This window comes from Saccharothrix luteola (assembly GCF_020859565.1).
GTDB classification, from domain to species: domain Bacteria; phylum Actinomycetota; class Actinomycetes; order Mycobacteriales; family Pseudonocardiaceae; genus Actinosynnema; species Actinosynnema luteola.
Window position 1 is genome coordinate 56,650 of record NZ_JAJHUO010000006.1, and the last position, 56,883, is coordinate 113,532.

Below are 56,883 nucleotides of genomic sequence, written 5' to 3' on the forward strand. Positions count from 1 at the left end.
ACGCCTTCGAGGCACCGGTCGACGTCGGCGGTCGCCAGCCGCCACGGCTTGCCGATCTCCCACACCAGCAGCAACGCGAGCAGGTCGCGGTGGGCGTGCAGGTCGGCCAGCGCCGCGAGCGTGCGGGCCTTGCGCTCCGTCAACGGCACGGCGGCCCACGCGCGGTGCTGCGCGCCGGTCGCCGCGACGGCGCGCGAAGCCTGGGCGGCGTCGAGGCGGGGTGGTCCGGCGATGGTGGAGCCGTCCACGGGCGACGTGGCCGGGCCGGGCGTGCCGATGCGCTGCCACGTGCCGTCGACGAGGTTGAGCAGCCGGTCGCGGTGGAACGCCTCGGGCGCGGCCTTGGCGCAGCGGTCGTACAGCTCGGGCCACGAGGTGCCCGGCTTGAGGATCGGGGACATGTCGGTCCTCTCAGCTAGCGGCGGTGGGTGCCTTGCGCCCCAACAGGTCGATCGCGGCGTACACGCTGCGCAGGGTGGGCGCGGCGACGCCGGTGAGCCGGGCGATCTCGACGACCGCGCCGATGATCGCGTCGGTCTCCAGCGCCTTGCCCGCTTCGAGGTCTTGGAGCATCGACGTCTTGTGGTGGCCGACGCGGTGGGCGCCGGCGATGCGCTTCTCGATCGAGACGCGGGGGTGGCAGCCGACGGCGCGGGCGACCGCGATGGTCTCGGCCATCATGAGGGCGACGAGTTCGCGGGTGTCGCGGTGCTCGCACATCTCGGCCATGGTGGCGCGGGTGAGCGCGCTGAGCGGGTTGAACGCGACGTTGCCCATCAGCTTGACCCAGATGTCGTCGCGCAGGTCGGGTTCGATGGGCGCTTTGAGGCCGCCGGCGACCATCGCTTCGCTGAGGTCCGCGCAGCGCTGGGACGCGGTGCGGTCGGGTTCGCCGAGGGCGAAGCGGGTGCCCTCGACGTGCCGGATGACGCCCGGCGCCTCGATCTCGGTGGAGCAGTAGACGACGCACCCGATCGCGCGCCGGGTGTCGAGGACGGCGCTGACGCTGCCGCCCGGGTCGACGGCCTCGACGCGGGCGCCTTCGAGGGGGTGGCCGGCGAGCCCGTGGAAGTACCACCAGGGGATGCCGTTCTGCGCGGCCACGACGGCGGTGTCCGGGCCGAGCAGGGGTGTGATGAGCGGGCCGCACGCGGCGTACTGGTGCGCTTTGAGCCCGAGGAACACGTAGTCGACGTGGCCGATCTCGGCCGGGTCGTCGGTGGCGTGCGGCGCGGCGGTGAAGTCGCCGCGAGGGCTGTGGACCCGGACACCGTGGCGGCGCATGGCTTCCAGGTGCGCTCCCCGTGCGACGAGGTGCACCTCCACCCCGGCGCGGTGCAGCGCCGCGCCGACATAAGCGCCGATGGCCCCGGCCCCGAGAACTGCGACTTTCATGACGTCCCTCGCCTTCGCGATGATTGTATACAGTATGTTGTATGAAGTACCGGAGCGATAGCCCAACCGGGCGGCCGATGTGCCACGAGGTGACGGCCACTCGGCCGGGTGACTTCAGATTGCTTTTTGCATACGAAAATCTGTATGCTGAAGATCGGGCATTCCCGACACCTGCCCGAGGAGGCGACCGTGAGCCAGCCCGACGCGCCGCTGATCGGCGCGGGAACCACCCGTCGCGCGGCCCGCGAATCGCTGAGCAGTGCCGCTTCCCGCAAGGTCGAGCGGCCCGCCCCGTTGCGCCAGGCCGTCTACGAGGCCCTGCTCGACCTGATCGTCAACCGTACCCTCAAGCCCGGTCAGCACCTCGTCGAGATCGAGCTGGCCGAGCACCTGGGCGTGAGCCGCCAGCCGGTGCGCGAGGCGTTGCAGCGCCTGCAGACCGAGGGCTGGGTCGACCTGCGCCCGGCACAGGGCGCGTTCGTGCACACGCCGACCGACGAAGAGGCCGACCAGCTCCTCTCCGTGCGCAACGTCCTGGAGACGCACTCCGCGAAGCTCGCCGCCGAGCACGCCACGGCCGAGGACGTGGCCGAGCTCAAGGCGTTGCAGCGCGAGGGCGTCGAGGCGCTGAAGCAGAAGGACGTGGAACGGGTCGTCGCGGCCAACGCCGCCCTGCACGCGCGCATCACCCGGTTGTCCGGCAACGCCGTGCTGGCGGAGATGATCGCCACGGTCGACCGGCGGGTCCGCTGGTACTACGCACCGCTGGCGCTGACCCGCGGCAAGGACGCGTGGAACGAGCACGCCGAGCTGATCAAGGCGATCGCCGAGGGCGACCCCGAGGCCGCCGGCCGGGTGATGAACCAGCACACCGAGCGCACCCGGACGGCCTATCGCGCCCACATCGAAGGCACCGAGGGCCGCTGAGGGTGACGGGGCCCACCACCCCGGGCCCCGATTCGGAGCACCCAGTCCCTGGTCAAGCCACCTGAATCGAGCACAGGTGACGGGCCTCACCCTTCGCGTGTTTTGTATACGATAGTCTGTATTCTGGATGTAGCACCTCCGGTCGGTACCCCTGGTGCACGTGCGGTCTACTGGATCGCGGAGCCGCTCCGCGATGGCGCGGGCGGGCTCCGAGGAACGCTCAACCCGAGAATGAGCAAGGAAGGACGCGAACCACATGAGCACAGGCATGCCCGGGTGGCAGCAGCTCAAGAACGCCCTGACCCGTCCCGCCGGGTTCTCCGCCGACGGCAGGCGCATCGGCCTCGGCCTGGACACCGCGATGGACGCCCAGCGCCGGGAGACCGACCACGCCGTCGCGGACATCGAGCAGTACGCGAACGACCGGCGCAGCAAGGGCGAAGAGACCACCACCGTCTCCTGACGGCCGTGATCAGGCCCGACGAGGGAGCCGGACGAAGCCCGCAGCGACGCCCGGCTCCCCGGCTCACGACCCGGTCGCGCCCTCCCGCCGCACGTCCCGCTCGGCCCGCACCCGGGCCTGGCGCGACGCCAGCAGGCTCGCCGCGGTCGTGATCAGCAGCACCACGACGATGACCCCGAGGGACAGCAGGATCGGGATCTCCGGCGCCCAGTCGACGCCGTGGTGGTGCAGTGCTTCGAGGATCAGCTTCACCCCGATGAACGCGAGGATCACCGCGAGACCCTTGCCGAGGTGGACCAACCGGTCGAGCAGACCGCCGACCAGGAAGAACAGCTGGCGCAACCCCATCAGCGCGAACGCGTTGGCGGTGAGCACCAGGTAGGGCTCCTTGGTCAGGCCGAAGATCGCCGGGATCGAGTCCACCGCGAACAGCAGGTCCGTGGTGCCGACGGCGACCATCACGATGAGCATCGGCGTGACCACCCGCCGCCCGTCCACGCGGGTGGTCAACGCCGCGCCGTCGTACCGCGGGGACGTCGGCAGCACGCGGCGCACCGCGCGCAGCGCCGCGTTCTCGTGGAACTCGCCCTCGTCGTCGCCCGGCCCCTCCTTCAGCAGCTTCCAGGCGGTGAAGATCAGGAACGCGCCGAAGACGTAGAACAGCCAGTCGAACCGGGCGATCGCCCCGGCGCCGAGCGCGATGAACACCGCGCGCAGCAGCAGGGCCAGCACCACGCCCACGACCAGGACCTTCTGCCGGTACTCGCGCGGCACCGCGAACCGACCCATGATCAGCACGAACACGAACAGGTTGTCCACGCTGAGCGAGTACTCGGTGATCCACCCGGCGAAGAACTCGCCGCCGTACCGAGGACCCGCGAACGCGAGCACGCCGAGCCCGAACAGCACGGCCAGCCCGACGTACACCGAGACCGACACCAGCGATTCGGAGAACGACGGGTCGCGCGGGTTGCGCGCCACGAGGTAGAAGTCGAACGCGATCACCGTGGCGATCCCGATCAACGTCGCGATCCAGACCCAGGTGGGGAGAACCATCTGTGCGAGCCCTTCGCTAGGCGGTCACTTCGTCCGTGCCGTCGTCTCCCGGGCGGCGCGCCTCCGTCGGGCGCGTGCCGACGACTCCCGCAGCACGCGGGCGTGCGTCACGTAGCGCTCGTACCACCGCTGCGCCAACGGGTTGCGCGCACGCACCTTGTCGAGCCAGTGCGGCGCGATCCGCTCGTGCAGCCACAGGAAGCCGATCGCCCAGCCGAAGCTGACGATGCCCTGGTAGGCCAGGAACCCGAGCACGTCGTCGGGCGGGGTGAACCCGCCGCCGAGCAGGACACCCGTCGAGGTCTCCGCCACCAGCCTGGCCATCGGGAAACCCACCAGCCAGTACAGGGCGGCCGGTGCGAACACGCCGAGCCGGAACCGCCCGCCGCCGACGAGCAGGCCGAAGCCGCCGCCGAGCAGCCCGAGCGGCACGGCCATGGCCAGCGCGGTGGCCGCCGCCCACGCGGCGGGGTGGCCGACGAACGCCGACAGCGCCCCGGCGATCAGGCCGCCGACCGCGCCGACGACGGCGCCGGGGACCGCCAACTCCACCCGGTCGCGCATCAGCCCACCACCACGCCGAACCGGAGCAGGCTGTAGACCAGCATGCCGAGGTAGAACACCGCGCCGAACCCGATGATCAGGTTGGTGAGCAGTCCGGGCCGGATGGGTTTGGGCAGCATCCGGTTGTTCACCAGCAGCAGGACGACGCAGTAGGCGCCCATGGCGAACGTGGACAGGAACGCGAGGACGTCGAGGATCGCGCCGGGTCCGTCGGCGGGTCCGAACAGCAGGATGACGATGCCGAACGCGATGACGCCCCACAGGAAGCCGGCATAGAGGTAGGACATGCGGAACCGCTTCGCGCCGGGCACGAAGTGGTAGGTCATGTCCGCCTGGCCGCGGGAGAACGAGTCGAACAGGCCGAGCGTGGCGTTGAGGCCGATGAGCGCGATGAACCCGAGGAACACGCCACCGAGGACGGGTCCGCCCGCCGCGGCGAAGGAGTCGGACATGGCGTTGAGCGCGGCTTCCCGCTCCCCCGCGTGCAGCAGCTCCTTGACGTCGGGGCTGGTGCGGCTGGCGGCCTGCGCCAACACCGTGAACGACACGGTGACCAGCATCGTGACGCCCCAGAACAGCAGCAGCGCGTCGAACGTGACCCAGCGCCGCCAGCCGCGCCACTTCGCCATCTCGGCGGGGTCGTCGGTGTCGAACATGAACCCCCGCGCGGGCATGGCCTCTTCCTCGCCGGCGTGGCGCAGGCCGCGGATGCGGGGGATGTGGGAGCCCATCCCGGCGCCGCTGTCGCGCAGGTGCAGCGTGTACCACATCTGCTGCATGCCCGACGGTCCGGCGAACGCGATGGAGCCGACGATGATCGGGAACCAGGCCGCGCTGAGCGCCTCCGGCGGCAGGTAGCCGAAGTGGAACATGCCGGTGACCGTGGACACCACGTCCGACCAGGTGCCCACCATCGCGGCCACCACGGCCGTGCCGACGACGAGCAGCCCGATGAGCAGGGACAGCACGTTCTCCAGCAGGTTGTAGATCACCTTGGCCATGCTGAACAGGACGCCGACGAGGATCAGGCCCACGCACGCCGACACGGTCCACGGTATGCCGGTGAGCTCCTCCAGGGCGGCGGCGCCGGCGGAGAGGTGCCCGGGCCAGATGTAGACCAGGATCGCGACGGTGAAGAAGAACCACATGATCGGTTTGAACACGCGGGCCGCGCCGAAGAAGATGCTCTCACCGGTGGCCATCGCGTAGCGGGCCATCTCCAGCATGACCACGGCCTGCAGCGTCACGCCGATGAGGAACAGCCATCGGATCTCCGGGCCGAACAGCAGCACCAGCCGCGGCCACATGTAGGACTCGCCCATGCCGACGCCGAGCGCGACGAGGAACACCGTCGGGCCCAGGATGTGGATGGAGGGCGGGGCGTCGGGCAGCTTCCTGATGGGCATCGCTTCCAGCCGCCCCGCCCGCCACACGCGTTCCTCCGGCGGAGGCGTGGTGACGTCCGCGCCCGACCGCGGTTCGGCGGGTGAGTTGGGTGTATCCACAACGGACCTCCCGGTGAGTTACAGCTTTTGAAGGCGGGGCTCCCCCTTCACAGCAGCCCGGCGGAGCGGGCCCAGCGGTACTTGGCGCCGAGCACGGCGACCGGCTTCTCCGTGGTGTACGGGTAGGCGACGACGCCGTGCCGGTACAGGTGTTCACTGGCTTCTTCGACTTCCACGTCGCCGGAGAGAGAGGCGACGACGGGCTTGTGGATCCCCTGGTCCCGGTAGTGCCGGACGACCTCGACGACGAGTTCGGCGAACACCATCGGCGGCGTGACGATGGTGTGCCAGTAGCCGAGGATCAGGGCGTGCACGCGCTCGTCCTCCAGGCCGAGCGCGATGGTGTCGCGGTAGGTGGAGGGCGGTTCGCCGCCGGTGATGTCGACGGGGTTGCCCGCCGCGCCGAACGGCGGGATGAACCGCCGGAACGCCGCGTCCAGGTCGGCCGGGATCTCCATGAGGGAGAGTCCGTTGTCGACGCACGCGTCGGACAGCAGCACGCCGGAGCCGCCCGCGCCGGTGATGATGACGACGTTCTCGCCCTTGGGCGTGGGCAGCAGGGGCACGCCGCGCGCGTACTCCAGCATGTCGTTGAGACCGGGGGCGCGGATGACGCCGCTCTGCCGCAGGATGTCGTCGTAGACCTTGTCGTTGCCGGCCAGTGCGCCGGTGTGCGAACTGGCGGCTTTCGCGCCTTGGGCGGTGCGGCCGGCTTTGAGGACCACGACGGGTTTGTGCGCCGACACGCGCTTGGCGGTCTCGGCGAACGCGCGGCCGTCCTTGAGGTCTTCCAGGTGCATGGCGATGAGCTGGGTGTTGTCGTCCTGCTCGAAGAACGTGAGCAGGTCGTCCTCGTCGATGTCCGCCTTGTTGCCGACGCCGACGATGGAGGACACGCCCATCCGGGCGGAGCGGCTGAACCCGAGGATCGCCATGCCGATGCCCCCGCTCTGCGAGGACAGGGCGACCCCGCCCTTCACGTCGTACGGGGTGCAGAACGTAGCTGAAAGACTTTCGGGTGTGTAGTAGTAGCCGTAGATGTTCGGGCCGAGGACGCGCACCCCGTGCTTGCGCGCGATGGCCACGACCTCGTCCTGCAACTCGTGGTTACCGGTCTCGCCGAAGCCGGACGGGATGAGGATCGCGCCCGCCACGCCCTTCGCGCCGACTTCTTCGAGCGCGGCGGGCACGAACTTCGCCGGGATCGCGAACACCGCCACGTCCACGTCGCCGGGCACGTCGGTGATGCTGCGGTAGGCCTTGCGGTCGAGGATTTCGTCCGCTTTGGGGTTGATCGGGTAGATCTCGCCCCGGTAGCCGCCGTCGACCAGGTTGCGCATCACCGAATTGCCGATCTTGCCGGTCTCGTTGGACGCGCCGATGACGGCGACCGCGGCCGGTTTCATGATCCTGTTCATCGAGGCCAGGATGTCCTCCTGGCTGAACCGCACCGGTTCGCGCGCGGCGTCTTGGTCGACGAGGATCCGCACGTCGACGGCCGTGGCGCCGTCCGGTGTGGCCAGCACCGGGTTGAGGTCCACCTCGGCGAGCTCCGGGAAGTCCGTGACCAGGTCGCCGACCCGGCGGATCAGGTCGGCGAGCGCGTCCCGGTCGGCCGGCGCCGTGCCGCGCACACCGCGCAGGATCTCGGCGGCGGCGATGCCGTCCACCATGGACATCGCCTCGGCGGTGCTGGTCGGCGCGAGGCGGAAGGTGACGTCCTTGAGCACCTCGACCAGCACGCCGCCCAGGCCGAAGGCGACGACCTTGCCGAAGGTCTCGTCGGTGGTCGCGCCGACGATGACCTCGTGGCCGGAGGTCATCAGCCGCTGCACCTGCACGCCGACGACGTCCGCGTCGGCCTGGTAGGCGACGGCGTTGGCGATGATCGTGTCGAAGCCCGCCGCCACCTCCTCGGGCGTGGTCAGGCCGACCAGCACGCCGCCCGCCTCGGTCTTGTGCAGGATGTCCGGCGAGACGATCTTGAGCACGACCGGCAGGCCGATGTCGGCGGCCAGCGCGACCGCCTCGTCCCGCGACGCGGCCAAGCCCTCGGCCGGGGTCGTGATCCCGTAGGCCTCGCACACCAGCCTGCCCTCGGGCGCGGTCAGCGAGGCGCGCCCCTCGGCGGTGACCGCCGCGATGATCCGTTCGACCGCTGCCCGGTCGTAGTCCGGCATGACGTCTCCTTGGGTCCTTGGGTCGTGTGCTCGCGGTGGGTCGGTGGGGCTCGACCTCAGATCGCGCCGATGGACTTGAGCTTGGTCAGCTGCTCGGGCAGGTAGCCCAGTTCGGCCAGCACCTCGCCGTTGTGCTCGCCGAGCAGCGGTGAGCGCTGGACGTCGACCGGCGAGTCGGACAGCTTCAGCGGGCTGCCCACGGTCTTGTAGGCGCCCCGCTCGGGGTGCTCGACCTCGACCACGGCGCCGAGGTCGGCCAGCGTCTCGTCCTCGATCAGCTCCCGGGTGGACAGGATCGGGCCGCACGGGATGTCGTGGGCGTTGAGCGCGTCCATGACCTCCCACTTGGTGTGCCGCTCGGCCCACTCCTCGATCAGCGCGAACGCCTTGTCCAGCTTGTCCAGCCGGGCCTCCGGCGTGGCCCACGCCGGGTCGTCGGCGAGCTCGGGCTTGCCGATCAGCTCGGTGATCGGCTTCCAGCCGACCGGCTGGATGATCACGTAGATGTAGTCGTTGGGACCGCCGGGCGCGCAGCGCACCGCCCAGCCCGGCTGCCCGCCGCCGGAGGCGTTGCCCGAGCGCGGCACCTCGTCGGCGAACGTCTCGTTCGGGTACTCGCCGAGCGGGCCGTGCGCGAGCCGCTGCTGGTCGCGGAGCTTCACCCGGCACAGGTTGAGCACCGCGTCCTGCATGGCCACCTGCACGCGCTGGCCGCGGCCGGTGGACGTGCGCTGGTAGAGCGCGGCGAGGATGCCCGCGACCAGGTGGATGCCGGTGCCCGAGTCGCCGATCTGGGCGCCGGTGGCCAGCGGCGGGCCGTCCTCGAACCCGGTGGTGCTCATCGAGCCGCCCATGGCCTGCGCGATGACCTCGTAGGCCTTGAAGTGCGCGTACCGGCCCGCGCCGAAGCCCTTGATCGACGCGTACACCAGGCCGGGGTTGAGTTCCCGCAGCCGGTCCCAGGTGAACCCGAACCGGTCGACCACGCCGGGGCCGAAGTTCTCCACCAGCACGTCCGCGGTGGTGACGAGCTGACCGAACACGGCCTTGCCCTCGTCGCTCTTCATGTTCAAGGTGATGCTGCGCTTGTTCGCGTTCAACATGGTGAAGTACAGGCTGTCCACACCGGGCAGGTCGCGCAGCTGGCCGCGGGTGATGTCGCCCCGGCCCGGCGCCTCCACCTTGATCACGTCCGCGCCCAGCCACGCGAGGATCTGCGTCGCCGACGGTCCGGATTGGACATGCGTCAGGTCCAGGACCCGGACGCCGTCGAGAGCCTTGCCCATGGCACGTCCTCCTTGTGTGCGGTCTTCTGTCTCGCTGGGATCAAGGGAACTCCTTGGCGTATAACGAGAGCGTTACTTGTACATCGTCTGGTTCACGGTTCCCGGCGCGTACGCGTCGGGGTCCACCCAGACGTTGATCAACGACGGCAGGCCGGACTCGCGGGCGCGTTGCAGGGCGGGCGCGATGTCCTCGGGGTCGCGGACCTCTTCGCCGTGACCGCCGAGCATCCGGGCGAACTCGTCGTAGCGGACGTCGCCGAGGGTGTTGCCGACCCGTTCGCGGGCCACGCCGTACTTCTGCGCCTGGCCGTACCGGATCTGGTTCATCGACGAGTTGTTGCCGACGATGCCGACGAACGGCAGGTCGTAGCGCACCAGCGTCTCGAAGTCCCAGCCGGTGAGGCTGAACGCGCCGTCGCCGAACAGCGCCACCACTTCCTTGTCCGGCCGGGCCAGCTTGGTGGCCAGCACGAACGGCACGCCGACGCCGAGCGTGCCCAGCGGCCCGGGGTCCATCCAGTGCCCGGGCGACTTGGGCTGCACGACCTGGCCGGAGAACGTGACGATGTCGCCGCCGTCGCCGATGTAGATCGAGTCCTCGGTCAGGAACTCGTTGATCTCGTGCACCAGGCGGTAGGGGTGGATCGGGGTCGCGTCGGAGCGCAGCTGCGGCAGCCGCTTCTCGCGCGCCTTCTCCTCCACGGCCCGGAGTTCCTCCAGCCAGGGCTTGCGGGCCACCGCGCCGTTGTCCGCGCGGCCCGAGGCCGCTTGCGTGACCGCGGCGAGGACCAGGTTCGCGTCGCCCACGATGCCCAGGTCGATGTCGCGGTTCTTGCCGACGGTGCGGTAGTCGAGGTCGATCTGGACGACGGTGGCCTTGGCGGACAGGCGGCGGCCGTAGCCCATCCGGAAGTCGAACGGCGTGCCGACGATGACGATCACGTCGGCGTTGTCGAACGCGTACCGGCGGGAGAGCTGGAAGTGGTGGGGGTCGCCGGGCGGCAGCGTGCCGCGGCCCGCGCCGTTCATGTAGGCGGGGATGTCGAGCGCGCGGACGAGCTCGATCGCCGAAGCGGTGGCGCGGGTCGTCCAGACCTGGCTGCCGAACAGGACGACCGGCTTCTTCGCGTGCACCAGCAGGTCGGCCAGCCGTTCGACCGACGCCGGGTCGCCCGCGTTGCGGGTGGACGCGCGGTAGCGCCCGGCCTCCGGGATCCGCGCCTGGTCCACGCGCACCGACGCGTCCAGCACGTCGCGCGGGATCTCCAGGAACGACGGGCCCGGCGCGCCGTTGAACGCCTCGCGGAACGCCATCGACACCAGGTCGGCGATGCGCGCGGTGGACGGCACGGTCGCGGCGAACTTCGTGATCGGGGTCATCATGTCGACGTGCGGCAGGTCCTGCAGTGAGCCCATCTTGTGCTGGCTCAACGCGCCCTGGCCGCCGATCAGCAGCATCGGGCTCTCCGCCCGGAACGCGTTCGCCACGCCGGTGACCGCGTCGGTGGTGCCCGGACCCGCGGTCACGACGGCGCAGCCCGGCTTGCCCGTGACGCGGGCGTAGGCGTCCGCGGCGTGCGCGGCCACCTGCTCGTGCCGCACGTCGATCACCGCGATGCCCTCGTCGACGCAGCCGTCGTAGATGTCGATGATGTGGCCGCCGCACAGGGTGAAGATCGTGTCGATGCCCTCGGCCTTGAGGGCCTTGGCGACCAGGTGACCGCCGGAGATCAGTTCCGGGCCCGGGTCCGTGTCCCCGGTCGGGGTCGCGCCGGTTTCGCCGGTCGCGGTGGTTCCGCCGGTCGGCCCTGCGTTGGTGGCGACCTCACCGGTCGGTCCTGCGTTGTTGCCCGTGTCGGTCGCTGTCCGCGCCATGTGCTGGTCAACTCCTTCGATCGCGGTCGGCCCGTCTCTGAGAGGTGGGGTCCCGACCCTGGAACCGGCCCGGTTGTAGATTGCATACCGTATGGGGTAGCCCATATAGTTACGCCTTGTTCGCGCCGATGTCCAGAGGTCGGGACGATCGGGCCTTCAGCGCCCGCCATCGGCGCCCCACCGCGCGGAGAGGACTTTCTGCCGTGGATCTGCACGAACACCAAGCCAGGGAGCTGTTCGCGGCGCACGCCGTCCCGGTGCCGCACGGCCTGCTCGCCGTGACGCCGGACGAGGCGCACGCCGCGGCGACGTCGATCGGCGGGACCGTCGTGGTGAAGGCGCAGGTGAAGACCGGTGGCCGGGGCAAGGCGGGCGGCGTGAAGCTCGCCCGGACGCCGGAGGAGGCGCGGGAGGTCGCGTCCGCCGTGCTCGGGATGGAGATCAAGGGGCACGTGGTGCGCGAGGTGCTCGTGGTCGAGGCGAGCGAGATCGCGGAGGAGTACTACTTCTCGTTCCTGCTGGACCGGGCGAACCGGACGTTCCTCGCGCTGGCCTCGGTCGAGGGCGGCGTGGACATCGAGGAGGTGGCGGCGCGGCGGTCGGACGCGGTGGCGCGGGTGCCGGTGACGTCGGTGGACCTGACCGTCGCGCACGAGATCGTGACGGCGGCCAAGTTCCCGCCGGAGGTGGCGGACCGGGTCGCCGACGTGGTCGTGCGGCTGTGGGAGGCGTTCGTGGCGGAGGACGCCACGTTGGTCGAGGTGAACCCGTTGGTGCGGACGCGCTCGGGTGAGGTCGTGGCGGTGGACGGGAAGATCACGTTGGACGCGAACGCCGGGTTCCGGCATCCGGAGCACGAGGGGTTGGCGGATTCGTCGGCCGGAGATCCGTTGGAGGCGGCGGCGCGAGGGCGTGGGTTGAACTACGTGAAGCTGGACGGTCAGGTGGGGGTGATCGGGAACGGGGCGGGGTTGGTGATGTCCACTTTGGATGTCGTTGCCCGTGCGGGTGAGCGGCGTGGTGGCGTGAGGCCGGCGAACTTCCTGGATATCGGAGGTGGAGCGTCCGCGCAGGTCATGGCCGACGGGCTGGACATCGTCCTGAACGACCCGGACGTGCGGTCGGTGTTCGTGAACGTTTTCGGCGGCATCACGGCGTGCGACGCGGTCGCGGACGGGATCGTGACGGCGCTGGGGATGCTCGGCGACGCGGCCACCAAGCCGTTGGTGGTGCGGTTGGACGGCAACAACGTGGAGCAGGGCAGGCGGATCCTCGCCGAGGCCGCGCACCCGTTGGTGACCGTGGTGGACACGATGGACGACGCGGCCGACCAGGCCGCCGAACTCGCTGCCGTGGGGGTGTGAGATGGCCGTCTTCATCACGTCGGGAAGTCGCGTGATCGTCCAGGGCATGACCGGGGCGGAGGGCGCGAAGCACACCAGGCGGATGCTCAAGGCGGGCACCCGGGTCGTCGGCGGGGTGAACCCGCGCAAGGCCGGCGAGGTCGTCGACTTCGACGGTCACGTGCTGCCGGTGTTCGGTGGCGTGGCGGAGGCCATGGAGGCGACGGGCGCGGACGTGACGGTGGTGTTCGTGCCGCCGGCGTTCACGAAGGACGCGGTGGTCGAGGCGATCGACGCCGGGATCGGGTTGGCGGTCGTGATCACGGAAGGCGTGCCGGTGCACGACACGGCGGCGTTCTGGGCGCACGCGGTCGCGTCGGGCGGTCGGACGCGGATCATCGGGCCGAACTGCCCCGGGGTGATCAGTCCGGGCAAGTCGAACGCCGGGATCATCCCGGATGACATCTGCGGGCCCGGGCCGATCGGGTTGGTGTCGAAGTCGGGGACGTTGACGTACCAGTTGATGTACGAGCTGCGGGATGTCGGGTTCACGACGGCGGTGGGGATCGGTGGTGATCCGGTGATCGGGACCACGCACATCGATGTGCTGGCGGCGTTCGAGGCGGATCCGGAGACGTCGGCGATCGTGATGATCGGTGAGATCGGTGGGGATGCGGAGGAGCGGGCGGCCGAGTACATCCGGTCGTTCGTGACGAAGCCGGTGGTGGCGTACGTGGCGGGGTTCACGGCGCCGGAGGGCCGGACGATGGGGCACGCGGGGGCGATCGTGTCCGGGTCGGCCGGGACCGCGCAGGCGAAGAAGGAGGCGTTGGAGGCGGTGGGGGTTCGGGTTGGGAGGACGCCCAGTGAGACGGCGCAGTTGTTGCGGGAGTTGTTGGGGTAAAGACTAGTGGGGGCGCGGGTTGGGGGGATTTGGCGCGCGGCCGGCGGCCCGGGACCTCCCGCGGAGTTCGGCCGATGGTGATCACCAGGAGTCGACGAGTGGGGCGTCGTGCTCGTGCCGTCGCCATTGTTCGGCCACGCGGCCGAGCCGGGTTGGTGAGGCCATGCCGCGCATGGTCGCGACCTTGCCGTCACGGACCTCCAGGACGCCGACGCCCACCACGCGGTCGTCCACCACGGCGATCACGGCTGGGCAGCCGTTGACGAGGCCGGCGTGGATCGCCAGGTTCCCGCCGACCAGCTTCCGCTTCGCCGGGGTCGGTTTGAAGCCGGCGCGCATGGCTATGGCGACGCGCTCGGGGCCCGAGTACCGCAGCAGCTTCTCGGCCAAGCCGGCGCCGTCGGAGATGGCGGTCGCGTCGGCGGTCAGCAGGGCCACCAGGCGTTCGGTCTGGCCGGAGGACGCGGCGGCGATGAACGCCTCCACGATCCGGCGTGCGGTGGCGCGGTCGACCTCGGTGGTGTGGCGCTCGGCGGCGACGTGGCGGCGGGCGCGGTGGGCGTGTTGTTGGCTCGCGGACTCGGTGATGTCGAGGATCTCGGCGATCTCGGCGTGGGTGTAGGAGAAGGCCTCGCGCAGGACGTAGACGGCGCGTTCGACCGGCGGCAGGCGTTCCATCAGCGTCAGCACCGCCAGGGTCACCGATTCTCGCTGCTCGGCGGTGTCGGCCGGGCCAAGCATCGGGTCGCCGTCCAGCAGCGGTTCGGGCAGCCAGGTGCCCACCGCGCGTTCGCGCCGCGTCTTCGCCGAGCGGAGGCGGTCGAGTGACAGGTTCGTGACCACCTTGGTCAGCCACGCCTCTGGCACGTCGATGTGGTCGCGATCGGCGGCCTGCCAGCGCAGGAACGCGTCCTGCACGGCGTCCTCGGCGTCGGCGGCCGAGCCGAGCAGGCGGTAGGCCAACGAGGCCAGCCGGTCCCGGCTGGCCTCGAAACGCGCCACGGTCGCGCTGTCCATGAGCGTCACGCTAGGCGATGACAGCCTCGGCGGCGCGGTCGGGCGCGGCGGTGACGCGGTGCCTGCGCGTCGGCATCCCGAAGGTCGGGTGGGCCATGCCGAAGGCCGCGCCACGGAGGACGGCCGCCTTGAGGCGCGCGGCCGGGCGACCGCGCAGGGCCCAGGTCTTCGACCGGGCGTCGCCGTCGACCACTTGGAAGATCGCGTCCTTCCGGCCGAGGCTGATGTGGTTGCCGACGTAGACCAGCGAGGTCTTCGGGATCTCGCGACCGGTCAGGTCGCCGACGATCGCGGCCACCGCCTGCTTGGCGGTGTACCCGGCCGAGGCGCAGGACATCGGCAGCGGCCGGCCGTTCTCCCCGATGACGTGGACGCTGTCGCCGATGGCGTAGACATCGGGGTGCGAGACCGACCGCATCATGCGGTCGACCAGGATCTGACCGTTGTCGGTGACCTCCAGGCCGCTGGCGGCGGCGATGGGGTGGACGGCGAAACCGGCCGCCCACACGGTGGCGTCGGCGGCGAGGGCGGTGCCGTCGGCGGTGATGGCGCGTGCTGCCTCGACGCGCTCGACGGTGGTGTGCTCGTGGACGGTGATGCCGAACCGGTCGAACGCGCGCAGCAGGTGGCGGCGGGCCTTCGGGCCGAGCCAGCCGCCCAGCTCACCGCTGGTGGCGAGGGTGACGGCGAGTTCGGGCCGGGATTCGGCGATCTCGGTGGCGGCCTCGATCGCGGTCAGGTTGCCGCCGACGACCAGCACCGTCCCGGTGCCGCCCAGCTCGTCCAGGCGCTGCCGCAGGCGCAGGGCCGCGGGCCGGGCGGCGATGGGGAAGGCGTGCTCGGCCACGCCCAGGACGCCGTGGTCGGCGGCCGTGCTGCCGAGCGCGTAGAGGAGGGTGTCGTAGTCGAGTCGGTCGCCGTCCGCCACGGTGACCGTCCGCCGCTCGGCGTCGACGGCGGTGACCCGCGCCAGTCGCAGGCGGATGCCGGTGCCCGCGAAGAGCTCCGCCAGGTCGTAGCGGCGCAGGTCCTGGCCCGCGGCGAGCTGGTGCAGGCGCATCCGCTCGACGAAGTCGGGCTCGGCGTTGACGACGGTGATCTCGACGTCGTCGGCGTGCAGGCGGCGGGCGAGTTGTCCGGCGGCGTAGCCCCCGGCGTAGCCGGCTCCCAGGACGATGATGCGGTGCTTCATGTTCACGCTCCTGTCGGGTTCGCTCGTCCTCTGAACGGGACAGCGCCTCGATCCCTGACAGGTTTCGGCTGTGGCGTGGGTCACCCCGGCGCAGGTCGGTGTTCGACGCCTTGCCGGACCTGGTCAGTCGATACTGCGGGTGCGGTGGTGGCGACGGCGTTGCGGCACGAGTCGGGTCCGGACGACCGCCGAGGTGCGCGGCCTCGGTCCGGTCAACGGCGACGCCTACCGCTCGACCAGGCGGTGGCGGCCCGCGTAGACGTTCATCGACGTGCCGCGCAGGAAGCCGACCAGGGTCATGCCGACGTCCGCGGCCAGGTCGACGGCCAGCGACGACGGCGCGGAGACGGCGGCGAGCACGGGGATGCCGGCCATCGCCGCCTTCTGCACCAGCTCGAACGACGCCCGGCCGCTCACCATCAGGACGGTGGAGGTGAGGGGCAGGCCGCGGTGCTTCAGGCCCCAGCCGTGGACCTTGTCCACCGCGTTGTGCCTGCCGACGTCCTCCCGCAGGCACAACAGCTCGCCCTCCGCGTCGAACAGGCCGGCCGCGTGCAGGCCGCCCGTGCGGTCGAAGACCCGTTGGGCGGCGCGCAGTTCGTCCGGCAGCACGGCGAGGGTCTCGGCGTCGATGGTGAGCGGGTCGTCGGCCACCGGCCAGGTGGCGCTGGTGCGCACGGCGTCGAGGCTCGCCTTGCCGCACAGGCCGCAGGACGACGTCATGTAGAAGTTGCGCTCGATCGACGGGTCGGGCGGTGGCACGCCCGCCGCCAGCACGACGTCCAGCACGTTGTAGGTGTTGCCGCCGTCGGTGGTCGCGCCCGCGCAGTAGCGGATCGAGGTGATGTGCTCCGCGGCGCGGACCACGCCTTCGCTGACCAGGAAACCCGCCGCCAGGTCGAAGTCGTCACCCGGCGTGCGCATGGTCACGGACAGCGGTTTGCCGGCGACGCGGATCTCCAGCGGCTCCTCGACGGTGAGGGTGTCCGCGCGGGCGTCGGCCACGCCGTCCACCACGCGCACTACCCGTCGCCTGCTCGTCACTCGTCCCATGTGGACACTCCTCGTCTCGGCACAGCTCGGCACAGCTCGGCGCACTCGGCCAGCAGGCGGCGCAGGGCTTCGTCGCGGTGCTCCCCCGCCGCGAGCGCCACCTCCTTGGTCGCGCGGTGGACCGCCAGCGCGGGCCACCACCTCGTCCACCGGGCACGGGGGCGACCCGCCGCGCGGAGGCAGTGCTCGACCAGGGCGTCCGCGCAGCGGGCGGTGGAGGTGCCGATCAACGGCACCGCGAAGACCAGCAGCGCACGGCGGCCGTCCGGCGTGCTGAGGTCGTTCACGCGGCGGGCGACGGCGCCCAGGACCGGGTGCACGGTCGCCGGCCGGTCGGTCCACTCCTCGTCCGCCAGCGCGGACACCAGTTCCAGCAGGCAGCAGCCGTGCGCCGGGGTGACGTGCCGCCCCGGCGCCAACCGGGGCAGCCGGGTGGTCACGACGCCTCACGCGGGTGCGGCAGCAGCTGGCGGGGGCGTCCCGGCCGGCTGAACCGCCCGCCCAGCGCCGCGCCGGCCACGCCGAGCACGGCGGCGGTGAGGAACGGGCTGGCGTAGCCGTGCGACACGACGACCAGGGACGCCAAGCCGACGCCGAGGACGCCGCCGAGGGCCTTGGCGCTGTAGATGACGGCGAAGTTGAGCGGCGCGGTGTCCTCGCCGAAGTACTCGCGCACGAGTCCGACCAGCAGCGAGTAGCAGCAGCTCGTGCCGAGACCGGCCACGCCCGCGCCGACCAGCAGGGCGACGGCGTCCTGCCGCTGACCGCCGAACAGCAGCACGAGCTGGGCGAGGCCGCCGGTCGCCATCGCCAGCCGCAGCGTGAGCCGCCTGCCGATGGCCTCGGAGATCCGGCCCGCGAGGATCCGCCCCGCCCCCGCCGACGCGGCCAGCACCGCCAGGGCCACCGCCGCGAACACCGTCCCGTCGGCGAAGGCGGCCAGGAACACCAGGTCGAACAACGACACCGCCGCCGCGAACACCACCGTCACGTACATCGGCACGAGGACACCGCTGCGCAGCGCCTCCCCCGGCTTGAAGTGGCGGATGGCGGGGCGGTTGCTGCGGTGCGTGCGCCGTTCCCGGTGGCGAGGGTCGACGTCGGCGGGCCACCAGTTCGGTGGCGGGTCGCGCAACGGCAGGCCGCACGCGGTCACGACCACCAGCACGACCAGTGCCGCGACGGACAGGAACGCGGTCCGGCTGCCCGCGTCGAACCAGAGGCCGGCCGCCAGCGCGAACGGCACGCCGCCGAGCGCGAACGCGCCGGTGATCAGGGAGATCCGGCCGGTGACCCGGTCGGGGAACCAGCGGATGACAGTGCCGACGCACGTCGCGTAGACGAGACCGGTGCCGACGCCGCCGACCAGCGAGTAGCCGAGGTGGACGACGAGCAGGTGGTCGGCGGAGCCGAGGGTGAGCAGGCCGATCGCGCCGAGCACGGCGCCGAGGACGACGGCGGCGCGCGGTGGCAGCAGGCCGCGATCGCGCAACCACGCGGCCGGGAACGCGATGCCCGCCTGGCACGCCGTCCAGAGCGCGAACGCCCAGCACAGCTCGACCAGGCTCCACCGCTGCGCCAACACCGGCACCAGAGCGCCGAACCCGTACTGGGCGGTGCCGGTGACGAGCATGGCGATGCCGCTGAGCCAGGCGATCCGGCCGCGTGGACGGCCCAGCAGCTCGTGGTCCGACTCACCGATGCGGTAGCGGCGGCCGTAGACGTCGAGGACTTCACGCACCTGCATGAGGATCACCCTCCTTGCAGATTGTATACAGTATTGAGTAGCCTAGCGCCTGTATGCATTCCTGAACACCCCTCAAGCGGACCCCCTGCGCACCCCCTGGACCGAGGCGAGGCAGGCGGCCCGACAGGCGGGGAAGCCGTTGGACGTGGTGTTGGCGTCGCCGTTGCGCGCACTGGTGGCCGTGCCGTCGTTCGGCAACTCGGCGATGGACGGATACGCGGTGGCGGGGTGCGGACCGTGGATCGTGGCCGGGCGCGGGCGGGTGACATGGCGGGTTCGCTGCACAGCGGCCACGCGGTCGAGATCGCGACCGGCGCGCCCCTGCCGTGCGGTGCAGACGCCGTGCTGCCGTGGAACACGCCGAGGTCGCGGACGCGTGAGTGATGGGCGACGTGGGGCCGGGTCGACACGTCCGGCGGGTCGACGAGAGCTGCCCCGGGTTCGGCGGTGGCGAGGTCGAGGCGCTGCCTGTCGCCAGCGGGAGCAGAGGCGTACAGTTTGAATACGGTATACAGTCTGCGGGCGACAGTGGAGGCCACATGAGCGTGGTGGAACGGGTGCTCGCCGTGATCGAGGCGCATCGCGGCGACCGGGGCGCGCTGCTCCCGATCCTGCACGGCATCCAGGCCGAGTTCGGCTACGTCGACCAGTCGGTGATCCCGTTGGTGGCCAAGGAGCTGAACCTGTCGCGGGCGGACGTGCACGGCGTCGTCACCTTCTACAGCGACTTCCGCAGCGAGCCCGCTGGCCGCGTCACCGTGCAGCTGTGCCGCGCCGAGGCGTGCCAGTCGGTCGGGTCCGAGCGCTTGGTCGCGCACGCCGAGGCCGCGTACGGCGTGCAGGTGGGCCAGACCGGCGCGGACGCGGCGGTCACCCTCGACCAGGTGTTCTGCCTGGGCAACTGCGCCCTCGGACCCGCCGCCCGGGTCAACGGGCGGCTGCACGGACGGCTCGACCCGGCCCGGCTGGACGGGCTGGTCGACGCGGAGATGGAGCTGCGATGACCACCACCGTCTACGTCCCGCGCGACGCCGCCGCGCTCTCGGTCGGCGCGGACGCCGTCGCCGCCGCGATCACCCGGGAAGCCGCGCTCACGGGCCGGGCCGTCCGGGTCGTGCGCAACGGCTCGCGCGGCATGCTGTGGCTGGAGACGCTGGTCGAGGTGGCCACCGACGCGGGCCGGGTCGGGTACGGGCCGGTGACCGCCGAGGCCGTGCCCGCGTTGGTCGCCGCCGGGATGTTGGACGGCGCGGAGCACGGGTTGCGGGTCGGGGTGGTCGAGGAGCTGCCGTGGTTCCGCGCGCAGCACCGGCTGTGCTTCGCGCGCGTCGGCGTCACCGACCCGTTGTCGCCCGACGACTACCTCGCGCACGGCGGGATGACGGGTCTGCGGCGGGCGTTGGCGATCGGACCGGCGGCGACGGTCGCCGAGGTGACCGACTCCGGGTTGCGCGGACGTGGCGGCGCGGGGTTCCCGGCGGGCATCAAGTGGAAGACCGTCGCGGACACGCCCGGCGAGCTGAAGTTCGTGTGCTGCAACGCCGACGAGGGCGACAGCGGCACGTTCGCCGACCGGATGCTCATCGAGGGCGACCCGTTCTGCCTGATCGAGGGAATGGCCATCGCGGCTTTCGCGGTCGGCGCCACCGAGGGCTACATCTACATACGGTCGGAGTACCCCGAAGCGGTGCGGACGTTCCGCCGGGCGATCGACATCGCGTACGCGCGGGGTTGGCTCGGGGACGACGTGCTCGGTTCCGCGCTGAAGTTCGACCTGATGGTGCGCGTCGGCGCGGGCGCGTACATCTGCGGCGAGGAGACCTCCATGCTGGAGAGCCTGGAGGGCAAGCGGGGCGTGGTGCGGGCGAAACCGCCGATCCCCGCGATCACCGGCCTGTTCGGCAAGCCGACCGTGGTGAACAACGTGCTCACGCTGGCGTCCGTGCCCGCGATCCTGGCCGACGGCGGCGCGTCCTACCAGGCGTTGGGCGTGCAGCGGTCGCGGGGCACGCAGGTGTTCCAGCTCGCCGGGAACATCGCGCGCGGCGGCGTGTTCGAGTCGGCGTTCGGCGTCTCGCTGCGCGACCTGGTCGAAGTGCACGGCGGCGGCACGCTCTCCGGCCGGCCGGTGCGCGCGGTGCAGGTGGGCGGGCCGCTCGGGGCGTACCTGCCGGCGTCCGGGCTGGACCTGGCGATGGACTACGAGGCGTTCGCCGAGGCGGGCGCGATGCTCGGCCACGGCGGCATCGTGGTGTTCGACGACACCGTGGACATGGCGTCGATGGCGCGGTTCGCGTTCTCGTTCTGCGCGGAGGAGTCCTGCGGCAAGTGCACGCCGTGCCGGGTCGGCGCGGTGCGCGGGGTCGAGGTGATCGACCGGATCGTCGGCGGCGAGGACGTCGACGACAACCTCGCCCTGCTGGGCGACCTCTGCGAGCTGATGGCCGACGGGTCGCTGTGCGCGATGGGCGGCCTCACGCCCAACCCGGTGCGGAGCGCGCTGCAGCACTTCGCCGACGACTTCACCCCAAGGAGGGCCACCCCGTGACGATCTTGAAGGAACCGGACTTCGGCACACCGGCCGTGACGTCCTCGACCTCGGTGACGGTGGAGGTCGACGGCATCCCGGTGACCGTGCCCGCCGGCACGTCGGTCATGCGCGCCGCCGCGACCAGCGGCATCGACATCCCCAAGCTGTGCGCGACGGACAGCCTGGAGGCGTTCGGGTCGTGCCGGCTGTGCCTGGTGGAGATCGACGGGAGGCGCGGCACGCCCGCGTCGTGCACCACGCCGGTCGCCGACGGGATGAAGGTGCGCACCCAGACGCCGAAGCTGGCGAAGCTGCGGCAGGGCGTGATGGAGCTGTACATCTCCGACCACCCGTTGGACTGCCTGACCTGCTCGGCCAACGGCGACTGCGAGTTGCAGGACATGACGGGCGCGGTCGGGTTGCGGCAGGTGCGGTACGGGTACGAAGGCGAGAACCACCTGTCGGCGGCGAAGGACACCAGCAACCCGTACTTCGACTTCGAGCCGTCCAAGTGCATCTCGTGCTCGCGGTGCGTGCGGGCGTGCGGCGAGGTGCAGGGCACGTTCGCGCTGACCATCGAGGGTCGGGGGTTCGAGTCGCAGGTGTCCGCGGGCGGCGTGCCGTTCATGGAGTCGGAGTGCGTGTCGTGCGGCGCGTGCGTGCAGGCGTGCCCGACGGCGACGTTGCAGGAGAAGTCCGTGGTACAGCTGGGCATGCCCAGCCGGACGGTGCTGACCACGTGCGCGTACTGCGGTGTCGGGTGCTCGTTCAAGGCCGAGCTGCGCGGTGACGAGCTGGTGCGGATGGTGCCGTACAAGGACGGTGGCGCGAACGAGGGCCACTCGTGCGTGAAGGGTCGGTTCGCGTTCGGCTACGCCACGCACCCGGACCGGGTGACGTCGCCGATGGTGCGGGAGAAGATCACCGATCCGTGGCGCGAGGTGTCGTGGGAGGAGGCGATCGGCTACACCGCGTCGCGGATGCGGGAGATCCAGGCCTCGCACGGGGTCGGCGCGATCGGCGGCATCACGTCGTCGCGGTGCACCAACGAAGAGGTGTACGTGGTGCAGAAGCTCGTGCGGGCGGCGTTCGGGAACAACAACGTCGACACGTGCGCGCGGGTGTGCCACTCCCCCACCGGCTACGGGCTGAAGCAGACGTTCGGCGAGTCCGCGGGCACCCAGGACTTCCGGTCGGTGGCGGCGGCGGACGTGATCGTGGTGATCGGCGCCAACCCGACCGACGGGCACCCGGTGTTCGCGTCGCGGATGAAGCGGCGGCTGCGGGAGGGCGCGAAGCTCGTCGTGATCGACCCGCGCCGGATCGACCTGGTGCGCTCGCCGCACGTCCAGGCGACCCACCACCTGCAGTTGCAGCCCGGCACGAACGTGGCCGTGGTGAACGCGTTCGCGCACGTCGTCGTGACCGAGGGGCTGGTGGACGCCGACTTCGTGGCGTCGCGGTGCGAGGGGTACGAGGAGTGGGCGGAGTTCATCGCGCGGCCGGAGAACAGCCCGGAGGTGGTCGAGTCGATCACGGGGGTGCCGGCCGCGGAGATCCGTGCGGCGGCCCGGCTGTACGCGACGGGCGGGAACGCCGCGATCTACTACGGGCTGGGCGTGACCGAGCACAGCCAGGGGTCCACGATGGTGATGGGCATGGCGAACCTGGCGATGGCCACCGGCAACGTCGGCCGGGACGGTGTCGGCGTGAACCCGTTGCGCGGGCAGAACAACGTGCAGGGGTCGTGCGACATGGGGTCGTTCCCGCACGAGCTGCCGGGCTACCGGCACGTGTCGGACGACGCGGTGCGGACGGTGTTCGAGCGGGTGTGGGGGCGCAGCATCCTGCCGACGCCCGGCCTGCGCATCCCGAACATGTTCGACTCGGCGATCGCGGGCACGTTCCGCGGGCTGTTCGTGCAGGGTGAGGACATCGCGCAGTCCGACCCGAACCTCGCGCACGTGACGGCGGCGCTGAGCGCGATGGACCTCGTCGTGGTGCAAGACCTGTTCCTGAACGAGACGTCGAAGTTCGCGCACGTGTTCCTGCCCGGCACGTCGTTCCTGGAGAAGGACGGCACGTTCACCAACGCCGAGCGGCGGATCAATCGGGTGCGACCGGTGATGGCGCCGAAGACCGGCAAGCACGAGTGGCAGATCGTGTGCGAGCTGGCGGCGGCGCTGGGCTACGACATGCCCTACACGCACCCGCGCGAGATCATGGACGAGATCGCGGCGCTGACGCCGACGTTCGCGGGGGTGTCCTTCGCCGCGCTCGACCGGCTGGGCAGCATCCAGTGGCCGTGCGACGAGGACGCGCCGGCCGGCACGCCGACCATGCACGTGGACTCGTTCACCCGCGGCAAGGGCAGGTTCGTGCCGACGTCGTTCGTGCCGACGAGCGAGCGCACGACCCGCAAGTTCCCGTTGATCCTGACCACGGGGCGGATCCTGAGCCAGTACAACGTGGGCGCGCAGACCAGGCGGACGGCGAACATCGCCTGGCACCCGGAGGACGTGCTGGAGATCCACCCGCACGACGCCGAGGTGCGCGGGATCGGCGACGGCGACTCGGTCACGCTCGCGAGCCGGGTCGGGGCGACGTCGCTGCACGCGGTCATCTCCGACCGCATGCCGGTCGGTGTCGTGTACACGACGTTCCACCACCCCGTGACCGGGGCGAACGTGGTGACCACGGAGAACTCCGACTGGGCGACCAACTGCCCGGAGTACAAGGTCACCGCGGTCCAGGTGGCCCTGCGCGCCGAGGGCGCGGAGGCGGCGGCGGTCCCGGGCACGCGTGAGCGCGCGGTGGTCGACTGACTTCCACAGGAGCACCCATGAGCGGCACGATCCCACCGACGGTCCGCCTGGCGAACGAGATCGCCCGCCAGTTCCACCACCAACCACCGGCGACCGCCGCGACCGCCGTCGCCGGCCACATCGAGCGCTTCTGGGACCCCCGGATGCGCACCGACCTGCAACACCACGTCGTCACGTCCCCGGAGTCGCTCGACCCGGTGGCGTTGGCGGCGGCCAGGCTGGTCGGCTCCTGAGTCCTGCCGGGGTGGCCCGCGTCCGCCGGACGCCGGTCACCCCGACAGCGCGGCCAACCCGTCGCGGACCGCGGCCACGAACGGGTGCTCCTCGTCCAGCGTGCGGACCGCGAGCGCCAGCACCGCCCGCAGTTCGAGCTCGGCCTCGCCCCAGCGCCGCTGCTCGGACAGGGCCGCGGCCAGGTGGTAGCGGCTGGACAGGGTGTTGACGTGCGCGGCGCCGTGCACCCGCGCCGACAGCCCCGACACCGCGCGGAACTCGGCCTCCGCCTCCGCGTGCCGTCCCTGTCGGTGCAGCAGCGTGCCGAGGCACAGGCGGCTGTCCAGCGTGTCCGGGTGCCGTGCGCCGAGCGCCCGCGTCAACCCGACGATCACCACGCGGTGGTGGTCCTCCGCCCCGGCCAGGTCGCCGCGTTGCTCGCTGAGGTGGCCCAGCTGGTGCCGGACGCTTAGGACCAGGTGGTGGTCGGGGCCGAGTGCGCCCTCGCGGGCCACCAGGACGGCCCGGAACTCGGCCTCCGCGTCGTCGAACCGCTCCTGCTTGCGCAGGATGCGGGCCCGGCAGTGCCGCGTCTTCAGCGTGTTCGGGTGCGTGGCGCCCAACAGTCGGACCTGCGCCTCGACCACCTGCCGGTGCTCGGCCTCCGCGGCCGGGAGGCTGCCCTTCTCCTCGAGCAGGTGGCCGAAGTCGTGCCGGAGCGCCAACGTCTGCGGATGCTCGTCGCCGAGCACCCGCACGAACTCGTCCAGCGCACCGCGGTGCTCGACCTCGGCCTCCTCGAACCGCAGTCGTGAGCGCAGCAGGCCGGAGAGGAACCACCGGGCGTTCAGCGGGCTCTCGGGGGCCGAACACGCCCTCCGCAGCTCCGCTTCCGCCTCGTCCACCCGGCCGAGCTGTTGGAGGACGCGGGCGTGGCAGACCCGGACGATCTGGGTGTACACGTCCTCGTCACCCCGGTGCGCGACGCTGGCCGCCAACACCTCCCGGTGCTCGTCCGCCGCCTGGGTCAGCCGGCCCCTGTCCCACAGCAGGTGTCCGAACCTGTGCTTCGCTTCGAGCGTGTCCAGCGCCGTGGGCCCGAGCACCCGGCCGCGTTCGGCCACCACGTCGTCGAGTTCGGCTTCCGCTTCCTCCGACCGGCCGAGCTCGTGCAGGATCTCGGCCAGGCAGGCGCGGATGTCGAGGATGCGCGATGCGTCCGCGGCCGTCCTCTCGAGGTCGTGCCGCAGGGCACGGTGCTCGGTCTCGGCGAGGGCCAGGTCGCCCTGGCTCCGCCGAAGGTCCGCCCGGGAGTGCCGGACCGCGAGCGTGCTCTCGCTGTCGGGTCCCGTCACCCGCAGGCACGCGGCCAGTGACCGGTCGTAGAGCGCCTCCGACACCGCGTAGAGGCCGACCGCCCTGGTGTACTCCGCGCCGTGGTACAGCACGGTCGCCGTCGCTTCTTCGAGCTCGGGGTCGTCGATCTCGCCGAGGACGTCCAAGTGCGGCACCACCGACCGCCATCGCGGCCAGGCCTCCGGGTCCCGTCCCCAGTGCTCCTTGGTGGCGTCGCGCAGCAGGCGGGCGACCAGGTCCGCGTAGGCCTGCCGGTTCTGCTCGAAGTCCGGTTGGTGGCGGTTGGCGTCGCGGATCACCGGGTGGACGACGACGCTCGATTCGACCACGTCCAGCAGGCCGACGTCCTGGAGCGCCCTGAGCAGCAAGGACAACTGGTGCGCCGTGAGGCCGCGCAGGAGTTCCGAGGCGGCCATGACGGCGGCGTCGAGGGCGAACGTCGGGACAGGCGCCTCGGCGAAGGTCGAGATCAGGCGCAGGAGTTGCCGGGTCTGCGGTTGGCCGCGCTCGGCCAGCAGGTCCATAGACATCTCCCACGTGCGGCTCAAGGACTCCCTCGGGGAAGCGGACTCGCCCTCGGTCAGCTCGGTGAACCTCTCGTCCCAGCGCTCCAGGTAGGCCATGAACGTGGTCGGCGGCTCCAGGCCCGGCAGGGCCGGCGCGTCCTGGGCCACGGCCAGGTAGCGGCCGGCCAGGCGCAGGGCCAGCGGGAGGCCGCCCAGGCGTCGGGCCAGGGCCGCGGCGTCCCGGCGATCGCCCGCGTCGACCAGGTCGAGCAGCACTTGCGCGCCGTCGTCGGGGTCGAGTTGGCGCACCTGGTGGACCCGTGCGGCGGTCGGCCAGCCGGTGCCGGTGCGACTGGTGACCAGGATCGAGCCGGTCGGCTTCGGCGTCCTCAGCCAGCCGTTGCCGTCGGCCACGCGGTGGTTCGTCGCCGCCAGGACGTCCGGGTCGTCGGCGTTGTCGAAGACCAACGCCCACGGTTCGGACTGGTGGTCGAGGTTGCGCCACAGCAGCTCGATCGCCGAGCCGCCCCGACCCGCCCACGCCTCCCGCACCTCGTGCGAGTCGGCGCCGGCCTGCAACGCCACCTCCGCCAAGCCCGCCAGCAGGCTGTCCCGCGACGACGCGTCCACCCACCACACCCTCGGCAGGGTCCGGGCCACGTCGAGGGCGACGGTGGTCTTGCCGAAGCCGCCGCCCGCGGCCAGGACGGCGATCGAGCCGCCCACGTCGTCGGTCAGCGCGGCGACCAGCTCGGACCTGCCGCGCACCTTGTGGGTGAGCCGGCCCAACGGCGGCGCCACCGACGTGCCCGGGGTGATCGGTGTCGGGCGGTCGCCGTAGTAGTGGTTGGTCGTGTGGTTGATGTCGCGCAAGGCCTGTTCGACGGTGCCACCGAACGTCGCCTCCGCCCGCTGGATGCCTGCCACGGTCGAGCTATATCACCCCCTTCGGTGAGCGGCGCCCGCTTTGTGCGGAGTCACGGGGTCGCCAGGGCCTCCGTCGGTGACAGGCGGCCGGCCCTGACCGCCGGGTAGAGGCCAGCGAGGGCGCCGATGACGGCGGTGGCGGCGATCCCGCCCAGCGTTGCCCAGGCAGGCACCAGGGACGGCCACCCCTGGTAACTGGCGTAAGCCGTGGTGACCAAGACGCCCAAGACCGCGCCCGCCGCGCCGCCCAGCGCGGAGAGGAGGAGCGATTCGGTCAGGAACTGGGTGCGGATCTGGGACCTGGTGGCGCCCAGCGATCTTCGGAGGCCTATCTCGGCCCGGCGTTCGAGGACCGAGATGACCATGGTGTTGGCCACGCCGACGCCGCCGACCAGCAGGGCCACCGCGCCCAGGCCCAGGAGCAGGGCGTTGAGGGTCTCGTCGGTGGCCTGCTTGGCCGCCAGGGCGTCCGAGGGTCTGGACACCTCCACTTCGTCCGGGTGCTCGGGGTTGGCGGTGGCGGCCAGGTTCGCTTGGACGCTGTGCACGGCGTCCTCCCTGGTCCTGGCGTAGACCGTGGTCGGGTAGCCGTCGAAGCCCAGGTGTTCCCGGGCTGCCGGCCAGCCGATCAGGGCGGCGGTGTCGAGTTCGGGCGCGAGGGGTGTCGGGTGCAGGACGCCCACCACGGTGAACCACTCGCCGCCCAAGTGGACGGGTTCGTTCGGGGCGGCGACGCCCAGGCGTTCGGCGGCCTTGGGGCCCAGGACGACGGCCGGGTAGTCGGCGGTGGCGTCGTTGAGGAAGACGCCTTTGGCGACCGTCGCGCCGACGGTGTCCAGGAGATCGGTCCTCGTGGCGAGGACGGCGATGCCGCCGGATTGGGTCTCGGGGATGTGGTCGTTGCGGTAGACGTGGGCGTCCACCACCTTTCCCGTCGCGGTGGTGGAGGTGACCGCCTCCATCCGGCCGATCATGCCCACCGACTCGGTCGGCAGGTGGGTCTGCTCGCCGAACAGGGTCTGGCCCGGGCCGACGGTCAGCAGGTTGGTGCCGAGCGCGGCGAGGCGGCGGTTGAGGTCTTCGCGGCTGGAGGTCGAGATGCCGACCACCGAGATCATCGCCGCGATGCCGATCGCGATGCCCAACGCCGACAGCACCACCCGGGCGGGCCTGGCGCGCAGGCCCGCGCCGCCCACCCGCAGCACGTCGGCCGGTGAGAGGCGGACCGGTCGCAGGTCAGGCATCGCGCACCACCCGACCGTCGCGCACGTCCACCCGTCGCGGGAGGGTCGCGGCGACTTCCTGGTCGTGCGTGATGACGAGGACGGTCGTGCCCGCGTCGTTGAGGGAGCGCAGCAGCCCCAGGACGGCCTCGCCGGACGTCGAGTCGAGGTTCCCGGTGGGTTCGTCGGCGAGCAGGAGCGCGGGCCGCCCGACCACGGCGCGGGCGATCGCCACGCGTTGCCGCTCGCCGCCGGACAGCTCGTGCGGGCGGTGGGTGAGCCGGTGGCCGAGACCGACCGCCTCCAGTACCTCTGCGGCGCGCCGACGGCGTTGCCTCAGGCCGACGCCCGCGTACAGCAGGCCGTCGGCGACGTTGTCCACTGTGGACACGCCGATGGCCAGGTGGAACTGTTGGAACACGAACCCGATCACGCTCGCCCGCAGCGCGGACAGGGCGCGGTCCGACAGCTCGCGGACGGCGTGCCCGTCGATGCGCACCTCGCCGTGCGTCGGCCGGTCGAGGGTGCCGATGAGGTTGAGCATCGTCGACTTGCCGGACCCGGACGGGCCGACGATGCCCACCAACTCGCCGCGCTCGACGGTGAGCGACACGTCCCGCAAGGCGACCACCCCCTGGTACTCGCGACCGACACCGCGCAACCGCACGACCGGGGTCATCGCGGCACCCCCACTTCGACGCCCTCGGCGATGCCGTCGCCGGCGACCTCGACCTGGCCGGCGGCGAACAGGCCCGTCTCCACCGGCACGTGCCGCGTCGCGCCGTTCTCGACCACCTGCACGCCGTACTTGCCCTCGCCGAGGGACACCAGGGCTCCTACCGGCACCGCCAGCACGCCCTCCTTGCGCTCGGAGACGAGCAGGACGTCCACCGGCGCCGAGTCGAGGCGACCCAGCGCGCCCTGGTCGGCGATTGAGACCACGACGTCGACCGTGGTGGTCGGGGTCGAGCCCGCCTGGGCGGGGCTGCTGGTGGCGACGGTGCCGACCGACTTGACGGTGCCCTCGACCGACTTGCCGTCCGGCAGGCCGACGGTCGCCGCCACGCCCTCGGCCACCAGGTGCTGCTTGCCGACGTCGAGCGGCACGACCACGACCCGGGTGGTGCCGGTGTGGGTGAGGACCGGACCGGTCGCGCGGCTGCCCGGCTGGGCTTTCAGCTCGGCCACCCGCACGTCGCCGCCGGTGACCACGACGTCCGTCGGCTGGACCGTCCCCGTCTCCGGCACGCCCAGCGCCTGCTGCCACGCGCGGACCGCCGTCGCGGTGCCGGCGGTGTAGGACTCGTCCACCGTGAACCCTCCGTAGCCGAGTGCCAGCAGGTTCTCCTCCAATTGGCGGACATCGCCGCCGACCGCGCCGGGGGCCAGCGACCGGTACGCCGGGGTGGCGCCGAACAGGAGCGGGACGGGCCGGTCGTCCACCTCGTACAGCGCTTGGCCACGTCCGATGACGGTGCCGGGCTCGGGCAGCCAGGTGACGGTGCCCTGCGCGCCGACTGGCACGGGCGTGGCCGTGCCGTGGGTCAACGTGCCGGTCACCCGTTCGGTACGGGTCAACGTCGTCGCCGACACCTTCGCCGTGGCCGGTGGCAGGTTCGCCGCACTCACGGACACGGGTTCCGCACCACCGAGGCCAACTGCCGCAACACCGCCTGCCCCCAACACCACCAACGCGCCGGCTCCCCACGCCAGCCGCGCACGCCTGCTCATCGGCCCAACTCCGTCGGCTCGGTCCGGCGCAGGTCCCAGGCCGGCCGGAACGCCCGGTTGTCGCGGTCGCACTGGTCGAGCTCTCCCTCGTTCGGTTCCCTGCGGCTCACCACGCCAACACCTCCCACCTCACTCACGTCCGCAGCCGCGGTGGCGACGACCCCGAGGACGACCAGCGCACTCGCACTCGACGCGGTCCTCGCGCGCCTTCTGATCGCTTCGACTGCGGCAGCTCGGCACCGCACACGTCCGGTGTCGGCCGCTACCCGAGGGCTCGCAGCTTCGACACCTGTGTCTTGCACGACCGGCGCGTTCGCCCGCAACGCGATCCCACGAGTCCAGCTCGCCGGCCCGGATTGGTCAGGTCGGTCCGACGCACGACCGGGGCCGAACAGAGCACCCGGCTCGTCGTTGAGCCGGCCAAGACCACTCGGCTTGCCCCATCCAGATCCCGGTCCAAGCAGCCCGCTACGCCGACATCTCCCCGACCGAACCCAGGCGTCGCACGTGCTCGCCACGCGTCCGCCCAACAGGCCCAGCTCTAACGGCTCGTGCCGGCGCACATCCCGACGCCAACCGGAACCCCAAGCTGCCGTGGTCCGCATCCGTCCACTCATCGGCGCAGCGTCGCCAAGTCGCTCCGACACACGACCAGAGCCGGACAGGACACCGGGCTCGTCGACGAGCCGACCAAGACCAGTCGGCTTGCCCCAACCAGATCCCGGTCCAAGCAGCCCGCTACACCGACGTCCCACCGACCGAACGCGGCCGACGCACCTGCGGGCCGCGCGTCTGCCCAGCGGGCTCGGTTCCAGCGGATCCTGTCGGCACACGCCTGGCCGCCAACCCGAGCCCAAGGCCGCCGTGGTCGACACCGGCCCGCTCGTCGGACTGGCTTCGGCAACTCGTCGTGGCACACGGTCGAAGGCGAGCGGAACGCTGAGCTGTCGTGGAGCTGCCTCGGACAGCTCGGCCTGCCGCCGCTCCGATCTCCGCCCCCGCGGACCGAAACCGACGACACAACGGGGCGCCGGCGCGCCCACTCCGCGCACGACCGGCACACGCACCGTCATCGGATCGGCGCCGGTGGTTCGGGGCGGCACACGGTCCGATGCCGGGCTGGGATCCGGGGTTGGCGACACCGGCCCGGTCATCGGCCCAGCTCCGGCAGCTCGTCGCGGCACGCGTCCAGAGCCGAGCGGAAGGCTGGGCTGTCGCGGTCGATCCGGCCCAGACCGCTCAGCTTGCCGCCGTTCGGGTCCGGGTCCGGGAGGTCGATGCCGTTGTCCCGCATGCACTGCGAGAACGCTCTCAGCTGCTCCAGCTTGTCCGGGTCCACCTTGGACAGGTCGCCGCCGCCCGGCAGGTACTCGCGGCAGGCCTCCCTGGCGCGCTCGAAGTCCGGATCGGTGCGGTCGACTTTGCCGAAGCCGCCCGGCTTTCCCCCCGGCTCCGGGTCGGGCACGTCCACGCCGTTGTCGCGCATGCACTTCGCGAACTCCCGCGACCGGTCCTCCTGGCTCATCGCCGCGCTCGACGACGACGAAGAACCCACCTCCGCCCCGCCCGAGCCGCACGCCGTCAGTACCAGCGCCAGCGCGGCCGGCACGATGCTGCTTCGCATGTCCCCTCCTCGATCGGTGGGGACAGTCGACCAGGGGGGCTATAACCAGCGCGTTACCTAATCTGGTTATGCGGACGTTATGGCCCCCGGCGCACGATGGACCCATGCGCATCCTCGTGGTCGAAGACGAAGCGACGCTGGCGGCGGCCATCGCCGAGTGGCTGCGCCGCGAGGCGTTCGCGGTCGACGTGGCGCACGACGGCGACTCCGCGCTGGAACGCCTGTCGGTCAACGCCTACGACGTGCTCGTCCTCGACCGCGACATACCGCGCGTGCACGGCGACGAAGTGTGCCGCCGGGTCGCCGACTCGGGCGCCGAGACGCGCATCCTCATGCTCACGGCCGCCGCCGCGGTGCGCGACCGGGTGGCCGGGCTGGCCCTCGGCGCGGACGACTACCTGCCCAAGCCGTTCGCCTTCGTGGAGCTGTCCGCCCGGGTGCACGCGCTGCTGCGCCGGGTCCGCCCGCCGAACCCGCCGGTGCTCGAACGGGCGGGCCTGAGGGTCGATCCGGCCCGTCGCCAAGTCACCCGTGCGGGTGAGTTCATTCCGTTGGCCAACAAGGAGTTCGCCCTGTTGACGGAACTGGTCCGGGCGGAGGGCGCGGTGGTCACCTCCGAGCACCTGCTGGAGAAGGTGTGGGACGAGCACATCGACCCGTTCACCAACGCGGTGCGGGTGACCATAGTGAAACTGCGGCGCAAGCTCGGTGAACCGCCGCTGATCGAGACCGTGCCCGGTGTGGGATACCGGATCCCGTGATCGGCCGGTGGAGCATCCGCGGCCGGCTGACGGCGCTGTACGGCGGGCTGTTCCTGCTCGCCGGCGCCGCCCTGCTCGCGGTCACCTACTTCCTGGTGTGGCAGAGCCTCAACGGCCGGTTGCAACCGTTCAGTGACGGCGCGAGCCTGCGCGAACTGCGCAACGCATCCTCCGACCAGGTGATCGAGGCCATCCGCACCGCCCAGGTCCGCTACCGCGACGAGGTGCTGCAATCGCTGCTCACCCGAGGAGGCCTCGCATTGCTGTGCGTGGCGGCGATCGCGGTGGCCTTCGGGTGGCTGCTGGCGCGCAGCGCGTTGCAGCCGGTGCACCGCATCACCGAGGCCGCCCGGCGGATCGCGGCGGGCCACGGCCTGCACGAGCGGATACCGCCGACCGGGCCGCGCGACGAGGTCGCCGAGCTGGCTGAAACGTTCAACTCGATGCTGGAACGCCTGGACCGCGCGTTCGACGGGCAACGCCGGTTCGTCGCCGACGCGTCCCACGAGATGCGCACCCCGCTGGCCGTGAAACGGGCCCTCATCGAGGTCTCGATCACCCGACCGGGTGCCTCGGCGGACGCCAAGCAACTGGGCGCGGAGTTGCTAAAGGTGAACGCCCGCCACGAACGGCTCATCGACGGCCTGCTCACGTTGGCCGACAGCGAGAACGAGCTCACCGAGCGCACCCGCACGTCCGTCTCCGACATCGCCGAGCACGTGCTGTGGCAGTCGAGGGCCGTCGCCGAACGGGCCGGCGTCGACCTGCACCACGAGATGTCGCCGTGCGAGGTCGTCGGCGACCCGGTGCTGCTGGAGCGCCTGGTGCGCAACCTGGTCGACAACGCGATCAGGCACAACCACCGGGACGGGTGGGTCGACGTGAACGCCGGACCGGGCGTCCTGAGGGTGGCGAACACCGGCCCGAGGATCGAGCCGTACGAGGTGGAAGGGCTGTTCCGGCCGTTCCGCAGACTCGACCGGGACGAGACCACGACGGGCGATCGAGGCCTGGGCCTGGGGCTGTCGATCGTCCGTGCCATCGCCGCCGCCCACGGTGCGACGGTGACCGCGACACCGGGGGCGGACGGCGGGTTGGCGGTTGCGGTCAGGTTTCCCGAAGAGCCGTGAGGAACGCCCGGAATGGACGCTCCGCAAAGGTCAACCTGGGTCCTGGCCGTTTGCTGTCCCTGACGCTGGTCGTGCTCCGTCCCACGGCCAGCTCGACGCAGTTGTTGCCCGCGCCGGAGTAAGTGCTCTTGCGCCATGCTCTGTCGTTGTTCATGTGTCCTTCAGTGCGGTTGCCAGTTTTCTGATCAGCGACGCCGACTCCTTGGGCGACAGGGCGACCTCGCTCACGATTTCCTCGAAGTGCAACAGGTACTTCTGCACGTCGGCGCGATTGTCCACCCATTTGCCACCACCCGCGTACTCCAGGTACACGGCCGAAGGATCACTGTCCTCGAAGCGGAGAGCGGTCGCGCCACCACCCGACATGGTTCCGTGGGCACCGGCGCCGAACGGAACCACTTGGATGGTGATGTTGTCCTGCTTCCCCTTCTCGAGCAAATGCGACAACTGCTCGCGCATGACGGCGTAACCGCCGACGATCCGGTGCAGGGCGGCCTCGTCGATCACCGCGTGCAGCCTTAACCCGGGCAGCCGGCGCTGCCTGTTCGCCAGTGCCGCGGCCACCTGTTCCGCGGACACCGACGAGTCCATGAACCGCTGCCCCGCGAGCCTGATCGCCGCCGCGTAGGCGGGCGTCTGGAGCAGCCCCGGGATGACGATCATCTCGATGGTGCGCACCTCCGTGGCATCGGCCTCCTGCCGGGCGTAGGTCCGCGCCTCCGGGGTGAAGGCAGCGGCGTACACCAGGCGCGTGCCGTCCTGCTTCGCGTCCTCCCACAGCGCTTCCGCCTCGCGCCGTTCGGCATCGGTCGCCCCGTAGAGCCCGAGCAGCGCGCCCAGTTCGGTCCAACTCGGACTGATGTAACCGTTCTCCATCCGCGACAGCGTCGACTGCGTCTTCCTGGTCAACGCGTGGTAGTCGATCTCGGTCTTGCCCGCCCGCTTGCGCAAGGCGTTGAGGAACTGCCCCAGCTTGCGCTTGCGTCGGGTTTGGACGGCTGCCATGCGGATCGCTCCTCGCTGGAAAAGAACTGCGAACACCCTAGTGCTGTTCCGCAGCCCGCTCGCGTTCACTCGATCGAGCGTCTAACAGGTACATATTCACCCTTGCCGTCACTCGCCGTCGGTGGCGGCCCCGGCGCCCGCCGGGCACGTCGCAGGACGTGCCCGGCGAACTGGACGAGTGATCGGCGCGGACTAAAGTCTGGCCACATGTACATCTCGCAGGTCCGGCTGCGGAACGTCAAGGGGTTCCACGGCGCCCGCGAAGTGGATCTCAAGCTCACCGCGCCCGGCTGGACGGTGATCGCGGGCCGCAACGGGTCCGGCAAGACCTCGCTGCTCAGGGCGATCGCGCTGGCCGTGAGCGGTCCGGCGGTGGCCCGCAACCTGGTGCCCGACTTCGAGAACTGGGTCACCGCCGGCCAGCGGGAGGGCGTCGTCCAGGTCCAGTTCACCCACGACCGGCGGGTCGAGCGGTTCGGCAAGGGCCGCCCGCCGGAGGGCAGGCTCTGGGCCGGGCTCGGCTGGACGATGCCGGACGAGGAGAGCCGGCCGACGCACCGCGGCCTGCAGCCGTCGCTGAAGGAGAAGCTGGAGGGCAGCAAGACCGCCGCCCTGCGCGGACCCTGGCAGGACAATCCGACCGGGTGGTTCTGCGCAGCGTACGGCCCGTTCCGGCGGCTCGTCGGCGGCGCGGGCGAGGCGCAGCGGCTGATGCTCAGCCACGGCCCGGTGTCGCGGCTGGCGAGCCTCTTCCACGAGGACGCGTCGCTGGCCGAGGGCGTCGGCTGGCTGATCGAGCAGCACCTGAGGTCGCTGGAGCGCAGGCCGGGCGCGGAGGAGCTGAAGACGGTCGCGCTCGGCGTGCTGTCGGACGGCCTGCTGCCCGACGACTACCGGATCGAGGGCGTCGACTCCGACGGCTTGTGGGTGGTCAGCGGCGGGCACCGGTTCCCGCTGCGGGAGATGAGCGACGGCTACCGGACCGTCGCCGCGCTCGTGGTCGACCTGATCAAGCAGATCCACGAGTCGTACGGCGACCTGAAGACCGCGCCCACCGCGCACGGCCTGGCGCTGACCGCGCCCGGCGTGGTGATCATCGACGAGGTGGACGCGCACCTGCACGTGTCCTGGCAGAAGCGGATCGGCGGCTGGCTCAAGGAGCACTTCCCGAACATCCAGTTCGTCGTCACCACGCACAGCCCGTACCTGTGCCAGGCCGCCGACCCCGGCGGGCTGATCCGGCTGCCCGGACCGGACCAGCAGGAACCGCCGCGGGTGGTCGACCAGGACCTCCACGAGCGGATCGTCTACGGCAGCGGCGACGACGCGGTGCTCTCGGAGCTGTTCGGCCTCGACACGCCCTACTCCGAACGCGCGCAGGAGCTGCGCGCCGAGCTGGTGGAGCTGGAGGTGGCGGTGATCGGCGGCACGGCCGACGCCGACGCGGTGCGCCGCTACGAGGTGCTGCGGGCGCTGCTGACCAGCTCGCCCGTGGCGCGCACGCGCGAGGTGTCCGCGCGGCTGGAACGCGACGGCACGTGATCCGGCTCGTCCGGCCCGCGCTGCCCGCCGAGCTGGCCGACCGGCTGCCCGACCTGACCGCGGAGATCGGGGACGCCGCGCACCCCACCCGCACGGCACGCGCGCTGTGGAAGCGCGCCGTGGTGCGGCGGAACGTGCACGCGCCGTTGCGGAGGCTGCTGGAGGGCATGGCGCCGGGCTACCAGCGGTGCATGTACTGCGGTGACAGCCAGGGCACGGACATCGACCACTTCGAGCCGCTGTCGCTCAACCCGCTGCGCACGTTCGACTGGCTCAACCACCTGCTGGCCTGCTCGACGTGCAACAGCAACCTCAAGCGTGACCGGTTCCCGGTGGCGGACGACGGCACGCCGCTGCTGGTCGACCCCACGACGGAGGACCCGTTCGACCACTTGCTGCTCACGCTGTCACTGGGCGTGTACGTGGCGCGCACGGAGAAGGGCGCGGCCACCATAGATGTTTGCGGGCTCAACCGACCTGTCCTGACCCAGGGCAGGGTGCACGCGAGGCGGGTGGTGCTGATGTGCCTGTCGCGCTGGACGGCCGGGCGCGCGCTGGGCACGGCGGCCGAGATGCGCGAGGCCGTGCTGACCGTCCAGGGGCAGCCGTTCGCCGACGTGTGCCAGGCGATGCTGCGGCTGGCGCTCTCACCCGGTGCGGAGCGGGTCTTCGAGGACACGCCGTGGGCCCTGGCCGTGCTGCGGGACGACGAACTGCGCGCGCAGCTGCTCGCGTGACCGGATGCCCTGGCCGCACCGTCCACAGAGCTCACTTCCGACGGGACTTCCGAGCGCGGTCCGCGAAATCGACCTGAAATTGTCGGACCCCGGGTCCATCATGGCCCGCATGGCAGACGCAATCGTGGCCGAAGGACTGGTCAAGCGCTACGGGTCGGTGGTCGCCCTCGACGGCCTCGACCTCGTGGTGCCGGAAGGGACCGTCATGGGCCTGCTCGGGCCGAACGGCGCGGGCAAGACGACGACGGTGCGCGTGCTCACCACGCTGCTGGAGCACGACGAGGGCACGGCGACGGTCACCGGCCTCGACGTCGTCGCCGACGCCAAGGAGCTGCGCCGCCGGATCGGGCTGTCCGGCCAGTACGCGGCCGTCGACGAGAACCTGACCGGGTTCGAGAACCTCGACATGGTCGGCCGCCTCTACCACCTGGGCAAGCGGCCCAGCCGGGCACGGGCGCGCGAGCTCCTGGAGCGGTTCGACCTGGTGGACGCGGCCGACCGGCCGGTGAAGGGCTACTCGGGCGGCATGCGCCGGCGGCTCGACCTGGCGGGTGCGCTGGTGGCCAAGCCGAGGGTGCTGTTCCTCGACGAGCCGACCACGGGCCTGGACCCCCGCAGCCGGCTCGGCATGTGGGACGTCATCGCGGAACTCGTGGCGGGCGGCACCACGCTGCTGCTCACCACGCAGTACCTGGAGGAGGCCGACCGGCTCGCGGACGAGATCGCGGTCATCGACCACGGCCGGGTCATCGCGCTGGGCACCGCGGACGAGCTGAAGGCGCAGGTGGGCGGCGAACGGCTGGAGCTGACCGTCGGCTCGGCCCGGGACGCGGAGACGGCGAAGGCGGCGCTGACGCCGTTGGCGATCTCGGAGATCACCGTGGACGACCGCGGGCACCGGCTGACCGTGCCGGTGTCGGGCGGCGCCGACGTGCTGGTCGACGGTGTGCGCAGGCTGGACGCCGAGTCGGTCAAGGTGCTCGACATCGGCCTGCGCAGGCCGACGCTGGACGACGTGTTCCTCACGCTGACCGGGCACGCGGCGAGCGGGACCGACACCGACGAGAAGCAGGGGGAGCAGTCAGCATGAGCGCGTTCACGCAGGCGTTGGGCGACGGCGCGGTGGTCGCCAAGCGCAACCTGATCAAGATCAAGCGGGTCCCGGACCTGATCGTGTTCTCGACGTTGTCGCCGATCATGTTCGTGCTGTTGTTCGCGTACGTGTTCGGCGGCTCGATCGCCATCCCGGGCATGGACTACCGCGAGTTCCTGATGGCCGGGATCTTCGCGCAGACCGTGGTGTTCGGCGCGACCATCACCGGCGCCGGGCTGGCCGAGGACATCCAGAAGGGCGTGATCGACCGGTTCCGGTCGCTGCCCATGGCGCGGTCGGCGGTGCTGATCGGGCGGACCACCAGCGACCTGGTGAACAACGTCATCGTCATCCTGGTGATGTCGGTGACCGGGCTGATCGTCGGCTGGCGGATCCACTCGTCGCCGCTGGAGGCGCTGGCCGGGTTCGCCCTGCTGCTGCTGTTCGCCTACGCGGTGTCGTGGGGCATGGCGATCGTCGGCCTCATGGTGCGCAGCCCCGAGGTGTTCAACAACGCCTCGTTCATCGCCATCTTCCCGCTGACGTTCGTCGCGAACACGTTCGTGCAGGAGAACAACCTGCCCGGACCGCTGAAGACGTTCGCCGAGTGGAACCCGGTGTCGGCGGTGACGGCGGCGGCCCGCGAGCTGTTCGGCAACACCAACCCGATGGCGTCCGAGCCGAAGGCGTGGCCGTTGCAGCACCCGGTGCTGATGACGTTGATCTGGGTGGTCGTGTTCCTGCTGATCTTCGTCCCGCTGGCGATCCGGCAGTACCGGAAGGCGGTGTCCCGCTAGGCCAAGCGGCCGGACGTGGGTTTGTCAAGAGCCGAACAGGTTTCAGATCGACCGCACGGGGGGTAGCCGGTGGACAAGAGAGCCCGAGGAGGCGCAGATGTCCACCGGTACCACCATCGGCGTGATCGTCGTCGTGCTGGTCGTACTGGCCGCGATCGCGGTGCTGCTGAAGTTCCTCATGCAGCGCAAGAGGTTGCGTTCGAAGTTCGGCCCGGAGTACGAGCGCGCGCTGGAGCACAACGGTAGCCGCATGGCGGCGGAGCGCGAGCTCACCGAGCGGGAACGGGAGCACTCGAAGCTCGAGCTGCGCACGTTGGACCCGGCGACGCGCGACAACTACACCCGCAACTGGACCCAGGTCCAGGAGCGGTTCGTCGACGAGCCCACTGAGGCCGTCGGCCAGGCGGACCGCCTGGTCACCGACCTGATGGCCGAACGCGGCTACCCCACCGAGGGGTACGAGCGCCGCGAGAAGCTGTTGTCCGTCGAGCACTCCCGCACCCTCGAGCACTACCGGAACGCGCACTCGATCACCGAGCGCCAGGAGCGCGGCGAGGCGACGACCGAGGACCTGCGCACCGCGATGGTCCACTACCGCACCGTGTTCGAGGACCTGCTGGGCGACCACCGGGAAGGGGCACGGTCATGACCGACCAACGTCAGCACCTCACCACCGAGGACTTCGCCGAGCGCACGCCGGTCGAGCAGACCCCGGATGACCGCGACGTCGCGGAGCCGAACCTGACCGACCAGGAGCGCTTCGACCGGGAGCCTGTGCCGCACAACGCGCAGCCTGCGCACGGCTCGCCGACGGACGATTCGGCCACGTACGACTCGGCGACGGACGACTCGGCCACGTACGACTCGGCGACACAGGACCGGAGCACCTACGGCTCGCCGACGCACGAGGCAGCGCGCGACGAGGCGAGCGAGCACGTCGAGCCGGCCACCGACCAGCAGGCCGCCTGGCGCGAGGAGCCGGTCGAGCCGTCCGCGGTCGACACGACGCCCGGCGACTCCCCGCTGTTCACCCCGGACGACGCGGCCGACTACCAGGCCGAGTGGCGGGCACTCCAGGCCGATTTCGTGGACGACCCACGCGAGGCCGTGCAGCGGGCCGACGAGCTGGTCGCCCAGGTGATGCAGTCCCTGGCCACCACGTTCAACGACCACAAGCACGCCTTGGAAGAGCAGTGGCAGCAGGGCGAGCAGGTGCAGACCGAGGAACTGCGGCAGGCCCTCAAGCGCTACCGCGCGTTCTTCGACCGCTTGCTGTCCGTGTGACCGCCGACGAGTGAAGACTCCCCGTTGTGCGTCTGGCGACCCAGGTGCACAACGGGTGTTTCACGTCGTCCCCCGGGAACTGCCCCGCCTCAGCCGGGCAGTTCCCGGATCTCCATCTCCAGCACGTCGATCTCGTCGCTGATCGCCTCGTCCAGCATCCGGTCGAGCAGCTCGGAGCAGTCCGACGACCCGATGCCGAACCGGGGCACCTGCTCCCACCACACCGCCGGGTTGTTCCAGAACGAGCCGGAGCCCTGGTCGACGCCTTCGAGGCAGCGCAGCCGCGAATCGTCGTCCGGCAGTCGGCGGACGTAGTCGATGAACCGGGCCAGCGCGTCCGGGTTGATCACCGGCACCGCGCCGTACCCGCGCAGGCAGTCCTCGAGCTCCGTCAGGAACTCCTCTTTGAACGTCACGGCGCCACCCCCGCTTCCCCCGCTACCGTGCGGGTGAGGAGGACTCACATACAAGGGCAACAACGGTACATCCGCAGAGGCACGCAGAACTTGCTGCCAATGGGCGGTTTCCGGGAAAGATTCGCTAACGGTCCGCGCCGACCGGCGGCGAACGTCCGCGATTCCACTGTTATGTCCTAAGTGGACCGACCAGCCGTCGGCGCCACGGTTACCGTCACGTGACCTTCACTCCGCGCGCAAACGCGCCACGAAGCTGAACCGGTCGCCCCGGAAGAGCGACCGGACCCGCTCGATCGGCCCGCCGCCGTCGTCGTGGGACACGCGGTGCAGCAGCAGCATCGGCAGCGCCGGGTTCGTGCCGATGAGCAACGCCTCGCGCGGCGTCGCCAGGACCGTCTCCACCCGTTCCTCGGCCTCGGCGAACACCACGCCCAGCCGGTCACTGAGGCACGCGTACAGCGACGTGGTCGGGTCCAGCACCTCCAGCAGCGTCGGGAACCGCGCCGCGGACAGGTAGGTCGACTCCAGGCCGACCCGCTCGCCGTCGGCCAGCAGCACGCGCTCCAGGTGGATCACCTCGTCGCCACGCCCGATCCGCAGGTCCCGCGCCAGCACCTCGTCCGCGGGCAGGTGCTCGACGGTGATCACGCTGCGCGTCGCGTCGACGCCCTGCCGCCGCATGCCCTCGGTGTAGCTGAGCAGCGACAGCGGCTGCACCAGCTTGGGCGGCGCGACGTACGTGCCGCTGCCCTGCCGTCGTTGCAGCTTGCCCTCCAGCACCAGTTCCCCGACGGCTTGGCGCAGCGTCACCCGCGACACCGAGAACCGCTCGGCCAGCTCCCGCTCCGACGGCAGCGCGGTGCCCTCGCCGAGGGCGTCGACGAGCCACAGCAGTTCGGTCTTCACCGCGTAGTAGCGGGGGATGCGGCCGTGTTCGGGGATACCGGCCCGGACCGGCCCGTCCGCGCGGTACTGGGGCACGTAATGCGAGGCATGCACACAGCCGAGCCTACGGTGCGATCCGGGCCGGTCAGACCGCTGACGGGGTGGGTCGCAGATCACGGGACGAGCGTCGGCGGATCCGGGATGGCGTAACCGGAAGCACCCACGTTGGCCTCCAACGACTTGCGCCACTCGCCGGAGTCGATCATCTTCCGAACGGCCGCGGTCACCTTCGCCTTGCTGGTCGGGTCGCCTCGGCGCAGGCCGATGCCGTACTCCTCCTTGCTGAACGGCTGGTTGACCACGCGCAGCAGCTCGGGGTTCTGCGCGGCGTACCCGGCGAGGATCACGTCATCGGTCGTCATGGCGTCCACCTGCTCGGCCAGCAGCGCCGTGACGCAGTCGCTGAAATTGGGATATTCCTCGAGTTGCACGGACTGCGCGAACCGGTCTTTCACGTACTGCGCCGACGTGGTGTTGGCCACCGAGCACAGCTTCAGGTTGCCGGAGTTGAGCGATTCCGGTCCGGTGATCCGATCATCGGTCAACCGGACCAGCAGGTCCTGCCCGGCCACGAAGTACGGTCCGACGAAGTCGATGACCTCCTTGCGCTTGTCGGTGATCGAGTAGCTGGACACGACGAGGTCCGCGGCGCCCTCGGTGAGCAGCTTCTCCCGTTCCGAGGGAGTCGCCTCGGTGAACGTGATGCCGGATTCCTCGACCCCCAACTCCTTCGCCACGTAACGGGCCACGTCGATGTCGAAGCCGCGGTAGGTGCCGTCCAAACGGCGCACACCGAGCCCCGGTTGGTCGTACGCCACGGCGATGGTCAGCTTGTCGGAGCTGTCCGCCTTGCCGGCGACGGTCGTGTCGTCACCGGTGGAGCACGACGCGAGGACAAGCGCGGCGGAACACGCCACCAGCAGGGCGCGCAACGGTGCCAGAGCCATTCTTCCCCTTTTCGGGAGGTTCCTCGGGTTGCCGGAAACCTAAGCGCCCCAAGGGACTTGGTCCATAGCCAAGGAGAAGATAGGGGACACCTGATCGGTCAAGGGTGACGGTTGGGTATCGAGACCGTGACCGTGCTAACGCGCGCCGCCGGGTGAGCGCAGCCGCCTGGGACCGGTGTCGTGCCGCGACGGCGGCGGGCCCAGCGTCACCCGGGCGCTGCTCACGTAGGCGCCCGCCGAACTGGCCAGCACGGGCTCCAACGACAGCTCCCGCACCTCGGGCAGGTCCTCGGCGAGCGCGGCGAGCCGCAGCACCAGGTCCTGCAACGCGGCCAGGTCCGCCGGCTCGTCGCCCCGGTAGCCCGCCAGCAGCGGCGCGGCCTTGGGTGCGCGCACCAGCGCCGCCGCGTCCGCGTCGGTCAGCGGCACCGCGCGGTAGGCCCGGTCCCCCAGCAGGTCGCTGACCAGTCCCGACAGCCCGAACGACACCAGCGTGCCGAACGACGGGTCGTCCTGGAGGCCCAGCACGCACGAGATCCCCTTGGGCGCCATGCGCTGCACGTACACGTCCGGCCGCTCGGACATCCCGGCCAGCATCCCGTACGCCGTGCGCACGGCCTCCTCGCCGGACAGGTCGAGCCGCACGCCCACCAGGTCGGTGCGGTGCCGCAGCCGGTCGTCGGTGGACTTCATCGCCACCGGGTAGCCCAACTCCCCCGCCGCCCGCACCGCCTCGTCGGCCGAGGTCACCACTCGGAACGGCACGACCCGCACCCCGTAGCACGCGAGCAGCCGCACGGTCGTGTCGTCGTCGAGCGGCAGTTCACCGTGGACGGCCTGCGCCGCCACGATGGCCTGCGCCGCGACGGGGTCGATGCCCTCGGGCCGGACGAACGTGCCCTGCGGCGCGGCCCGCCACCGCGCGTACCGTGTCACACGCGCCAACGCGAGCACAGCGCGCTCCGGACTGGGGTATGACGGCACGGAACCCCGTCCGGGCGCGCCACCGGGACCGGGTACCGCCAACTCGGCCGGCACGCCCTCCACGGCCAGGAACGTCGACGCGATCGGCTTGGCGTGCCCGCCCTGCTCCACGACCTCGCGCAACGCGCGGGCGAACGTCGTGCCGGGCACCGCCAGCGGCGGCACGAACACGACCACCAGCGCGTCCGCGTCCGGGTTCTCCAACGCCGACCGCACCGCCGCGGCGAACGCCTCCGGCCCGGCCTGCGCACCGACGTCCACCGGCTCGCCGGCCAGCTCCAGGCCCTGTGCCAGCGCCGTGTCCGCGGCCAGCAGGCCGATCGCGGTCGAGTTGCCGACCACGGCGACGCGCGGCCCGGCGGGCAGTGGCTGGTGCGCGAGCAGCAACGCGGTGTCGAACAGCTGCGCCAGCGACTCCACCCGGATCACGCCGGCCTGCTCGAACAGCGCCTGCACGCTCGACTCGTCCACCGGCACCGAGGTCGCCGCCAACGCGGGCGTCACCGCGTGTCGGCCCGACTTCACCGCGACGATCGGCTTGGTGCGGCCGAGCCTGCGGGCCAGCCGGGCGAACTTGCGGGGGTTGCCGAACGACTCCAGGTACAGCAGCACCACGTCGGTGGCCGGGTCGGTCTCCCAGTACTGGAGCAGGTCGTTGCCGGAGACGTCCGAGCGGTTGCCCGCGGAGACGAACGTGGACAGGCCCAGGCCCCGATCGGCGGCGGTGGCCAGGATCGCGGTGCCCAGCGCGCCGGACTGGCAGAAGAAGCCCGTGCGACCGCGGGCCGGCAGCGCCGGCGCCAGGGTCGCGTTGAGGCGCACGCCCGCGTCGGTGTTCAGCACGCCCAGCGCGTTCGGACCGACCACCCGCATGCCGTGCGCGCGGGCCTCGGCGGCGAGCCTGCGCTCGGCGCTCAACCCGCCCGGCCCCGTCTCGCCGAACCCGGACGTGACCACGACCAGCGCTTTCACGCCCTTGGCCAGGCAAGCGTCCATCACCTCGTCCACGCCTGCGGCCGGCACCGCGACGACGGCGAGGTCCACGTCGTCGGGGATCTCCAGCACCGAGGGGTAGGCGCGCACCCCGCGCACCGACCGATGCTCGGCGTTCACCGGGTAGACCGGTCCGGCGAAATCGGCGGTGAGCAGGTGGGTCAGCACCGCGTGACCGATCTTGGTCCGGTCGGTGGACGCGCCGATCACCGCGATCGACTTCGGGTGCAGCAGGTTGTGCACGCTGCGCGCCTCGGCGGCCTGCTCGCGGGCGCGGGCCACCTCCACCGACTCCTCGGTCGGGTCGATGTCGAACTCCAGGTGCACCACGCCCTCCTCGAACGCGCGGCTCACGCCGTAGCCCGCGTCCCGGAAGATCCGCACCATCTGGCCGTTCTCCGCCAGCACCTCGGCGGTGAACCGGCTCAGCCCGCGTTCCCGCGCGGCGGCGGCGAGGTGTTCGAGCAGGATCGAGCCGAGGCCGCGGCCCTGGTGGGCGTCCTCGACCACGAACGCGACCTCGGCGCTGCCGGTGCCGCCGAGCCGGTCGTAGCGGCCGACGGCCACGATGTCGTCGCCGAGCAGCGCGGTGAACGCGACCCGGTCGGCGTGGTCGACCGTGCTGAAGCGTTCGAGGTCGCGCTTGGGCATGCGCGGGTAGGGGCCGAAGTAGCGGTAGTAGCGGGTCCGCTCGGACAGCCTGCCGTGGAACGCGAGCAGCTTCTCGGCGTCGTCGGGCGTGATCGGGCGCAGGTGGACCGTGCCGCCGTCGCTGAGCACGACGTCGGCCTCCCAGTGCCTCGGGTAGTCGAACGGGTCCACGGCGGTCAGTCCCTCGGGTCGTCGGGGTCCAGGCCGTGCAGCGGGAACACCGCGCGCCGCGTCTCCATGACCGCCAGGTCGACCGGGGAGTCGAGCTCACCGCCCCACCGCTCGAACGCGGTGTCGGAGCCGTCGGTCATGGAGGACGGCAGCGGCCAGTTCGGCGCCAGGGTCGAGGCGTGGGCGACCCAGTCGGCGGGCAGCGGGGTGTCCGGGTCGACGTCCCGGTCCAGCACGGTGGCCAGCAGGTGCGTCCAGCTGCGCGGCACGACGCGCAGCAGCTCGTACCCGCCGCCGCCCAGCGCGAGCCAGCGGCCGTTCGCGGTCTGCTCGGCCAGCTCGCGCAGGCGGCGGTAGACGGCTCGGTGACCGTCGACGGTGAGCGCGAGGTCGGCCAGCGGGTCCTCGCGGTGCGTGTCCACGCCGCACTGCGTGACCAGCAGCTGCGGCCTGAACGCCGCGAGCAGCGACGGGACGGTGGCCTCGAACGCGCGCAGCCAGCCCTGGTCGCCGGTGCCGGGCGGCAGGGCCAGGTTCACGCTGGCACCCTCCGCACCCACGCCGCCCACCTCCGCCGGCCGTCCCGTGCCTGGCCAGAGGCTCATGGGGTGCTGGTGGATCGAGACGGTGAGCACGCGCGGGTCGTCGTAGAAGGCGGCCTGCACGCCGTCGCCGTGGTGCACGTCGGTGTCGATGTAGGCGATCCGGTCGAAGCCGTTGTCCAGCAGCCACGAGATGGCCACGGCGCAGTCGTTGTAGACGCAGAACCCGGCCGCGTGGTCGCGCATGGCGTGGTGCAGCCCGCCCGCGATGTTCACCGCCCGGTCCGCCTCGCCCGAGGCGATCCTCCGCGCGGCGGCCAGCGAACCGCCCACGACCAGCGCGGACGCCTCGTGCATGCGGGCGAACACCGGGTTGTCCGCGGTGCCGAGGCCGTGGCCGACGTCCCAGCCGGCCATCGGCGCGGCCTGCACGGCGTTGAGGTAGGACGGCTCGTGCACGCGTTCGATCTCGTCGTCGGTGGCCGGGTCGGGCTTGACGAGCCCCACGCCGTCCAGCACGCCGAGCGCGGTCGCCAGCCGGACGGTCAGGTCGAGCCGGACGGGGTTGAGCGGGTGGTCCCCGCCCAGGTCGTAGCCGAGGAAGGACTCGTCCCAGACAACGGCGGCTCCCTTACCCATGTCGGCAACCTAACCCACCGGGCGCGCGATGGTGTGATCACAGGTTGGTCGCCCCGGGCGTGCGGACCACCGGGGTGGACTTAGAGTCTGCCGAGACGACGCGGGCCAGGATTGCGGCCATCGAGGATGGAACCCCGCACGTCGGAACGGGGTCAGAGAAGACATGCACCTGCGACGAGTCCCTGCCGCCCTGACCGCCGTGCTGGCCTTGACGCTCACGCTCGGGCTGTCGGCCTGCGCCACCACGGTCGCGGGCAGCCCGGTCGCCGCCGCGGGCGGGTCGACCGGCGAGAAGAGCGCGTCCGGCAAGCCGTCGTCGACCAAGGAGTCCTCGCCCAAGACGTCCAGCAAGGCGGGCTCGCCGAAGACCACCGAGGCCGACAAGCCGTCCGGCGACGTGAAGATCACGACGAAGAAGAAGACCGAGGGCTACGAGGACTGCGACATCCTCACGCCCGAGGACGTGGCCGCCGCCGTCGGCGCGTCGAAGGGCGGCGAGAAGGGCTGCGTGCAGAGCACGGAGGACCCGTTCTCCGTCGTGCTGTTCATGGTCACGTTCGCCGAGTACGAGGGTGAGGCGCGGACCATCGAGGTCGGCGGCAACACCGCGTACGAGGTGAAGGAGAAGGGCGGCGACTGCACGGTGCTGGTCATGCTGACCGACGACCCGGAGGAGATCACCCCGGCGTTCCAGGCGACCGTGACGCCGATCGACGAGATCGACCCGTGCGAGATCGCGCTGAAGCTCGCCACCAAGGCCTTCGAGAAGATCCCCAACGCTTGATTGCCGCTGCTCCGCAGACGGCGGCTCGGTCGCCTGGAAGTCGGTCGTTCGCGCCCTGATTCCCGACGATCGAAAAGCGTGATCGCCGGGAATGAGGACGCGAACGACCGACGCGACCTCGCGGTTCAGCCCGCTTCCGGGCCCGTCGCAGCCGGTCGGGATGGGTCCGACGACCACTGTGACCAGGAGCCCGCGTAGAGCGGGGCGGGCGCGTCCGGCTTCGTGATGCCGGCCACCTCCAGGGCCAGGACCACGGAGGACGCCGTGACGCCGGACCCGCAGTAGGCCGCGACCGGGCGGTCGGGTGCGACGCCGATGGCCTCGAAGCGCTCGGCCAGCGCCGCGGCGGGCAACCAGCGGCCGGCGGAGGTGTGGCCCGAGGTCGGCGCGTTCAGCGCGCCCGGGATGTGCCCGGCGCGGGGGTCGACCGGCTCGGTCTCGCCCCGGTAGCGCTCGGGGGCGCGGGCGTCGAGCAGCACGCCCGCCCCGGTGAACGCGGCGGCCCCGTCGGCGTCCAGCACGGGCATGCCGCCGGGCCGCACCTCGATGTCGCCGGGAACGGGCGTCGGCGTGTTCGCGTCGACGGGACGGCCCTCGGCGGTCCACGCCGCGAAGCCGCCGTCCAGGACCGCCACCTCCTGGTGACCGGCCCACCGCAGCAGCCACCAGGCGCGCGCGGCGACGGACCCGTCACCACCGTCGTACGCCACGACCGGGTGATGTCGGCGCACGCCGGCCGCGCGCAGCACGGCTCGCAGCGCCGCCGGGTCCGGCAGGGGGTGGCGGCCACCGACGCCGGGCGGCGAGGACAGCTCGGTGTCGAGGTCGACGTAGACGGCGCCGGGAACGTGCCCGACCTCGTAGTCTTGACGTCCCGGCGGTCCGCCCAGTCGCCAGCGGACGTCGAGCACGACCGGTGGTTCGGCCCCGTCCAGCGCGGCGGCCAGGGCTTCGGTGCTGATCAGTGGATGCACGGCACCATCCTGCACCCGTGACCGGCCGACTAGCATTGACGCCATACGAAGGGGAGCGGGTGTGAACGAGCTCATCGACACTACCGAGATGTACCTCCGCACGATCTACGAGCTCGAAGAAGAGGGCGTAGTGCCTCTGCGCGCGCGGATCGCCGAGCGGCTGGCGCAGAGCGGTCCGACGGTCAGCCAGACGGTCGGGCGGATGGAGCGCGACGGTCTCGTCATCGTGGCGGACGACCGCCACCTCGAGCTGACCGAGCAGGGTCGCAACCTGGCCATCGCGGTCATGCGCAAGCACCGGCTCGCCGAGCGCCTCCTGGTCGACATCATCGGCCTGGAGTGGGAGCACGTGCACAGCGAGGCGTGCCGCTGGGAGCACGTCATGAGCGAGGCCGTCGAGCGCAAGCTGGTCAAGCTCCTCGGCAACCCCACCACCTCGCCCTACGGCAACCCCATCCCCGGGCTGGACAAGCTGGGCGACGGCGAGCCGGCCCCGCCCGCCGAGGCGGACCTGGTGCGGGTGGACGAGGTGGCCCGGCGCGGCGGCGGTCGCGTCGAGGTGCGCCGGATCGCCGAGCACGTGCAGCTCGACGAGGACCTGATGGCCGAGCTGAAGGCCGCCGGCGTGGTGCCGGGCGGCACGGTCGAGGTCGACTCCCTCGGCGGCGCGAAGGTCATCCAGGTCCGCGGCAACGGCACGGTCGCCGAGTTGGACCCCGCGGTGGCGCACGCGGTCCTGGTGCAGGCCCGGTGAGCCCGGCGCGGCGCGCGATCGCCGCGTTCACCCGGCTGCACGGCGACGCGCCGAGCGGTGTCTGGTCGGCGCCCGGCCGGGTGAACCTGATCGGGGAGCACACCGACTACAACGACGGCTTCGTGCTGCCGTTCGCGTTGCCCCACCGGACCGCGGTGGCCGCGTCGACGCGGGACGACGGGCAGTTGCACGTGGCCACGGTGGGTGACGACGGCGTGGTGCAGCAGGCCGCGCCGGTGCGGGTCGCCGACCTGGAGCCCGGCGCGGTCGGCGGCTGGGCGGCGTACCCGGCGGGGGTGGCGTGGGTGCTGCGCGAGCAGGGCCTGACCGGCGGGGCGAACCTGGTGATCGCGGGTGACGTGCCGGCGGGCGCGGGCCTGTCGTCGTCGCACGCGCTGGAGTGCGCGGTGGCGTTGGCGCTGCTCGGGCTGGCCGAGCGCCCCGCCGACGACCTGCCGCGGATCGCACGCTGGGTGCAGCGCGCGGAGAACGACTTCGTCGGCGCGCCCACCGGTCTGCTCGACCAGACCGCGTCGCTGTGCTGCGCCGAGGCGCACGTGCTGTTCCTGGACGTGCGGTCGTTCAAGGCCGAGCAGGTGCCGTTCGACGCCGCCGAGCACGGCCTGGAAGTGCTGGTCATCGACACTCGGGCCAGCCATTCCCACACCGACGGCGGCTACGGCGCGCGGCGCGCGGGCTGCGAGAAGGCCGCGTCGATCCTGGGGGTCCCCGCACTGCGGGACGTGGACGTGAGCGAGCTGGACGACGCGCTGGCCCGGTTGCCCGAGGAGCTGCGCCCGCTGGCGCGCCACGTGGTGACCGAGAACGAGCGGGTGCTCGCGGCGGTGGAACTGCTGCGCGCCGGCCGGTTGGCGGAGCTGGGTCCGCTGCTGGACGGCTCCCACGCGTCGTTGCGGGACGACTACAAGGTGTCCGCGCCCGAGCTGGACGTCGCGGTCGACGCGGCGAAGGCGGCGGGCGCGTTGGGCGCGCGGATGACCGGCGGCGGGTTCGGCGGGTCGGCGATCGCGCTGGTGCCCGTCGAGCGGCACGACGAGGTGGTGCGGCGGGTGCTGGCCGCGTTCGCCGGACGTGGTTGGACGACACCGAGGACTTTCACGGCCGTGCCCTCGGCGGGCGCCGGCCGGGATCACTGACGGACTGGTCGAAAGCGGGGATGCAGGGTGAAGTTGCTCGTCACGGGCGGTGCCGGGTACGTGGGCAGCGTCTGCGCGGCCAGGTTGGTGGAGTCCGGGCACGAGGTGGTCGTGCTGGACGACCTGTCCACCGGGCACGCGGACGCGGCGCCGGACGGCGTGCGGCTGGTCGAGGCGGGCATCGACGACGCGATCGGTGACCTGCTCGCCGAGGGTTTCGACGGTGTGCTGCACTTCGCCGCCAAGTCGCTGGTCGGCGAGTCCATGCTGGACCCGGCGAAGTACTGGCAGGGCAACGTGGTGACGTCGCTGCGGCTGCTGGACGCGATGCGCGAGCACGGCACGCCCCGGCTGGTGTTCTCCTCCACGGCCGCGACCTACGGCGAGCCGGAGCAGGTGCCGATCGCGGAGACCGCGCCGACGCGTCCCACCAACACCTACGGCGCGACGAAGCTCGCGATCGACCACGCGATCACCTCCTACGCCGCCGCGCACGGCCTGGCCGCCGTGTCGCTGCGCTACTTCAACGTCGCGGGCGCGTACGGGCGGTTCGGCGAGCGGCACGGCGTGGAGACGCACCTGATCCCGATCGTGCTCCAGGTCGCGTCCGGCCGCCGTGAGCGGGTGCAGGTCTACGGCGACGACTGGCCCACCGACGACGGCACGTGCGTGCGCGACTACATCCACGTCGTGGACCTGGCCGACGCGCACCTGCGGGCGTTGGAGCACGCGGCGGCGGGCGAGCACCGCATCTACAACCTGGGCAACGGGTTGGGCTTCTCGGTCAAGCAGGTCATCGACGCCTGCCGCGAGGTGACGGGCCACCCGATCCCCGCCGACGTGGCGCCGCGCCGGGCGGGTGACCCGGCGGTGCTCGTGGCCTCCAGCGAGAAGGCCCGCACCGAGCTGGGCTGGAAGCCCGAACGGGTGGACCTGGCCGGCATCGTGCGCGACGCGTGGGACTTCACCCGGTCACAACAGGGGGCGTGATGGCAGGCAAGATCACCGAGGCCGGGTTCGGAGACCTGACCTCGTTCACGGAGATGCCGCGGCTCTCCTCGCTCGCGCTGTCACCGGACGGCACGCGGCTGGTCACCGTGGTGGCGACGCTCTCGGCGGACGGCAAGGCGTGGCAGGGCTCGCTGTGGGAGGTCGATCCGGCCGGTGAGCGTCCCGCGCGGCGGTTGACCCGCGGCGCGAAGGGCGAGTCGGCGCCTGCGTTCACGCCGGACGGCACGCTGCTGTTCCTCTCGGCGCGGCCCGACCAGGAGGCCAAGCCGGCCGACCGCGACAAGAAGGACAAGGCGGCGCTGTGGCTGCTGCCGCCCGTCGGCGAGGCGCGCGAGCTGTACCGCCCGGCCGGCGGGGTGTCGGAGTTCGCGGTGGCGCGGGAGGCGGGCACCGTGCTGCTCACGGCCGGCGCGCACCCGACCGTGGACTTCGGCGAGCAGGACGAGCAGCACCGCAAGGCCCGCGAGGACGCCGGGGTGACCGCGATCCTGCACGAGTCGTACCCGGTGCGGTACTGGGACTCCGACCTCGGGCCGAGCTTCCCCCGGCTGCTGGCGACCACGTCGCCGGTCGAGGTGGACCGCGAGCGGATCGACCAGTCGTCGGACCTGGTGGACCTGACGCCCAACGCCGCGGCGCGGCTGGACGACTCGCCCGCGATCAGCCCGGACGGCCGGTGGGTCGTGCGCACCGAGGGCGTCGCGGTGAGCGCGTCGTACGGCAAGCGGGTGCGGCTGCGGCTGACGTCGACCGACGGTGCGGTCGACCGGGTGCTGGCCGACGTCGACGGGCACTCGTTCCTGCAGCCGGTGTTCCTGCCGGACTCGTCGGGCGTGATCGCGGTGCGCGCGCTCGACTCCACGGCGGACCGCCCGTGGACGAACACGCTGGTGCGCATCGACCTGGAGTCGGGGTCGGTCGAGGAATTGGCGGCGGACTTCGCCGAGGAGCCCGACCACCCGGTCGTGAGCCCGACCGGTGACGCGGTGTACTTCATCAGCAGCCACCGGGGTCACCAGCCGATCTGGAAGCTGGACCTGGCGTCCGGCTCGGTGGTGAAGCTGACCGCGTCCGGTGCTTACACCGATGTGCGGGTCAGTCCCGACGGTGCGTCGGTGTACGCGTTGCGCAGCGCGTGGGACCACCCGCCGCAGCCCGTGCGGCTGTCCGCGTCCGGTGTGGACCAGGTGGCCGTGCCGCTGCCCGCGCCCGGTGCGGTGGAGTCGGTGCCGGGGACGTTGACCGAGGTCGAGACGGTGGTCGAGGACGGCCGGACCGTGCGGGCTTGGCTGGTGCTGCCTCGTGGCGCGTCGGCGTCGCAGCCGGCGCCGTTGCTGCTGTGGGTGCACGGCGGTCCGGTGATGAGCTGGAGCGGGTGGAGCTGGCGCTGGAACCCGTGGTTGATGGCGGCGCGGGGCTACGCGGTGCTGCTGCCGGACCCGGCGCTGTCGACCGGGTACGGGCACGACTTCGTGCGCGCCGGGTGGGCTTCGTGGGGCGACAAGCCGTACACGGACTTGATGGCGATCACCGACGTGGCGGTGCGGCGGGACGACGTCGACGACTCGCGGACGGCCGCCATGGGTGGGTCCTTCGGCGGCTACATGGCGAACTGGATCGCCACGCAGACCGACCGGTTCAAGGCGATCGTGACGCACGCGTCGTTGTGGCACTTGGACGCGTTCACCGGGACCACCGACGACTCGTACTACTGGATCCGCGAGATGGGCGACCCGCTGCGGCAGCAGGACACCGTGCGGGCGAACTCGCCGCACCTGCGGGTGGCGGACGTCAAGACACCGGTGCTGGTGATCCACGGCGACAAGGACTACCGGGTGCCGATCGGCGAGGGGCAACGGCTGTACTTCGACCTCGTGCGGCACGGTGTGCCGGCGAAGTTCCTGTACTTCCCGAGCGAGAACCACTGGATCCTGACGCCCGGCAACGCCAAGGTCTGGTACGAGACGGTCTTCGCGTTCTTGGCGGAGCACGTGCTCGGCGAGCCTTGGGAACGGCCGGAACTCGTCTAGGCGGTCAGCGGGCAGGTCCCCGGTGCGCGCGGGCACCGGCCGGGGTCCGCGGACGGCTCCGGTGCCTGTGGTTTCGCGGCTGGCTCCGGTGCGGGTGGTCCTCCGCAGCCGGGTTCCGCGGACGGCTGCAGTGCGCGCAGGTCCGCGGCCGGCCCGAGGTGGGTCCGTGGAGGCACGGGAGCGGTGGCGCGGCTTGGCCGCGTGGTGCGCCGAACCCGCCGGCACCCACCCGGCCGCGCGTCACAGCTCGCAGTCACGTTTATCCAGGCACAACGCCGGCGAAGAGAGCACCTCCTCCCATGCAGAGCTTCGAAATCACCCCGATCGGCACGGTCCGCAACGACCGGACGGACGTTCAGCACACGGACAACTGGGGCGCCGTCCGCAGCACGATCACCGTCGACGAGCGCTTCGGCGAGGCGTGCCTCCAAGGGTTGGAGGGCTTCTCCCACGTGGAGGTGCTCTTCGTCTTCGACCAGTTCCCGGAGAGCGACGACTTCCGCGAACCCCGCCCCTACCGCGGGCGCCCGGACCTCCCGCCCGTCGGTGTCTTCGCGGGCCGCGGGCCGCGCAGGCCGAACCGCATCGGGGTGACGTGCTGCGCCATCGAGTCCGTGCGCGGCCGTGAGCTGACGGTGGTCGGGCTCGACGCGGTCTCCGGCACCCCGGTCATCGACCTGAAGCCGACGATGGTGGAGTTCCTCCCGGCGGACGTCGAGCAGCCGGACTGGGTCAGCCACCTGATGGCGGAGTACTTCCAGCCGTGAATGGCCCGCGGCTCTCCTGTGTCGTGGTTGCGGTTCGTCTCCTTGATCCTCCTTTTCCTCCGAGTCTGCGGGCTTTGCAGGCGGGCTGACCGGGGATTCGGTCAGCAGTTCGGTGCGTTCGACGCCAGCGGCGGTGCGGGCGCGGCGCGCGGGGCCGGCCGGCCAGTCCGGACCCGGCTCCACAACGACCCGCCACCAGGGCCGAACCGCGCAAGACCAACGCGTGCGTGGCCGACCAGCCGGCACCAGCGGCGATGCGGGCGCGCCGCGTCCGGCACGCGGACCGGACCCGGTTCCGCAACGACCCACCACCAAAGCCGAGGTGTGCGAGACCAACACGTAGCCGAACAAGCAGCCAGTGTGCCGGTGCGGCGCGCCGGGCACGCCGACCGGACCCGGCTCCACAACGACCCACCACCAGGCCCGAACCACGCAAGACCAACACGCGCCCAGCCGATCAGCCGGCACCAGCGGTTGTGCGCACGCGCCGCGCCGGGCAGGCCGACCAGGCCCCGTTCTGGATCCGCGACGACCCGCCACCAAGGCAGAGGCGCACGAGACCAACACGTAGCCGAACAAGCAGCCAGTGTGCCGGTGCGGCGCGCCGGGCACGCCGACCGGACCCGGCTCCACAACGACCCACCACCAGGCTCGAACCACGCAAGACCAACGCGTGCGTGGCCGAGCAGCCGGCGCCAGCGGCGATGTGGGCGCGCTGCGTCCGGCACGCGGACCGGACCCGGCTCCACAACGGCCCACGACCAAGGCCGAGGTGTGCAAGACCAGCGCGTGGCTGGCCGAGTTGCCGGTGCCGGTGCGGGTGGTAGCCGAGGCGGTGGTGGCGGTGGCGGGCCCGTGCCGGGCGGCCGGTCGTGAGGGGTTGTCGGTGGCAGGGTTGGTCAGGTGGGGCGGGGCCGGGGCTCGGTCAGGTTGGTGGGTGGGGTGGCCCAGTCGGTGGCGGCCACTCGTTCGGCCAGGTGGCGGATTTGGGTTGGGGGGAGGCCTCCGTTCAGGGCCGCGCGGAGCAGTTCGGTCAGGCGGTGGTCGGGGTTGGCTTCTTCGGCGCGGTCCAGGGCGAGAAGGGCCAGGGTGCCGTTGCCCCTGATGTAGGCCGAGAAGGCCAGGAGGGTGGCCGCTTCCGCCCGTTCCGGGGCGGGGCTCGCCCTGGTCAGCTCGGTCCACAGGGCTTCGGCGCTCCCGGCGTGCTCGCCGACGCAGTAGGCCAGGCTCGCGTCCCTCGTCAGCGGGTTCGACAGGGCGTGGGCGAGGTCGGCCACCTCTTCATCGGTCAACAGGCGTTTGCGGGTGGCCGCGCGCAGCACCTCGGCGTGGATCAGCTCGCGGTCGCGGCGGGGCACCGTCTCGTCGTCCGGTGGCGGGTGGTCGGCGGCCAGGCGGTTGAGGAGGGTGGATCGGCGGGACAGGGCGTCCGGTGGGTCGGGGGTCAGGACGTCGCCCATCGCCTCACGACTGGCGTAGGTGACGTGGCCCTCCGCCGCCGACGCCGCGGCGAACGCCGTGCTCGACGGGTCCGGCACGGTGCCCGAGGTGCCCACGTCGTGGTAGTCGAACCAGCGCTCGCCCTTCGCCGTCGCACGCGTCCACACGGCGAGCAGGAGCGGGACGTCGGCGGCGTGGAGGGCGTCGTCCAGCTCGTCCACCACCGCGTCGTGCGGCAGGTCCTCGGGCGGGTCGCCCGAACCGCCGCCGATCACGACGACCACCGCGTCGTCGCCCCGGCACCCGGCCAGCGGCGCGGTGAGCCGCTCGGCCACGCGGCGCGGCACGCCGGACGACGGCAGGTCGGCGCGCAAGGTCATGGTCACGTCGTGGTCGCGCACCACCAGGACGACGACCGAGTCGGACGGGTGGAAGCCCAGCAGGTGCGGCACGGCGGCGATCAGGTCGCCCGGGTCGCGCAGTCGGGTCGGGGGCAGCGGCTTCGTCATGGGTCCGACCCTGGCCGAGGAGGGCGCGGGTGGCCGGCGGCGATCGTCGAACTGTGGACAACTCGCGGAAGGCCGCTCCCACCCAACAGGGAGCCGCCCCGCCCCCAGAGGGAACAAACCACCACCGTGCTACCAGACCGTCCGAACCTGTGTACACGTAGGCATCGGAGATGTAACCGGACCCGATCTTGTCCCACAGGTTGGTGGTGCCGTACTTGCCGGTGATCGTCTCGCCCTGCGCCTGGCAGCTGATCGTCACCGTCGCGCCGTTCGCGACCGAGCCGACGGCCGCGTACTGGGTGCCGGGACCGGACCTGATGGTCACCGACGCGCCGCTGTCGGTGCCGACCGTGCCGGTCACCCCGCTGGTGCCGCACGAGTTGCGGCTGGTGTAGCTGCGCGTGCCCCAGTAGTAGATCTGCGTCCCGTTGAACTTGATCTTCTGGTCGACGCCGTTGAGCCTCTGCTCGTAGTGCAGGTGCGGCCCGGTCGACCCGCCGGTCGTGCCCACGCTGCCGATCCGCTGGCCGATCCGCACGGACTGCCCGACGGACACGCTCTGCGCGGACAGGTGCGCGTACCGGGTGCGCCAGCCACCGCCGTGGTCGATCTCGACCCACCGCCCGTAGCTCGTGCTGCCCTCGTTCGCGACCCTCGTGACGCTGCCCGCCGCCGACGCGACGACCGGGTCGCCGTCGTCGTTCGCCCGGTTGAAGTCGACCGAGTTCGCGGGGCTGTGGTTGGTGCGGGTCTGGCCCTCCCACACCTGGTTGCACGGGAACGGCATCTGGAAGGTCGGCGCCGCCGCGGCCTCGCCCTGCGTGAGGACGAGGCCGATCAGCGGCGCCACCAAGGCCGTGACGAACACACGTCGGCTCATCTGCCACCTCCTTGACGACTAAGGGTGATCATCCGACCACGCCCGACCGTCTAAGTGGAAGACTTACCATGTGTTGAGTTGGTGAATTAGTTCCTAACCAACCGAACGGAGCAGCAACAAATCGCCCACTCAGCAGTTGCGGCTGGTGTAGTTGCGCGTGCCCCAGTAGAGGATCTGCGAGCCGTTGAACACGATCCTCTGCGCCACGCCGTCGAGCCGCTGCTCGAAGTGCAGGTGCGGCCCGGTCGACCCGCCGGTCGTGCCGACGTCGCCGATGCGCTGCCCCCGCGAGACGGTCTGGCCGACGCTCACCCGCTGCACGGACAGGTGCGCGTACCGGGTGCGCCACCCACCGCCGTGACCGATCTCGATCCACCGGCCGTAGCTGGTGCCGCCCTCGTTCTCCACCCGCGTCACCGTGCCCGCCGCCGACGCCACCACGGGATCGCCGACATCGTCGGTGCGATTGAAGTCCACGGCGTTGGCCGGGCTGTGGCT

Annotated in this window: 52 protein-coding genes and 1 pseudogene (2 of these 53 cut by a window edge); 24 read left to right on the top strand and 29 right to left on the bottom strand. The window is 71.6% G+C overall.

The features are described 5' to 3' along the window. On the bottom strand, positions 1–401 hold the beginning of the coding sequence (locus tag LNK82_RS09695; RefSeq protein ID WP_230566593.1) for an aldehyde dehydrogenase family protein. 1,138 nt of this gene lie to the left of the window's left edge; 401 of the gene's 1,539 nt are visible here — the first part of the coding sequence; its start codon is at positions 399–401; the stop codon falls past the left edge of the window. A gap of 10 nt (positions 402–411) precedes the next feature. Continuing rightward, the gene (locus LNK82_RS09700) at positions 412–1,395 is read right to left on the bottom strand and encodes a 2-dehydropantoate 2-reductase (protein WP_230566594.1); all 984 of its coding nucleotides are present in this window, start codon (positions 1,393–1,395) and stop codon (positions 412–414) included. Positions 1,396–1,584: 189 nt separating this feature from the next. Here LNK82_RS09700 and LNK82_RS09705 point away from each other — a divergent pair, with 189 nt between their 5' ends. Next, positions 1,585–2,322 carry a GntR family transcriptional regulator gene (locus LNK82_RS09705; RefSeq protein ID WP_230566595.1) on the top strand — a complete coding sequence of 246 codons (738 nt, stop codon included), beginning with the start codon at positions 1,585–1,587 and terminating at the stop codon, positions 2,320–2,322. Between the two features lie 256 nt (positions 2,323–2,578). After that, the gene (locus LNK82_RS09710) at positions 2,579–2,785 is read left to right on the top strand and encodes a hypothetical protein (protein ID WP_230566596.1); all 207 of its coding nucleotides are present in this window, start codon (positions 2,579–2,581) and stop codon (positions 2,783–2,785) included. A gap of 63 nt (positions 2,786–2,848) precedes the next feature. Here the strand turns inward: LNK82_RS09710 and LNK82_RS09715 are convergent, their stop codons facing one another. The 6 genes from LNK82_RS09715 to LNK82_RS09740 all read right to left on the bottom strand — a co-directional run bounded on the left by LNK82_RS09715 (position 2,849) and on the right by LNK82_RS09740 (position 11,251). After that, positions 2,849–3,841 carry a TerC family protein gene (locus LNK82_RS09715; RefSeq protein ID WP_230566597.1) on the bottom strand — a complete coding sequence of 331 codons (993 nt, stop codon included), beginning with the start codon at positions 3,839–3,841 and terminating at the stop codon, positions 2,849–2,851. A 24-nt stretch (positions 3,842–3,865) separates the two neighbouring features. After that, positions 3,866–4,405, bottom strand: a complete 540-nt coding sequence (locus tag LNK82_RS09720; RefSeq protein ID WP_230566598.1) for a hypothetical protein — start codon at positions 4,403–4,405, stop codon at positions 3,866–3,868. Next, complete coding sequence (locus LNK82_RS09725) at positions 4,405–5,910, bottom strand: Nramp family divalent metal transporter (RefSeq protein WP_230566599.1); 1,506 nt, start codon at positions 5,908–5,910, stop codon at positions 4,405–4,407. The genes LNK82_RS09720 and LNK82_RS09725 overlap by 1 nt, the downstream gene beginning before the upstream one ends. 47 nt (positions 5,911–5,957) lie before the next feature. Next, positions 5,958–8,090, bottom strand: a complete 2,133-nt coding sequence (locus tag LNK82_RS09730; RefSeq protein ID WP_230566600.1) for an acetate--CoA ligase family protein — start codon at positions 8,088–8,090, stop codon at positions 5,958–5,960. Positions 8,091–8,146: 56 nt separating this feature from the next. Then, the gene (gene frc, locus LNK82_RS09735) at positions 8,147–9,376 is read right to left on the bottom strand and encodes a formyl-CoA transferase (RefSeq protein ID WP_230566601.1); all 1,230 of its coding nucleotides are present in this window, start codon (positions 9,374–9,376) and stop codon (positions 8,147–8,149) included. A 72-nt stretch (positions 9,377–9,448) separates the two neighbouring features. Continuing rightward, complete coding sequence (locus tag LNK82_RS09740; protein ID WP_230566602.1) at positions 9,449–11,251, bottom strand: thiamine pyrophosphate-binding protein; 1,803 nt, start codon at positions 11,249–11,251, stop codon at positions 9,449–9,451. Between the two features lie 203 nt (positions 11,252–11,454). On the opposite strand from LNK82_RS09740, the gene sucC reads away from it, so the two are divergent. Together sucC and sucD are read left to right on the top strand one after the other, a co-directional pair. Then, the gene (gene sucC / locus LNK82_RS09745; protein ID WP_230566603.1) at positions 11,455–12,615 is read left to right on the top strand and encodes an ADP-forming succinate--CoA ligase subunit beta; all 1,161 of its coding nucleotides are present in this window, start codon (positions 11,455–11,457) and stop codon (positions 12,613–12,615) included. Between the two features lies 1 nt (position 12,616). After that, positions 12,617–13,498 carry a succinate--CoA ligase subunit alpha gene (sucD, locus tag LNK82_RS09750; RefSeq protein ID WP_230566604.1) on the top strand — a complete coding sequence of 294 codons (882 nt, stop codon included), beginning with the start codon at positions 12,617–12,619 and terminating at the stop codon, positions 13,496–13,498. Between the two features lie 81 nt (positions 13,499–13,579). Here the strand turns inward: sucD and sigJ are convergent, their stop codons facing one another. From sigJ to LNK82_RS09775, 5 genes are all read right to left on the bottom strand, one after another. Next, positions 13,580–14,515, bottom strand: coding sequence for an RNA polymerase sigma factor SigJ (gene sigJ / locus LNK82_RS09755; RefSeq protein ID WP_230566605.1), 936 nt, complete (start codon positions 14,513–14,515; stop codon positions 13,580–13,582). 10 nt (positions 14,516–14,525) lie between these two features. After that, positions 14,526–15,707, bottom strand: coding sequence for an NAD(P)/FAD-dependent oxidoreductase (locus LNK82_RS09760; RefSeq protein ID WP_230566606.1), 1,182 nt, complete (start codon positions 15,705–15,707; stop codon positions 14,526–14,528). Positions 15,708–15,932: 225 nt separating this feature from the next. Then, positions 15,933–16,760 (bottom strand): formate dehydrogenase accessory sulfurtransferase FdhD, encoded by an 828-nt coding sequence (gene fdhD, locus LNK82_RS09765; protein WP_230566607.1) that lies wholly within the window; start codon positions 16,758–16,760, stop codon positions 15,933–15,935. Next, a complete protein-coding gene (locus LNK82_RS09770) occupies positions 16,748–17,200 on the bottom strand; it encodes a hypothetical protein (protein ID WP_230566608.1) in 453 nt (150 codons plus the stop codon). Before LNK82_RS09770 ends, fdhD begins: the two co-directional genes overlap by 13 nt. Next, entirely contained in the window at positions 17,197–18,507 is a 1,311-nt protein-coding gene (locus LNK82_RS09775) for an MFS transporter (RefSeq protein WP_230566609.1), read from the bottom strand. The genes LNK82_RS09770 and LNK82_RS09775 overlap by 4 nt, the downstream gene beginning before the upstream one ends. A gap of 175 nt (positions 18,508–18,682) precedes the next feature. On the opposite strand from LNK82_RS09775, the gene LNK82_RS48240 reads away from it, so the two are divergent. Genes LNK82_RS48240 through LNK82_RS09800 form a run of 5 tightly spaced genes read left to right on the top strand, consistent with a single transcriptional unit; the run spans position 18,683 to position 24,095 of the window. After that, the gene (locus tag LNK82_RS48240; RefSeq protein WP_372470460.1) at positions 18,683–19,009 is read left to right on the top strand and encodes a hypothetical protein; all 327 of its coding nucleotides are present in this window, start codon (positions 18,683–18,685) and stop codon (positions 19,007–19,009) included. Between the two features lie 37 nt (positions 19,010–19,046). Continuing rightward, the gene (locus LNK82_RS09785; RefSeq protein ID WP_230566611.1) at positions 19,047–19,511 is read left to right on the top strand and encodes a formate dehydrogenase subunit gamma; all 465 of its coding nucleotides are present in this window, start codon (positions 19,047–19,049) and stop codon (positions 19,509–19,511) included. After that, positions 19,508–21,055 (top strand): formate dehydrogenase beta subunit, encoded by a 1,548-nt coding sequence (locus LNK82_RS09790; RefSeq protein WP_230566612.1) that lies wholly within the window; start codon positions 19,508–19,510, stop codon positions 21,053–21,055. The genes LNK82_RS09785 and LNK82_RS09790 overlap by 4 nt, the downstream gene beginning before the upstream one ends. Next, the gene (fdhF, locus tag LNK82_RS09795; RefSeq protein WP_230566613.1) at positions 21,052–23,862 is read left to right on the top strand and encodes a formate dehydrogenase subunit alpha; all 2,811 of its coding nucleotides are present in this window, start codon (positions 21,052–21,054) and stop codon (positions 23,860–23,862) included. The genes LNK82_RS09790 and fdhF overlap by 4 nt, the downstream gene beginning before the upstream one ends. 17 nt (positions 23,863–23,879) lie before the next feature. Further along, positions 23,880–24,095, top strand: coding sequence for a formate dehydrogenase subunit delta (locus LNK82_RS09800; protein WP_230566614.1), 216 nt, complete (start codon positions 23,880–23,882; stop codon positions 24,093–24,095). A gap of 36 nt (positions 24,096–24,131) precedes the next feature. Here LNK82_RS09800 and LNK82_RS47630 read toward each other — a convergent pair whose 3' ends face one another. The 5 genes from LNK82_RS47630 to LNK82_RS09825 form a co-directional block, all read right to left on the bottom strand. Beyond that, positions 24,132–26,864 (bottom strand): tetratricopeptide repeat protein, encoded by a 2,733-nt coding sequence (locus LNK82_RS47630; protein WP_230566615.1) that lies wholly within the window; start codon positions 26,862–26,864, stop codon positions 24,132–24,134. 50 nt (positions 26,865–26,914) lie between these two features. Beyond that, positions 26,915–28,108 (bottom strand): ABC transporter permease, encoded by a 1,194-nt coding sequence (locus LNK82_RS09810; protein WP_230566616.1) that lies wholly within the window; start codon positions 28,106–28,108, stop codon positions 26,915–26,917. Further along, on the bottom strand, positions 28,101–28,766 hold the full coding sequence (locus LNK82_RS09815) for an ABC transporter ATP-binding protein (RefSeq protein ID WP_230566617.1): 666 nt from the start codon (positions 28,764–28,766) through the stop codon (positions 28,101–28,103). Before LNK82_RS09815 ends, LNK82_RS09810 begins: the two co-directional genes overlap by 8 nt. After that, positions 28,763–29,722 carry a peptidoglycan-binding protein gene (locus LNK82_RS09820; RefSeq protein ID WP_230566618.1) on the bottom strand — a complete coding sequence of 320 codons (960 nt, stop codon included), beginning with the start codon at positions 29,720–29,722 and terminating at the stop codon, positions 28,763–28,765. Before LNK82_RS09820 ends, LNK82_RS09815 begins: the two co-directional genes overlap by 4 nt. Positions 29,723–30,968: 1,246 nt before the next feature. After that, positions 30,969–31,442: a hypothetical protein gene (locus LNK82_RS09825; protein ID WP_230566619.1), complete on the bottom strand. Its 474-nt coding sequence runs from the start codon at positions 31,440–31,442 to the stop codon at positions 30,969–30,971. Between the two features lie 104 nt (positions 31,443–31,546). Here LNK82_RS09825 and LNK82_RS09830 point away from each other — a divergent pair, with 104 nt between their 5' ends. Together LNK82_RS09830 and LNK82_RS09835 are read left to right on the top strand one after the other, a co-directional pair. Beyond that, a complete protein-coding gene (locus LNK82_RS09830; protein ID WP_230566620.1) occupies positions 31,547–32,203 on the top strand; it encodes a response regulator transcription factor in 657 nt (218 codons plus the stop codon). After that, the gene (locus LNK82_RS09835) at positions 32,200–33,333 is read left to right on the top strand and encodes a sensor histidine kinase (protein ID WP_230566621.1); all 1,134 of its coding nucleotides are present in this window, start codon (positions 32,200–32,202) and stop codon (positions 33,331–33,333) included. Before LNK82_RS09830 ends, LNK82_RS09835 begins: the two co-directional genes overlap by 4 nt. Here LNK82_RS09835 and LNK82_RS09840 read toward each other — a convergent pair. Both LNK82_RS09840 and LNK82_RS09845 read right to left on the bottom strand, forming a co-directional pair. Continuing rightward, positions 33,311–33,487, bottom strand: coding sequence for a DUF397 domain-containing protein (locus LNK82_RS09840; protein ID WP_230566622.1), 177 nt, complete (start codon positions 33,485–33,487; stop codon positions 33,311–33,313). The genes LNK82_RS09835 and LNK82_RS09840 overlap by 23 nt on opposite strands. Further along, on the bottom strand, positions 33,484–34,338 hold the full coding sequence (locus tag LNK82_RS09845) for a helix-turn-helix domain-containing protein (RefSeq protein WP_230566623.1): 855 nt from the start codon (positions 34,336–34,338) through the stop codon (positions 33,484–33,486). Before LNK82_RS09845 ends, LNK82_RS09840 begins: the two co-directional genes overlap by 4 nt. Positions 34,339–34,545: 207 nt before the next feature. Between LNK82_RS09845 and LNK82_RS09850 the strand changes: the two genes are divergently transcribed. The 6 genes from LNK82_RS09850 to LNK82_RS09875 all read left to right on the top strand — a co-directional run bounded on the left by LNK82_RS09850 (position 34,546) and on the right by LNK82_RS09875 (position 39,791). Continuing rightward, a complete protein-coding gene (locus LNK82_RS09850) occupies positions 34,546–35,880 on the top strand; it encodes an AAA family ATPase (protein ID WP_230566624.1) in 1,335 nt (444 codons plus the stop codon). Next, a complete protein-coding gene (locus LNK82_RS09855; RefSeq protein WP_230566625.1) occupies positions 35,877–36,617 on the top strand; it encodes an HNH endonuclease in 741 nt (246 codons plus the stop codon). The genes LNK82_RS09850 and LNK82_RS09855 overlap by 4 nt, the downstream gene beginning before the upstream one ends. 109 nt (positions 36,618–36,726) lie before the next feature. Continuing rightward, a complete protein-coding gene (locus LNK82_RS09860; protein WP_230566626.1) occupies positions 36,727–37,707 on the top strand; it encodes an ATP-binding cassette domain-containing protein in 981 nt (326 codons plus the stop codon). Continuing rightward, positions 37,704–38,507 carry an ABC transporter permease gene (locus LNK82_RS09865; protein ID WP_230566627.1) on the top strand — a complete coding sequence of 268 codons (804 nt, stop codon included), beginning with the start codon at positions 37,704–37,706 and terminating at the stop codon, positions 38,505–38,507. Before LNK82_RS09860 ends, LNK82_RS09865 begins: the two co-directional genes overlap by 4 nt. A gap of 97 nt (positions 38,508–38,604) precedes the next feature. Next, positions 38,605–39,156: a hypothetical protein gene (locus LNK82_RS09870; protein ID WP_230566628.1), complete on the top strand. Its 552-nt coding sequence runs from the start codon at positions 38,605–38,607 to the stop codon at positions 39,154–39,156. Further along, a complete protein-coding gene (locus tag LNK82_RS09875; protein WP_230566629.1) occupies positions 39,153–39,791 on the top strand; it encodes a hypothetical protein in 639 nt (212 codons plus the stop codon). The genes LNK82_RS09870 and LNK82_RS09875 overlap by 4 nt, the downstream gene beginning before the upstream one ends. A gap of 89 nt (positions 39,792–39,880) precedes the next feature. Here the strand turns inward: LNK82_RS09875 and LNK82_RS09880 are convergent, their stop codons facing one another. The 5 genes from LNK82_RS09880 to LNK82_RS09900 form a co-directional block, all read right to left on the bottom strand. Further along, the gene (locus LNK82_RS09880; RefSeq protein WP_230566630.1) at positions 39,881–40,207 is read right to left on the bottom strand and encodes a hypothetical protein; all 327 of its coding nucleotides are present in this window, start codon (positions 40,205–40,207) and stop codon (positions 39,881–39,883) included. A gap of 225 nt (positions 40,208–40,432) precedes the next feature. Continuing rightward, on the bottom strand, positions 40,433–41,206 hold the full coding sequence (locus LNK82_RS09885; RefSeq protein WP_230566631.1) for a GntR family transcriptional regulator: 774 nt from the start codon (positions 41,204–41,206) through the stop codon (positions 40,433–40,435). Between the two features lie 59 nt (positions 41,207–41,265). Continuing rightward, positions 41,266–42,099, bottom strand: coding sequence for a glutamate ABC transporter substrate-binding protein (locus LNK82_RS09890; protein WP_230566632.1), 834 nt, complete (start codon positions 42,097–42,099; stop codon positions 41,266–41,268). Positions 42,100–42,234: 135 nt separating this feature from the next. After that, positions 42,235–44,898 carry a bifunctional acetate--CoA ligase family protein/GNAT family N-acetyltransferase gene (locus tag LNK82_RS09895; RefSeq protein ID WP_230566633.1) on the bottom strand — a complete coding sequence of 888 codons (2,664 nt, stop codon included), beginning with the start codon at positions 44,896–44,898 and terminating at the stop codon, positions 42,235–42,237. A gap of 5 nt (positions 44,899–44,903) precedes the next feature. Next, positions 44,904–46,079: an acetoin utilization protein AcuC gene (locus LNK82_RS09900; RefSeq protein ID WP_230566634.1), complete on the bottom strand. Its 1,176-nt coding sequence runs from the start codon at positions 46,077–46,079 to the stop codon at positions 44,904–44,906. A gap of 163 nt (positions 46,080–46,242) precedes the next feature. On the opposite strand from LNK82_RS09900, the gene LNK82_RS09905 reads away from it, so the two are divergent. After that, positions 46,243–46,863: a DUF3558 family protein gene (locus LNK82_RS09905; RefSeq protein WP_230566635.1), complete on the top strand. Its 621-nt coding sequence runs from the start codon at positions 46,243–46,245 to the stop codon at positions 46,861–46,863. A 125-nt stretch (positions 46,864–46,988) separates the two neighbouring features. Here LNK82_RS09905 and LNK82_RS09910 read toward each other — a convergent pair whose 3' ends face one another. After that, complete coding sequence (locus tag LNK82_RS09910; protein WP_230566636.1) at positions 46,989–47,837, bottom strand: sulfurtransferase; 849 nt, start codon at positions 47,835–47,837, stop codon at positions 46,989–46,991. 61 nt (positions 47,838–47,898) lie between these two features. Here LNK82_RS09910 and LNK82_RS09915 point away from each other — a divergent pair, with 61 nt between their 5' ends. The 5 genes from LNK82_RS09915 to LNK82_RS09935 all read left to right on the top strand — a co-directional run bounded on the left by LNK82_RS09915 (position 47,899) and on the right by LNK82_RS09935 (position 53,556). Next, a complete protein-coding gene (locus tag LNK82_RS09915) occupies positions 47,899–48,591 on the top strand; it encodes an iron-dependent transcriptional repressor DtxR (RefSeq protein ID WP_230566637.1) in 693 nt (230 codons plus the stop codon). Then, entirely contained in the window at positions 48,588–49,748 is a 1,161-nt protein-coding gene (gene galK, locus LNK82_RS09920) for a galactokinase (protein ID WP_230566638.1), read from the top strand. Before LNK82_RS09915 ends, galK begins: the two co-directional genes overlap by 4 nt. A gap of 27 nt (positions 49,749–49,775) precedes the next feature. Next, complete coding sequence (galE, locus tag LNK82_RS09925; protein WP_230566639.1) at positions 49,776–50,738, top strand: UDP-glucose 4-epimerase GalE; 963 nt, start codon at positions 49,776–49,778, stop codon at positions 50,736–50,738. Then, positions 50,738–52,789 carry an alpha/beta hydrolase family protein gene (locus LNK82_RS09930; RefSeq protein ID WP_230566640.1) on the top strand — a complete coding sequence of 684 codons (2,052 nt, stop codon included), beginning with the start codon at positions 50,738–50,740 and terminating at the stop codon, positions 52,787–52,789. The genes galE and LNK82_RS09930 overlap by 1 nt, the downstream gene beginning before the upstream one ends. A gap of 299 nt (positions 52,790–53,088) precedes the next feature. Then, positions 53,089–53,556 (top strand): SAM-dependent methyltransferase, encoded by a 468-nt coding sequence (locus LNK82_RS09935; RefSeq protein ID WP_230566641.1) that lies wholly within the window; start codon positions 53,089–53,091, stop codon positions 53,554–53,556. An 899-nt stretch (positions 53,557–54,455) separates the two neighbouring features. Here the strand turns inward: LNK82_RS09935 and LNK82_RS09945 are convergent. After that, positions 54,456–55,505, bottom strand: a complete 1,050-nt coding sequence (locus LNK82_RS09945) for a DUF4192 domain-containing protein (protein ID WP_230566642.1) — start codon at positions 55,503–55,505, stop codon at positions 54,456–54,458. 188 nt (positions 55,506–55,693) lie between these two features. Here LNK82_RS09945 and LNK82_RS09950 point away from each other — a divergent pair, with 188 nt between their 5' ends. Continuing rightward, the gene (locus LNK82_RS09950) at positions 55,694–55,900 is read left to right on the top strand and encodes a hypothetical protein (protein ID WP_230566643.1); all 207 of its coding nucleotides are present in this window, start codon (positions 55,694–55,696) and stop codon (positions 55,898–55,900) included. 113 nt (positions 55,901–56,013) lie between these two features. Here the strand turns inward: LNK82_RS09950 and LNK82_RS09955 are convergent. After that, positions 56,014–56,385, bottom strand: a pseudogene (locus LNK82_RS09955) (M23 family metallopeptidase); the annotation flags it as partial. Between the two features lie 129 nt (positions 56,386–56,514). Next, positions 56,515–56,883, bottom strand: the 3' portion of a protein-coding gene (locus tag LNK82_RS09960; RefSeq protein ID WP_230566644.1) for a M23 family metallopeptidase. The gene runs 144 nt beyond the window's last position; 369 of the gene's 513 nt are visible here — the last part of the coding sequence; the start codon falls outside the window, past its right edge; its stop codon occupies positions 56,515–56,517.

Bases quoted from the DNA above. Each gene is read 5' to 3' on its own strand.
- LNK82_RS09935 (WP_230566641.1), top strand. From the start codon at position 53,089: ATGCAGAGCTTCGAAATCACCCCGATCGGCACGGTCCGCAACGACCGG.
- LNK82_RS09905 (WP_230566635.1), top strand. From the start codon at position 46,243: ATGCACCTGCGACGAGTCCCTGCCGCCCTGACCGCCGTGCTGGCCTTG.
- LNK82_RS09845 (WP_230566623.1), bottom strand. From the start codon at position 34,338: ATGGCAGCCGTCCAAACCCGACGCAAGCGCAAGCTGGGGCAGTTCCTC.
- LNK82_RS09850 (WP_230566624.1), top strand. From the start codon at position 34,546: ATGTACATCTCGCAGGTCCGGCTGCGGAACGTCAAGGGGTTCCACGGC.
- frc (WP_230566601.1), bottom strand. From the start codon at position 9,376: ATGGGCAAGGCTCTCGACGGCGTCCGGGTCCTGGACCTGACGCATGTC.
- LNK82_RS09800 (WP_230566614.1), top strand. From the start codon at position 23,880: ATGAGCGGCACGATCCCACCGACGGTCCGCCTGGCGAACGAGATCGCC.
- LNK82_RS09785 (WP_230566611.1), top strand. From the start codon at position 19,047: ATGAGCGTGGTGGAACGGGTGCTCGCCGTGATCGAGGCGCATCGCGGC.
- LNK82_RS09890 (WP_230566632.1), bottom strand. From the start codon at position 42,099: ATGGCTCTGGCACCGTTGCGCGCCCTGCTGGTGGCGTGTTCCGCCGCG.
- LNK82_RS09825 (WP_230566619.1), bottom strand. From the start codon at position 31,442: ATGCGAAGCAGCATCGTGCCGGCCGCGCTGGCGCTGGTACTGACGGCG.
- sigJ (WP_230566605.1), bottom strand. From the start codon at position 14,515: ATGGACAGCGCGACCGTGGCGCGTTTCGAGGCCAGCCGGGACCGGCTG.
- LNK82_RS09740 (WP_230566602.1), bottom strand. From the start codon at position 11,251: ATGGCGCGGACAGCGACCGACACGGGCAACAACGCAGGACCGACCGGT.
- LNK82_RS09775 (WP_230566609.1), bottom strand. From the start codon at position 18,507: ATGCAGGTGCGTGAAGTCCTCGACGTCTACGGCCGCCGCTACCGCATC.
- LNK82_RS09830 (WP_230566620.1), top strand. From the start codon at position 31,547: ATGCGCATCCTCGTGGTCGAAGACGAAGCGACGCTGGCGGCGGCCATC.
- LNK82_RS09840 (WP_230566622.1), bottom strand. From the start codon at position 33,487: ATGAACAACGACAGAGCATGGCGCAAGAGCACTTACTCCGGCGCGGGC.
- LNK82_RS09710 (WP_230566596.1), top strand. From the start codon at position 2,579: ATGAGCACAGGCATGCCCGGGTGGCAGCAGCTCAAGAACGCCCTGACC.
- LNK82_RS09875 (WP_230566629.1), top strand. From the start codon at position 39,153: ATGACCGACCAACGTCAGCACCTCACCACCGAGGACTTCGCCGAGCGC.
- LNK82_RS09860 (WP_230566626.1), top strand. From the start codon at position 36,727: ATGGCAGACGCAATCGTGGCCGAAGGACTGGTCAAGCGCTACGGGTCG.
- LNK82_RS09930 (WP_230566640.1), top strand. From the start codon at position 50,738: ATGGCAGGCAAGATCACCGAGGCCGGGTTCGGAGACCTGACCTCGTTC.
- LNK82_RS09790 (WP_230566612.1), top strand. From the start codon at position 19,508: ATGACCACCACCGTCTACGTCCCGCGCGACGCCGCCGCGCTCTCGGTC.
- LNK82_RS09715 (WP_230566597.1), bottom strand. From the start codon at position 3,841: ATGGTTCTCCCCACCTGGGTCTGGATCGCGACGTTGATCGGGATCGCC.
- LNK82_RS09945 (WP_230566642.1), bottom strand. From the start codon at position 55,505: ATGACGAAGCCGCTGCCCCCGACCCGACTGCGCGACCCGGGCGACCTG.
- LNK82_RS09900 (WP_230566634.1), bottom strand. From the start codon at position 46,079: ATGGGTAAGGGAGCCGCCGTTGTCTGGGACGAGTCCTTCCTCGGCTAC.
- sucD (WP_230566604.1), top strand. From the start codon at position 12,617: ATGGCCGTCTTCATCACGTCGGGAAGTCGCGTGATCGTCCAGGGCATG.
- LNK82_RS09815 (WP_230566617.1), bottom strand. From the start codon at position 28,766: ATGACCCCGGTCGTGCGGTTGCGCGGTGTCGGTCGCGAGTACCAGGGG.
- LNK82_RS09720 (WP_230566598.1), bottom strand. From the start codon at position 4,405: ATGCGCGACCGGGTGGAGTTGGCGGTCCCCGGCGCCGTCGTCGGCGCG.
- LNK82_RS09810 (WP_230566616.1), bottom strand. From the start codon at position 28,108: ATGCCTGACCTGCGACCGGTCCGCCTCTCACCGGCCGACGTGCTGCGG.
- LNK82_RS09870 (WP_230566628.1), top strand. From the start codon at position 38,605: ATGTCCACCGGTACCACCATCGGCGTGATCGTCGTCGTGCTGGTCGTA.
- LNK82_RS09700 (WP_230566594.1), bottom strand. From the start codon at position 1,395: ATGAAAGTCGCAGTTCTCGGGGCCGGGGCCATCGGCGCTTATGTCGGC.
- LNK82_RS09760 (WP_230566606.1), bottom strand. From the start codon at position 15,707: ATGAAGCACCGCATCATCGTCCTGGGAGCCGGCTACGCCGGGGGCTAC.
- fdhD (WP_230566607.1), bottom strand. From the start codon at position 16,760: ATGGGACGAGTGACGAGCAGGCGACGGGTAGTGCGCGTGGTGGACGGC.
- LNK82_RS09865 (WP_230566627.1), top strand. From the start codon at position 37,704: ATGAGCGCGTTCACGCAGGCGTTGGGCGACGGCGCGGTGGTCGCCAAG.
- LNK82_RS09730 (WP_230566600.1), bottom strand. From the start codon at position 8,090: ATGCCGGACTACGACCGGGCAGCGGTCGAACGGATCATCGCGGCGGTC.